The 56941-nt window shown below is 66.4% G+C and carries 55 protein-coding genes and 1 pseudogene (2 of these 56 only partly in view); 22 read left to right on the top strand and 34 right to left on the bottom strand.

What is annotated here, in order from left to right:
- On the top strand, window positions 1-56 hold the end of the coding sequence (locus ACFWO8_RS04315) for a DUF1254 domain-containing protein (protein WP_378941600.1). 1279 nt of this gene lie to the left of the window's left edge; 56 of the gene's 1335 nt are visible here — the last part of the coding sequence; the start codon falls outside the window, past its left edge; the stop codon is at window positions 54-56.
- Here the strand turns inward: ACFWO8_RS04315 and ACFWO8_RS04320 are convergent.
- The 7 genes from ACFWO8_RS04320 to aceA all read right to left on the bottom strand — a co-directional run bounded on the left by ACFWO8_RS04320 (window position 43) and on the right by aceA (window position 10490).
- On the bottom strand, window positions 43-3150 hold the full coding sequence (locus ACFWO8_RS04320) for an ATP-binding protein (protein ID WP_378941605.1): 3108 nt from the start codon (window positions 3148-3150) through the stop codon (window positions 43-45). The genes ACFWO8_RS04315 and ACFWO8_RS04320 overlap by 14 nt on opposite strands.
- Window positions 3147-3740 (bottom strand): hypothetical protein, encoded by a 594-nt coding sequence (locus ACFWO8_RS04325; protein ID WP_378941615.1) that lies wholly within the window; start codon window positions 3738-3740, stop codon window positions 3147-3149. The genes ACFWO8_RS04320 and ACFWO8_RS04325 overlap by 4 nt, the downstream gene beginning before the upstream one ends.
- 28 nt (window positions 3741-3768) lie before the next feature.
- The gene (locus ACFWO8_RS04330) at window positions 3769-4821 is read right to left on the bottom strand and encodes a hypothetical protein (protein ID WP_378941620.1); all 1053 of its coding nucleotides are present in this window, start codon (window positions 4819-4821) and stop codon (window positions 3769-3771) included.
- A 5-nt stretch (window positions 4822-4826) separates the two neighbouring features.
- Entirely contained in the window at window positions 4827-5327 is a 501-nt protein-coding gene (locus ACFWO8_RS04335; protein ID WP_378941627.1) for a DUF4365 domain-containing protein, read from the bottom strand.
- A gap of 168 nt (window positions 5328-5495) precedes the next feature.
- Complete coding sequence (gene metE / locus ACFWO8_RS04340) at window positions 5496-7820, bottom strand: 5-methyltetrahydropteroyltriglutamate--homocysteine S-methyltransferase (protein ID WP_378941632.1); 2325 nt, start codon at window positions 7818-7820, stop codon at window positions 5496-5498.
- 345 nt (window positions 7821-8165) lie between these two features.
- Window positions 8166-9038, bottom strand: coding sequence for a 3-hydroxybutyryl-CoA dehydrogenase (locus ACFWO8_RS04345; RefSeq protein WP_255284589.1), 873 nt, complete (start codon window positions 9036-9038; stop codon window positions 8166-8168).
- A 162-nt stretch (window positions 9039-9200) separates the two neighbouring features.
- A complete protein-coding gene (gene aceA / locus ACFWO8_RS04350; protein ID WP_067450000.1) occupies window positions 9201-10490 on the bottom strand; it encodes an isocitrate lyase in 1290 nt (429 codons plus the stop codon).
- 567 nt (window positions 10491-11057) lie between these two features.
- Here aceA and ACFWO8_RS04355 point away from each other — a divergent pair.
- A complete protein-coding gene (locus tag ACFWO8_RS04355; protein ID WP_378941639.1) occupies window positions 11058-12200 on the top strand; it encodes an alpha/beta hydrolase family protein in 1143 nt (380 codons plus the stop codon).
- 151 nt (window positions 12201-12351) lie between these two features.
- Here the strand turns inward: ACFWO8_RS04355 and ACFWO8_RS04360 are convergent, their stop codons facing one another.
- Window positions 12352-13377: an Rpn family recombination-promoting nuclease/putative transposase gene (locus ACFWO8_RS04360; protein WP_378941644.1), complete on the bottom strand. Its 1026-nt coding sequence runs from the start codon at window positions 13375-13377 to the stop codon at window positions 12352-12354.
- Window positions 13378-13801: 424 nt separating this feature from the next.
- On the opposite strand from ACFWO8_RS04360, the gene ACFWO8_RS04365 reads away from it, so the two are divergent.
- Together ACFWO8_RS04365 and ACFWO8_RS04370 are read left to right on the top strand one after the other, a co-directional pair.
- Window positions 13802-14248, top strand: coding sequence for a hypothetical protein (locus ACFWO8_RS04365; protein ID WP_378941649.1), 447 nt, complete (start codon window positions 13802-13804; stop codon window positions 14246-14248).
- Between the two features lie 117 nt (window positions 14249-14365).
- On the top strand, window positions 14366-14653 hold the full coding sequence (locus tag ACFWO8_RS04370) for a hypothetical protein (protein ID WP_378941653.1): 288 nt from the start codon (window positions 14366-14368) through the stop codon (window positions 14651-14653).
- 5 nt (window positions 14654-14658) lie between these two features.
- On the opposite strand, the gene ACFWO8_RS04375 is transcribed toward ACFWO8_RS04370, so the two are convergent.
- Window positions 14659-15075: an N-acetyltransferase gene (locus ACFWO8_RS04375; protein ID WP_378941659.1), complete on the bottom strand. Its 417-nt coding sequence runs from the start codon at window positions 15073-15075 to the stop codon at window positions 14659-14661.
- A 319-nt stretch (window positions 15076-15394) separates the two neighbouring features.
- Between ACFWO8_RS04375 and ACFWO8_RS04380 the strand changes: the two genes are divergently transcribed.
- On the top strand, window positions 15395-15982 hold the full coding sequence (locus ACFWO8_RS04380; protein ID WP_378941663.1) for an ArsR family transcriptional regulator: 588 nt from the start codon (window positions 15395-15397) through the stop codon (window positions 15980-15982).
- Window positions 15983-16235: 253 nt separating this feature from the next.
- Here ACFWO8_RS04380 and puuE read toward each other — a convergent pair whose 3' ends face one another.
- The 4 genes from puuE to ACFWO8_RS04400 form a co-directional block, all read right to left on the bottom strand.
- Window positions 16236-17150: an allantoinase PuuE gene (gene puuE / locus ACFWO8_RS04385; RefSeq protein WP_378941668.1), complete on the bottom strand. Its 915-nt coding sequence runs from the start codon at window positions 17148-17150 to the stop codon at window positions 16236-16238.
- A 64-nt stretch (window positions 17151-17214) separates the two neighbouring features.
- Complete coding sequence (alc, locus tag ACFWO8_RS04390) at window positions 17215-18192, bottom strand: allantoicase (protein WP_378941674.1); 978 nt, start codon at window positions 18190-18192, stop codon at window positions 17215-17217.
- 150 nt (window positions 18193-18342) lie between these two features.
- Window positions 18343-19566, bottom strand: coding sequence for a DUF6986 family protein (locus ACFWO8_RS04395; protein ID WP_378941681.1), 1224 nt, complete (start codon window positions 19564-19566; stop codon window positions 18343-18345).
- Window positions 19563-22658: a molybdopterin-dependent oxidoreductase gene (locus ACFWO8_RS04400; RefSeq protein WP_378943195.1), complete on the bottom strand. Its 3096-nt coding sequence runs from the start codon at window positions 22656-22658 to the stop codon at window positions 19563-19565. Before ACFWO8_RS04400 ends, ACFWO8_RS04395 begins: the two co-directional genes overlap by 4 nt.
- A 68-nt stretch (window positions 22659-22726) precedes the next feature.
- Between ACFWO8_RS04400 and ACFWO8_RS04405 the strand changes: the two genes are divergently transcribed.
- On the top strand, window positions 22727-22804 hold the full coding sequence (locus ACFWO8_RS04405) for a winged helix-turn-helix transcriptional regulator (protein ID WP_378943200.1): 78 nt from the start codon (window positions 22727-22729) through the stop codon (window positions 22802-22804).
- A 62-nt stretch (window positions 22805-22866) separates the two neighbouring features.
- Here ACFWO8_RS04405 and ACFWO8_RS04410 read toward each other — a convergent pair whose 3' ends face one another.
- From ACFWO8_RS04410 to uraD, 5 genes are all read right to left on the bottom strand, one after another.
- Window positions 22867-23715, bottom strand: coding sequence for an FAD binding domain-containing protein (locus tag ACFWO8_RS04410; RefSeq protein WP_378943203.1), 849 nt, complete (start codon window positions 23713-23715; stop codon window positions 22867-22869).
- A 397-nt stretch (window positions 23716-24112) separates the two neighbouring features.
- Window positions 24113-25483, bottom strand: coding sequence for an 8-oxoguanine deaminase (locus ACFWO8_RS04415; RefSeq protein WP_378941686.1), 1371 nt, complete (start codon window positions 25481-25483; stop codon window positions 24113-24115).
- The gene (pucL, locus tag ACFWO8_RS04420; protein WP_378941692.1) at window positions 25471-26376 is read right to left on the bottom strand and encodes a factor-independent urate hydroxylase; all 906 of its coding nucleotides are present in this window, start codon (window positions 26374-26376) and stop codon (window positions 25471-25473) included. Before pucL ends, ACFWO8_RS04415 begins: the two co-directional genes overlap by 13 nt.
- A gap of 1 nt (window position 26377) precedes the next feature.
- Window positions 26378-26695 (bottom strand): hydroxyisourate hydrolase, encoded by a 318-nt coding sequence (gene uraH, locus ACFWO8_RS04425; protein ID WP_378941706.1) that lies wholly within the window; start codon window positions 26693-26695, stop codon window positions 26378-26380.
- Window positions 26692-27183, bottom strand: coding sequence for a 2-oxo-4-hydroxy-4-carboxy-5-ureidoimidazoline decarboxylase (gene uraD / locus ACFWO8_RS04430; protein ID WP_378941722.1), 492 nt, complete (start codon window positions 27181-27183; stop codon window positions 26692-26694). The genes uraH and uraD overlap by 4 nt, the downstream gene beginning before the upstream one ends.
- A 126-nt stretch (window positions 27184-27309) precedes the next feature.
- On the opposite strand from uraD, the gene ACFWO8_RS04435 reads away from it, so the two are divergent.
- From ACFWO8_RS04435 to ACFWO8_RS04445, 3 genes are all read left to right on the top strand, one after another.
- Entirely contained in the window at window positions 27310-27906 is a 597-nt protein-coding gene (locus ACFWO8_RS04435) for an NTP transferase domain-containing protein (RefSeq protein ID WP_378941729.1), read from the top strand.
- Between the two features lie 15 nt (window positions 27907-27921).
- Window positions 27922-28938 (top strand): XdhC family protein, encoded by a 1017-nt coding sequence (locus ACFWO8_RS04440; protein WP_378941736.1) that lies wholly within the window; start codon window positions 27922-27924, stop codon window positions 28936-28938.
- 519 nt (window positions 28939-29457) lie between these two features.
- Complete coding sequence (locus ACFWO8_RS04445) at window positions 29458-30474, top strand: alpha/beta hydrolase (RefSeq protein WP_378941741.1); 1017 nt, start codon at window positions 29458-29460, stop codon at window positions 30472-30474.
- Window positions 30475-30537: 63 nt separating this feature from the next.
- Here ACFWO8_RS04445 and ACFWO8_RS04450 read toward each other — a convergent pair whose 3' ends face one another.
- The 5 genes from ACFWO8_RS04450 to ACFWO8_RS04470 all read right to left on the bottom strand — a co-directional run bounded on the left by ACFWO8_RS04450 (window position 30538) and on the right by ACFWO8_RS04470 (window position 34742).
- Window positions 30538-31212 (bottom strand): TetR/AcrR family transcriptional regulator, encoded by a 675-nt coding sequence (locus ACFWO8_RS04450; protein ID WP_378916408.1) that lies wholly within the window; start codon window positions 31210-31212, stop codon window positions 30538-30540.
- A gap of 95 nt (window positions 31213-31307) precedes the next feature.
- Window positions 31308-31673 carry a DUF3349 domain-containing protein gene (locus tag ACFWO8_RS04455; RefSeq protein WP_378941748.1) on the bottom strand — a complete coding sequence of 122 codons (366 nt, stop codon included), beginning with the start codon at window positions 31671-31673 and terminating at the stop codon, window positions 31308-31310.
- 11 nt (window positions 31674-31684) lie between these two features.
- Window positions 31685-31966 (bottom strand): hypothetical protein, encoded by a 282-nt coding sequence (locus ACFWO8_RS04460; protein ID WP_378941751.1) that lies wholly within the window; start codon window positions 31964-31966, stop codon window positions 31685-31687.
- A 12-nt stretch (window positions 31967-31978) separates the two neighbouring features.
- Window positions 31979-33166, bottom strand: a complete 1188-nt coding sequence (locus ACFWO8_RS04465) for an anion permease (RefSeq protein ID WP_378941760.1) — start codon at window positions 33164-33166, stop codon at window positions 31979-31981.
- Window positions 33167-33239: 73 nt separating this feature from the next.
- Window positions 33240-34742, bottom strand: a complete 1503-nt coding sequence (locus tag ACFWO8_RS04470) for an ATP-dependent DNA ligase (protein WP_378941768.1) — start codon at window positions 34740-34742, stop codon at window positions 33240-33242.
- Between the two features lie 93 nt (window positions 34743-34835).
- Between ACFWO8_RS04470 and ramB the strand changes: the two genes are divergently transcribed.
- Window positions 34836-36242, top strand: a complete 1407-nt coding sequence (ramB, locus tag ACFWO8_RS04475; RefSeq protein ID WP_378941779.1) for an acetate metabolism transcriptional regulator RamB — start codon at window positions 34836-34838, stop codon at window positions 36240-36242.
- A gap of 4 nt (window positions 36243-36246) precedes the next feature.
- Here the strand turns inward: ramB and ACFWO8_RS04480 are convergent, their stop codons facing one another.
- Complete coding sequence (locus ACFWO8_RS04480; protein ID WP_378941786.1) at window positions 36247-38076, bottom strand: acyl-CoA dehydrogenase; 1830 nt, start codon at window positions 38074-38076, stop codon at window positions 36247-36249.
- Window positions 38077-38412: 336 nt separating this feature from the next.
- Here ACFWO8_RS04480 and urtA point away from each other — a divergent pair, with 336 nt between their 5' ends.
- From urtA to ACFWO8_RS04510, 6 genes are all read left to right on the top strand, one after another.
- Window positions 38413-39663: an urea ABC transporter substrate-binding protein gene (urtA, locus tag ACFWO8_RS04485; RefSeq protein ID WP_378941793.1), complete on the top strand. Its 1251-nt coding sequence runs from the start codon at window positions 38413-38415 to the stop codon at window positions 39661-39663.
- Window positions 39664-39733: 70 nt separating this feature from the next.
- Window positions 39734-40618, top strand: a complete 885-nt coding sequence (gene urtB / locus ACFWO8_RS04490; protein WP_378941800.1) for an urea ABC transporter permease subunit UrtB — start codon at window positions 39734-39736, stop codon at window positions 40616-40618.
- Window positions 40615-41718, top strand: a complete 1104-nt coding sequence (urtC, locus tag ACFWO8_RS04495; protein ID WP_378941819.1) for an urea ABC transporter permease subunit UrtC — start codon at window positions 40615-40617, stop codon at window positions 41716-41718. The genes urtB and urtC overlap by 4 nt, the downstream gene beginning before the upstream one ends.
- Window positions 41715-42518: an urea ABC transporter ATP-binding protein UrtD gene (gene urtD, locus ACFWO8_RS04500; protein ID WP_378941826.1), complete on the top strand. Its 804-nt coding sequence runs from the start codon at window positions 41715-41717 to the stop codon at window positions 42516-42518. Before urtC ends, urtD begins: the two co-directional genes overlap by 4 nt.
- The gene (urtE, locus tag ACFWO8_RS04505; RefSeq protein WP_378941831.1) at window positions 42511-43203 is read left to right on the top strand and encodes an urea ABC transporter ATP-binding subunit UrtE; all 693 of its coding nucleotides are present in this window, start codon (window positions 42511-42513) and stop codon (window positions 43201-43203) included. The genes urtD and urtE overlap by 8 nt, the downstream gene beginning before the upstream one ends.
- A gap of 14 nt (window positions 43204-43217) precedes the next feature.
- Window positions 43218-43967, top strand: coding sequence for a GntR family transcriptional regulator (locus tag ACFWO8_RS04510; protein WP_378941836.1), 750 nt, complete (start codon window positions 43218-43220; stop codon window positions 43965-43967).
- Here the strand turns inward: ACFWO8_RS04510 and ACFWO8_RS04515 are convergent, their stop codons facing one another.
- On the bottom strand, window positions 43968-44849 hold the full coding sequence (locus tag ACFWO8_RS04515; protein ID WP_378941839.1) for an NERD domain-containing protein: 882 nt from the start codon (window positions 44847-44849) through the stop codon (window positions 43968-43970).
- A 199-nt stretch (window positions 44850-45048) separates the two neighbouring features.
- On the opposite strand from ACFWO8_RS04515, the gene ACFWO8_RS04520 reads away from it, so the two are divergent.
- Together ACFWO8_RS04520 and ACFWO8_RS04525 are read left to right on the top strand one after the other, a co-directional pair.
- Entirely contained in the window at window positions 45049-45594 is a 546-nt protein-coding gene (locus tag ACFWO8_RS04520) for a carboxymuconolactone decarboxylase family protein (RefSeq protein ID WP_378941842.1), read from the top strand.
- Between the two features lie 92 nt (window positions 45595-45686).
- Window positions 45687-46064: a VOC family protein gene (locus ACFWO8_RS04525; RefSeq protein ID WP_378941850.1), complete on the top strand. Its 378-nt coding sequence runs from the start codon at window positions 45687-45689 to the stop codon at window positions 46062-46064.
- Here the strand turns inward: ACFWO8_RS04525 and ACFWO8_RS04530 are convergent, their stop codons facing one another.
- Together ACFWO8_RS04530 and ACFWO8_RS04535 are read right to left on the bottom strand one after the other, a co-directional pair.
- Entirely contained in the window at window positions 46065-46388 is a 324-nt protein-coding gene (locus tag ACFWO8_RS04530; protein WP_378943208.1) for a hypothetical protein, read from the bottom strand.
- Between the two features lie 277 nt (window positions 46389-46665).
- Window positions 46666-47508 (bottom strand): NmrA family NAD(P)-binding protein, encoded by an 843-nt coding sequence (locus ACFWO8_RS04535; RefSeq protein WP_378941855.1) that lies wholly within the window; start codon window positions 47506-47508, stop codon window positions 46666-46668.
- Window positions 47509-47593: 85 nt separating this feature from the next.
- Here ACFWO8_RS04535 and ACFWO8_RS04540 point away from each other — a divergent pair, with 85 nt between their 5' ends.
- Window positions 47594-47992, top strand: coding sequence for a winged helix-turn-helix transcriptional regulator (locus ACFWO8_RS04540; protein ID WP_378941862.1), 399 nt, complete (start codon window positions 47594-47596; stop codon window positions 47990-47992).
- A 1-nt stretch (window position 47993) separates the two neighbouring features.
- Here the strand turns inward: ACFWO8_RS04540 and ACFWO8_RS04545 are convergent.
- From ACFWO8_RS04545 to lpdA, 3 genes and pseudogenes are all read right to left on the bottom strand, one after another.
- Window positions 47994-48416, bottom strand: a pseudogene (locus ACFWO8_RS04545) (polysaccharide deacetylase family protein); the annotation flags it as partial.
- 136 nt (window positions 48417-48552) lie between these two features.
- Window positions 48553-49047: a L,D-transpeptidase gene (locus ACFWO8_RS04550; protein ID WP_378941868.1), complete on the bottom strand. Its 495-nt coding sequence runs from the start codon at window positions 49045-49047 to the stop codon at window positions 48553-48555.
- A 290-nt stretch (window positions 49048-49337) separates the two neighbouring features.
- Window positions 49338-50741: a dihydrolipoyl dehydrogenase gene (gene lpdA, locus ACFWO8_RS04555; RefSeq protein WP_378941873.1), complete on the bottom strand. Its 1404-nt coding sequence runs from the start codon at window positions 50739-50741 to the stop codon at window positions 49338-49340.
- A gap of 143 nt (window positions 50742-50884) precedes the next feature.
- On the opposite strand from lpdA, the gene ACFWO8_RS04560 reads away from it, so the two are divergent.
- Both ACFWO8_RS04560 and ACFWO8_RS04565 read left to right on the top strand, forming a co-directional pair.
- Entirely contained in the window at window positions 50885-51967 is a 1083-nt protein-coding gene (locus ACFWO8_RS04560; RefSeq protein WP_378941879.1) for an AraC family transcriptional regulator ligand-binding domain-containing protein, read from the top strand.
- 223 nt (window positions 51968-52190) lie between these two features.
- A complete protein-coding gene (locus ACFWO8_RS04565) occupies window positions 52191-53219 on the top strand; it encodes an NADP-dependent oxidoreductase (RefSeq protein WP_378941886.1) in 1029 nt (342 codons plus the stop codon).
- A gap of 146 nt (window positions 53220-53365) precedes the next feature.
- On the opposite strand, the gene ACFWO8_RS04570 is transcribed toward ACFWO8_RS04565, so the two are convergent.
- Entirely contained in the window at window positions 53366-54340 is a 975-nt protein-coding gene (locus ACFWO8_RS04570) for a dipeptidase (protein ID WP_378941891.1), read from the bottom strand.
- Between the two features lie 137 nt (window positions 54341-54477).
- Between ACFWO8_RS04570 and ACFWO8_RS04575 the strand changes: the two genes are divergently transcribed.
- Window positions 54478-55008 carry a hypothetical protein gene (locus tag ACFWO8_RS04575; protein WP_378941896.1) on the top strand — a complete coding sequence of 177 codons (531 nt, stop codon included), beginning with the start codon at window positions 54478-54480 and terminating at the stop codon, window positions 55006-55008.
- Between the two features lies 1 nt (window position 55009).
- Here the strand turns inward: ACFWO8_RS04575 and narI are convergent, their stop codons facing one another.
- The 3 genes in view from narI to narH are tightly spaced (at most 16 nt apart) and all read right to left on the bottom strand, a layout consistent with a single transcriptional unit that may run on beyond the window.
- Window positions 55010-55741, bottom strand: a complete 732-nt coding sequence (narI, locus tag ACFWO8_RS04580; protein ID WP_378943213.1) for a respiratory nitrate reductase subunit gamma — start codon at window positions 55739-55741, stop codon at window positions 55010-55012.
- A gap of 16 nt (window positions 55742-55757) precedes the next feature.
- Window positions 55758-56438 (bottom strand): nitrate reductase molybdenum cofactor assembly chaperone, encoded by a 681-nt coding sequence (gene narJ / locus ACFWO8_RS04585; protein WP_378941900.1) that lies wholly within the window; start codon window positions 56436-56438, stop codon window positions 55758-55760.
- Window positions 56435-56941: the 3' end of a nitrate reductase subunit beta gene (narH, locus tag ACFWO8_RS04590; RefSeq protein ID WP_378941907.1), read on the bottom strand. 1143 nt of this gene lie beyond the right edge of the window; 507 of the gene's 1650 nt are visible here — the last part of the coding sequence; its start codon lies beyond the right edge, outside the window; it ends in the stop codon at window positions 56435-56437. Before narH ends, narJ begins: the two co-directional genes overlap by 4 nt.

Raw genomic sequence — 56941 nt, forward strand, 5'->3', positions numbered from 1 at the left:
CACAACCCCCAATCCTCGACCAAACCTACGCCCTCCCCCCGATCACCAAAACCTGACCGATTCCTCGTCCTGCCTTGCCCGTTGGAGCACCTCGGCTTCGGTCGGTGGGCTGGCGGGGTGGTAGCTCAGGCACAGTGGGGTGGTGAGTTTTCGGAACGCCCGGCCCTCGGTAGCTCCGTAGAACTGACCGGTTCTCAGGCGGCCGATGTCGTCCAGGTTCCCACCCCAGCTTGCGGCGATGCTCTTGGCTGTTTGGATCTGGACCGCTGTGCCCAGCTTGCCGAAGAACTGGATCGCTGTGTTGCCGACGACCCTGCTGTCCAGCCCTTTTGGTGCCTGCGTGGCGTAGGCGATACCCAGTCCGTACTTTCTTGCCTGCGCCGCGAGCATCAGCGTGCTGGCGGAGGCCGGAGTGTGCTTGCCCGAGGGCGCGAGCATCTGTGCTTCGTCGAGTACGAGCAGCGCGCCGAGTGGCCGGTCGCCCGCCGGGTTGGTCTTGAAGTAAGTGAACAGGGCAACCTGTAGCTGGCTGACGAAAGTGGCGCGTTGGTCGGGGTCGGGTAGTCCGACGCAACTGACCACCGAGACTCGAGCCTTCTTGCCAGGTGCGGGGGTCAGCAGAACGCCGGGGTCGAGGGGTTCTCCGTCGCCACCGAACAGGGGGTCGTTGATCATGGAAACCGTGAGACCGTCCGCCATTTCGGCGGCGAGGTCCGCGGCGTTGCGCACGCGACTCACACCGTCGGGGAGGTCCGCGAGCAGGTCGATGAGGCCCGTCAGTTTCGTCTGTCCCGACCTGGCGAAATGGGTGAGCGTCTGCAACAGCACCGCGCGCGCCTTTTCCGACTTCGTCCGTGCGATGCCGGACCGCGTCAGCAGATCACCGGCGGCAACTTCCACTGCGGTCCGCAGTTCATCCGGGTCGTCGAGCACCGCCGCGAAATCCGGGAGCGGGTTCAGGATGAGGGGTCGCCCGGCCTGTCGACGCGGAGTCCACACGACCACATCGGTCTCGGCCAGGTACCGTGCGGCCTTCTCGGCATCGCCCGGCTGCCACTCCGACGGCGCTTCCTGCCACGCATCACCGAGCCGGGAAAGGTCGTTGTTCACGTCGAGGACGATCACCGAAACCCCGTGCAGTGCTACTTCTTCCACTAGCCGGCGGAGCAGCACGGTTTTGCCTGAGCCGCTGCTCGCGAACAGAACGAGATGCTTACGCAACAATTCCAGCGGAATGACGAATTCGCTGCTGTCGGCGAGCCCACGACCGAGCGTGACCGTCGGCCCAGAGGATTCGACCACCGCTGGGCTGACGGGCTCGACCCCGGAGTGACCATTGGCGTTGATCTCGTTCGAATCCGGCTGCACAACAGCTGATTCGGGAAGACTGCCGAACACCCGGCGGAACAACTGAGTCTTTCCAGCGGGCCCGCGCTCCACCAGCCAAGCGTCGAACCCTGGCTTCGCCTCGGCGAGCATGTGCTGTAGCGCGGTGAATGTCCGGAGATCGTCCTGGGAAATGGGCAGCGTGCTTCCATCCGCCGAGGCCAGATCATCCAGCATCGCGGCGGTTTTGGGCCCCTTCGAGAAGGGGATGTTGCGCAGAATCGTCAGATGCCGGTTGCCGTCGGACTCCTCGATGCCGGATTCGATGACCGCCGAGCGCATCCGGGACTGCACAGCCAGGTGGTGGGTGTGCCCGATCGCCCGGAAACTCCAGTGTTCCTGCTCTTCGAGGATGGGGTCGACCGTGCGGAGCAGGCGTGCGTGCAGCGCCCGCCCGGTGGCGGTCGCCGAGTCGATGCTCAGGTCGTCGCGATCGCGTTGCTCGAGGACGAAACACTGCAGGGCAGCCTTGAGCAGGGCGGCCATGATTTCGTCTTCTTCGGCCGGGTCGAGCGGCATGGTGGAATCGGCGGCTTCGCGTAGTTCGGCGAAGCGGTTGTCGAAACCACTCAGGTCCACCTGCGGCACCGGCACATTCGCCTCAGCACCGGCCCCGATAGCGGCGAAGTCGGCGAGTTCCCGAATCTGGCCTCGCTCCAGGCAATTCCGCACGTGCTCGGCGACGAGTTGCAGCAACCTGCGCGGCGTGTAGCGGGTCACGTCGGCCGCTTCGAAGGCGCGCGCGGCGATCGGCCAGGTCGGGTACGGCGGCGTGAAGTCGACCTCGTCGTACTGAACCGCCAGATGACCCGCGACAACCGCCGCCGCCACCGGGGCGCCGGGAAGCGCGGTGGCCAAGAACCGCTCGGCGAATCGGTCGGCGGATGAGGACAGCCCTTGCGTTTTCAGATAATCCCAGGTGGTGGGGATGCACGCGGCGATGATGATCGTGCGCACCGTCTCCTCCCGCAGCTTCATCAAGCTGTCCGCGAGGTTCGCCGCCTTCGCCCCACCCCTGTTGGCGGAATCGGCCATGACGGCATCGATCTGATCGAGCGCGATCACCACCGGCCCCGCCGCGCCGAACAACCTGATCAGATCCTGAAAGATCAACTGCGCATTGCTGTTTCCGCGCCGGAATCCCCACTCCCTGGCGACATCCTGATCGATCGGGTCACGCAGAATGAGAACGCTGTCGCCCACATCGCGCAGGGGACCGCCCGCGCGGAACAGCACCAGGGCCCGCAGTGTGTCTTGGCACTGGTAGGCCAATTGTGGTTCCGGAATGGACAAGTCGGCCAGAAACTGTTCGACGTCCTCGGGCTTGGGCCGCATCGGGCCGGCGATCCGCGCGGTGCGCTCGCGGTCGTAGCCGGCCCGCTCGGCGAGCGCGACCAGCATCCGGCGCAACTGCCCACCGTCGGCGTCGATCAACCGGTTCATCACCCCGTGAACGGCTCCGTCCCAGAACGATTCACCGTCGATCAGCTTCGGCATGAAGAAGAATCCACCGTGGTCCTGGACGTACTGCCGAATCCAGCCGAGCAAGTGCGTCTTCCCGACCCCGGGATCGCCGTTGAGAATGAACCCGGTCGGCGACATGTCCGGCCGATCCTTCGCCAGACCGATCGCCCTGGCGATCTCCGCCGACGCCTCGCGATGCAGCTCCACGACGTGATAACTCTGCGGCCGCCAGATCGAATCCGGGCCGAGTGCGGTGCTGAACTGCACCCGCGCGAGCGCGCGATATTCCAGCTCGTTCACCGCACCGCCTCAACGGTCAGCAGATGACGGGCAGTGCCGCCCAGCACGATCGCCGCCGCGTGATCGTCGTCGGTCAACGTCTTGCGGTCGGCCTCCGCCCGCACGTGCACACCGTCGCGATCGGCGAGCCGCACCATCGCGTCCGAGAAATCGGCGGGCGGGATGTGCGGCAACCTATTACGCAGTTCGGAGAGCCGGACCTGGTCCGGCTTGCCCTTGGTGAGCTCGGTGTATTTGCGGATGATCTGGCCTGCCACATCGGGTACGAAGACATCGGTGAGCAGTTGTCCGGTGGTCTCGAGATGCCGGTGGAGCCCGGCCAGCACCGCGTACAGGGCGCCCCCGAAGGAACCGGATTTCTCCGGGCGCGGGCGCGCGAGCTCCTCGGTGCACCACCGCGCACCCTGCTCGGTGAGTTCGTGCACGAGCGCACGACCGACCTTGACGCTGTCGACCAGCCCCAGCTTGTTGAGCCGCAGCCGGGGTTTGCCATCGAGTGTCACCCCGGCCACCGCGAACAGCTCGGCGTTGGTGAGTTCGCGTGCCTCTGCCAGCAGCGTCAGCAGCACTGCGAGTTCTCGTGGGCTCATCTGATCCGACAATGTTCGATCCGTTCTCTCACGATCCGTCGCCTTCGATGACGGTGAATCCGTTTTCGGAAACTTGCAGGTCACGTCTACCGTCGAAGGTTCCGGTAGCGCGAACGCTGGCTCCAGAGCTATGTGCCGCAATGGCTTTCGCGTACTCGTCGGCGGTGCGCAGCCGCACCGTGACGCGTCGTCGCCGTCCGGTGCTCGTCTCGTCGACAACGAGCACACCCCGCACGATCGCCTTCGGTCCGCCGTCGTTGTCCAGCCCGACGACGACCCCTTCGACCACTGCGGGCGACTCGGGTCCGGCCAGCACTCCTTGCCGGTCGGTCGGCAGCGGCGCCGAAGCCACCGCCTGGTCGAACAGGCCCGGCAACCGGGCAACCGTGGTGCTGGAGAACTCGACCGCCACATCAGGCCGCGGCACCTGGCGTGACCAGCGGAAGCTCAACTCGAATTGCCTCGGGTCGCGTTCCGCCGACCCGAGCGCGCTGAACAATTCGACGGTTTCGTACCGGATCTCATGCGCGATTCCGAACCGCTCTCCCTGTGCCGCGCCACGCACCGTGGCCGCGATATCGAGCATCCGAATCGCCGAGCCGCGCCCCAGCCGCGAGCCAGGGCCCGCGAGGAACACATCGAATCCGAAGACGTCGCGACGCGGTAGCAGCGTTGTGTCGTCGAGCAACTCGGCGACCGCACGCTCTCGCATCGACGACATCCTGATCTCGCTGCCCGCCACCTGGTATGCGCAGGTGACGAGCAACGAACGCAGGGCCGCCAGCGCGGTTGTTCCGGCCTCGAGCGAAACCTCACCGTCGCCCGCGCGATACCCGACGATATCGATGCCACCGGAAACGATGTCGCGCACAACGACTTCCGTCGACCGCTGCTCGGAATCGGCGACACACCGCACCAGCGCCCGCATACGTGCGGTGAGGTCGACGACCTCGCCGTCGGGCACCAGCACGTCGAACTCGCCGTGTGACCAGATCCGGCCATTGCGCCACTGCACCTGGGGCGTCCAGCCCTGGGCCTGGAGATACCCGATGACCTCATCGAGCCGGGGCGCGGCGACCATCGGCCCTACCTCGGCGATCCGGCGACGAGCGCGGCGAGTGCCTCGACATCGAGCACATTGCTCACCGGAATCGGCACCGACACCTTGCGCTTGGAGTTGTCGACAGCGAAGCGAGCCCGGTCACGCAGTGAGAGGAAGTATCCCGCGTGACGAAGCATCAGCCCGCCGGTGACCGAGTCGGTGAACAGGTCGGCCACAACGGGCACGTGAACGGCGAAAAGGTAACGCGGAACAGCGAAATCGGTGCCGGCGAGCTGGTTGAACTGGGTGTGGCTGAGCCCGCCGAAGATCAGCTGTCCCTGCCGGTACTTCGGCCGCGACACGGTCTTGATCTGCACTTCGATCTGCGGGGAGAAGCCGAATCTGGTCCGCCCCGGCTGCTTGATCGTCAGGTCGACTCCGTCGACATCGAGATCATCGGTCGACCAGATGAGGCCGGCCGCCGAGGCGAGCACCCGGATGTAATCGTGCCCGAACTTCCCTTGATGGTGATGCGGATCGAGCACCGCGTCCCCCTCCCGACCCGACGGTACCGCCGCGAACTGTAGTCGCTGGCACCGAGATCCGCCGGGGTTCAGGCATTCTCATGTTTGAACCATGCCCACGCTGGGTAAAGGATCAGCCGACAACAAAGGGGCGCACCGAAAATCGGTGCGCCCCTTCGGCTTGTTCGCCTACTCCGCTGTCGCGGCCGCCTCCTGCGCGGCCAGCGCCCGCCGGCGAACCCGGCGAGCCGCGGCCACCATGTTCCGCAACGACGGCTCCAACTGCCAGTAGTGGCGGGTCTTGAGGCCGCCGTCGGGATTGGCCCACAATCGTTGCGGGGTTACGGCATTCGCGGCCTGTGTGAGCAGCTCGTCGAACTCGTCGATGTCGGGGATGCGGGCCGAGCGGCTCTCGTACACGCCGGGGCCGACACCGTGGGTGAGGCCGTGGCCGGTGGAGAGGTCCTCGGTGAGCGCCTCGATGACCCATTCGATCGAGCGGGTGGCCACGATCGCGGTGACGTCGGCATCGAGCTGGTCGATCGCGTCGACGACCTCGGTGCGACCGGAATAGCCGATGTGCGTGTGGATCTGGGTGTCGGAGCGCACCCCTGAGGTAGCCAGCTTGAACGCGCCGACCGCCCAGCGCAGGTACTCCTCGCGCCCGCGCGGGCGGGCGGGGAGCAGCTCACGGATGGCGGGTTCGTCGACCTGGATGATCGCGATTCCGGCCTTCTCCAGGTCGACCACTTCGTCCCGAATGGCAAGTGCCACTTGGTCGGCGGTCTCGTAGAGCGGCTGATCCTGGCGAACGAACGAGCGCGCCAGCATCGTGACCGGCCCGGTGACCATGCCCTTGACCGGCTTGTCGGTCAGCGACTGCGCGTAGGTGGTCCACTCCACCGACATCGGCGCGGGCCGCGCCACATCGCCGTAGACGATCGGCGGACGAACACAGCGCGAGCCGTACACCTGCACCCAGCCGAAACGGGTGGTGGCGAAACCGTCGAGCTGCTCGGCGAAGAACTGGATCATGTCGTTGCGCTCGTGCTCACCGTGCACGAAAACATCGAGGCCGATGTCTTCCTGCAGGCGGATCGTCGCCTCGATCTCGGCCTCGACCAGCTTGCGGTAGTCGTCGTCGGACAGCCGCCCCGAGGCCACCTCGTGGCGGGCCTGGCGCAGTTTGCCGCTCTGCGGGAACGAGCCGAGCGTGGTCGCGGGCACCAGCGGCAGGTTCAACCGCTCCTGCTGCGCGGCCGCGCGCACGTCGTAGGGCGCGCGTTCGCGCATCTCGGGGGTCACCGCGTACACCCGCTGGCGCACCGCGTGCTTCTGCTTGAAATGCACCTCGGTCGGCCGCTTGCGCCAGTTCTCCGACGGGCCCTCGGTGAGCGCCTTGGCGAGCGAGACGACTTCGCCCACCTTCTGTTTCGCGAACGCGAGCCGATCGGCGACATTGCCTTCGATGTCGTACTCGGCGAGCACGTCGTAGGGCACGTGCAGCAGCGTGGTGCCGGTGGACACCACCAGATCCGGACACACCTCGGCGATCGCGTTGAGGTAGTTGAGCGTGACGACCCGGTCGGCCCGCCACACATTGGTGCCGCTGATGACACCCGCGTAGATCCGCTTGCGCTTGATCCCGGGGATCTCGGCCAGTTCCTCCGCCGTCATCCGGTACGAGGCCAGATCCAGGCCGATCGCCTCGACATTGCTCGCGGCCAGAATCCGCAGCGCCTCACCGAAGTCGCCGTATTGCCCGGTGACCAGGATGCGCGGCCGCAGCGGCGCCTTCGCCAGCCGGTGGTAGGCCTTCTCGAACGCGGCCAGCTCGGCGGGCGTGCGCTCAGCGGTGAAGCAGGGTTCGTCGAGCTGCACGCAGGTCGACCCGCGCTTGGCGAGGATCTCGAACAGCTCTTCGTAGAACGGCAGCAGCTGATCGAGCAGGCTCAACGTGTCGAACTCGGTCTCGCCCGGCACATGCCCGGCCTTCGACAGCAGCAGCAGCGACACCGGGCCGATCACCACCGGACGCAGCTCGATCCCGCGCGCGGCCGCCCGGTCCCACTCGTCGAGCAGGGCCTCTGGGTGCAGCGAGAACGTGGTGTCGGCGTCGAGTTCGGGCTGACGGTAGTGGTAGTTGGTGCCGAAGAAACGCACCAGCTCGAGCGGCGGGGTGTTCGGATTGCCGCGCGCCATCAGGAAGTAGAAGTCGAGCGGGTCGAGCCCGTCTTCGAACTCCTTGAATCGCGAGGGCACCGCACCGAACAGCAGCGCGTTGTCGAGGATGTGATCGTAGAAGGAGAACGTGTTGCCCGGCACCTGCGTGAGCCCGGTCGCGGCCAGCTCGTTGAACTGACGCTCCTGGATATCGCGGCCTACCGCGCGCAGTTCCTCGCGTTCCATCGATCCGCGCCAGTAGGCCTCGAGCGCACGCTTGAGCTCTCGATGCGGACCGATCCTCGGGTATCCGAGAACGCTCGACCCGAATCCATCGGTGACGTTGACCATGACCGCCGATACTCCCTTTCGATCACACGCTGCGCTCGAGACCTAGCACCGGCCACGCGAGCGCGTCCGGCAACAGCAGCTTAAGCCGCAATAACGCCCCCGCGCCGCTCCCCCCGCAAACCCCGAGCACCTGAGCGCCTCTTGTAAGTCTTTTTAGGGGCCCGCCCTGATCTGGACTGACCGGAGGGTGCGACGAAGGAGTACCCGGAGGGAGGGAAGATCAGGGGCCCGAAGGGCCCCGCTCGAGCGCGCCAGCGCTCCAATAAACACAGCCACCAAACGACCCCGAGCGGGTGGTCCTGATGCGTCCCTACCGAACAGCCCGCATCCGGGCTGTCCAGTCCCCTACTTCCCGTACTGGTAGAACCCGGCTCCGGTCTTCTTACCGAGCAGCCCGGCCTCCACCATGCGCATCAGCAGCGGCGGGGCCGAGTAGAGCGGCTCCTTGAACTCGGAGTACATCGAGTCCGCGATCGACTTCACGGTGTCGAGCCCGACGAGGTCGGTCAGCGCCAGCGGGCCCATCGGGTGGGCACAGCCGAGCACCATCGCCTTGTCGACGTCGTCCTTGGTGGCGAAGCCCGACTCGACCATCCGGATGGCCGAGAGCAGGTACGGCACCAGCAGCGCGTTGACGACGAAACCGGAGCGGTCCGCCGATCGCACGATCTGCTTGCCGAGGATCTCGGCGGCGAACTGCTCGGCGCGCTTGGCGACCGGCTCGCTGGTCTTGAGCGTGGTGACCAGCTCGACCAGCGGCAGCACCGGCACCGGGTTGAAGAAGTGCAGACCGACCACGCGCTCGGGGTTCGCGGTGGCGACGGCGATCTTCATGATCGGGATGGAGGAGGTGTTGGAGGCGAGCACGGCGTTCGGGTCGGTGACGACCTTGTCCAGCTCGGCGAAGATGGCCGTCTTGACCTCTTCGTTCTCGACAACGGCCTCGACCACCAGCTGACGGTCGGCGAAGTCGCTGAGATCGGAGGTGAAGCGCAGCCGCCAGGCCGCCTGCTCCCGCTCACGCTCGGTGATCTTGCCGCTGCTCACGCCACGGTCCAGCGAACGCAGGATCCGTGCGCGGCCCGCAGCGGCGAGTTCACGCGTGGTCTCGTAGACGAGGACGTCGACGTGCGCGCGTGCGCACACCTCCGCGATGCCCGCGCCCATCTGTCCGGCGCCGATGATGCCAACGCGCTGAATCTTCTCGCTGCTGCTCACGTCCCGCTCCTGCTGTGTGTCTGGCTGTGGGGTGGCTGGGGAGGTCATAGCGACCAAAGTATAGGGATGCCCTCCCACGCCAGGGCTGTATGGCGTGGGAGGGCGTACACCCCTACCGGAGTAGAGGAAAGGTGTTGCCGGTCAAAGCAACCCCGAGGGGGATCAGTGGAACTGGCCCTCTTCGGTGGAGCCCTTCAGAGCGGCGGTCGACGTGTTGGGGTCGACGGTGGTGGCGATGGTGTCGAAGTAGCCGGCACCGACCTCACGCTGGTGCTTGATGGCGGTGAAGCCACGCTCGGCAGCAGCCTTGAACTCGCGCTCCTGCAGGTCGACGAACGCGGTCATGCCCTCGCGAGCGTAGCCGTGCGCCAGGTCGAACATGCCGTAGTTGAGCGAGTGGAAGCCCGCCAGGGTGATGAACTGGAACTTGAAGCCCATCGCGCCGAGCTCACGCTGGAACTTCGCGATGGTCGCGTCGTCCAGGTGCGCCTTCCAGTTGAACGAAGGCGAGCAGTTGTAGGCCAGCAGCTGGTCCGGGAACTCGCTGCGAACCGACTCGGCGAACTTGCGCGCGACCTCGAGATCCGGGATACCGGTCTCCATCCAGATGAGGTCGGCGAAGGGGGCGTAGGCCTTGGCACGCGCGATGCAGGGCTCGATGCCGTTCTTCACACCGAAGAAGCCCTCGGCGGTACGGGTGCCGTCCAGGAACTCACGGTCGCGCTCGTCCACATCGGAGGTGATGAGGGTGGCGGCCTCGGCGTCGGTGCGGGCGATGATCACCGAAGGCACGTCGGCGACGTCGGCGGCCAGACGCGCGGAGGTCAGGGTGCGGATGTGCTGCTGGGTGGGGATCAGCACCTTGCCACCGAGGTGGCCGCACTTCTTCTCCGAGGCGAGCTGGTCTTCCCAGTGCACACCGGCGGCACCGGCCACGATCATGGCCTTCTGCAGCTCGTAGGCGTTCAGGGCGCCACCGAAGCCGGCCTCGGCGTCGGCCACGATCGGGGCCAGCCAGTTCTTGACCGACTCGTCGCCCTCGACCTTGGAGATCTCGTCGGCGCGCGAGAGCGCGTTGTTGATGCGACGCACGACCGCGGGAACCGAGTTCGCCGGGTACAGCGACTGGTCCGGGTAGGTGTGGCCGGACAGGTTGGCGTCACCGGCGACCTGCCAACCGGACAGGTAGATGGCCTTCAGGCCGGCGCGAACCTGCTGCACGGCCTGGTTGCCGGTGAGGGCGCCCAGCGAGTTGATGTAGTCCTCGTTGTTCACGAGGTCCCACAGGATCTCCGAACCGCGACGGGCGAGGGTGTGCTCCTCGACGACGTTGCCCTGCAGCTTGGAAACCTGCTCAGCGGAGTAGGTGCGGGTCAGGCCCTTCCAACGCGGGTTGGTGTCCCAATCCTGCTGGATTTCCGCTGCGGTCTTCGGGGTGCCGGGGAGAGACATCTCTTGACTCCACTTCCTCGTGTGGTCGGTGCTCCACGCTGTCGGTGTGTGAATCAACCGGTGGCTGAACGCTTTCGGTTGCACAACTCGTACTGCTGGAGCAATTTGCAGGCTTGCTAGGACTTACTAGGGCCCAAGGGGTGTACTTCCAAACAATGGCACACCCGGAAATGGCCGTCTACCTGTTGGTTGTGTGAATCTCAGCTAGTTTTGCCGACGCGTTTGCTAACTTTGCGAAATTAGCGGGCTGATTGCAAGCATCAGGCCTACCGGCGGGTAGTGCTGACCAGGAGTTTTAGCATAACGCTTGTACTGTTAGCGATCACCGGGTGGGCACGCTCCGACACTCCCGAGCCTTCCAGCGTGTGAGTCGTTTCACACACCACGCCGGACACGAATGGTGTGCGTGTCGTCACTCGATTCGGTCACGACGCACGCATCTGCCCCTTCGCCCCCAGAAATGGGTGCACCGCATGACGTGCGGGACACTCATCCACCGAGACGACAGGTCGCTCGGAAGTGGGCGCACCCTGGACGTTCGTCCACGAAAGACGAAAGAGTGGGTCCATGAGGATTTCGAGGATCGCGGCGACATCGCTGACCGTGCTGGCGGCGGCACTGAGCCTGGTGCCGGTGGCGAGCGCGCAACCGACCGAGGCGGCAGGCACCGTTGTCGGCGTCGAGTCACTGTCCGCCGCGGCGACCCTGCCCGGTTCCGCCCGTGCCGAGCGCCTGCTCTACCGGTCGACCACCGCGGGCGACCAGCCGACCACCACCAGCGCGGCCGTGTACTTCCCCGCGGGCGAGGCCCCACAGGGCGGCTGGCCGGTGATCGCGTGGGCGCACGGGACCGTCGGACTCGGCGACGACTGCGCCTACAGCGTGGCCGGGCCCGCCGCCGTCGAGCGCGACTGGGCCTACCTCGGCACCTGGTTGAGCCAGGGCTACGCGATCGTCGCCGCCGACTACGCGGGCCTGGGCGGACCCGGCGAACACCCCTACCTCAACGGCATCGCCGAAGCGCACAACGTGGTCGACGCGGTGAAGGCCGCGACCGAGCAGTACTCGTCCCTGTCGCACCGGTGGGCAGTGGTCGGCCAGTCCCAAGGCGCGGGCGCCGCGGTGTTCACCGCCCGCTTCGCCACCGAATTCGGCGGCCCCGCCCTGGATTACCGTGGCGGGGTAGGCACCGGTATCCCCGCCTACATCGAGGACGTCATCGGGCTCATCGGCCCCGGCATGCCCCCCATCGCCCTGAGCTCCCACCTCACCGCCTACGTCCTCTACATCCTCAGCGGCCTGCGCACCACCTACCCCGACCTGAACATCGACGGCCTGCTCACCGACACCGGCCGCACCTGGCTGGCCCGCGCCCAAACCGCCTGCATCGGCCCCCTCGGCGACGAACTGGCCGCCGCGAAACCGTCGATCGGCAGCATGTTCGCCCGCCCCCTGTCCTCGCTCCCCGACACCAACCGCCTGCTCGCGCACTACATGGGCCTCCCCGAGTCCGGCTACGACCGCCCACTTTTCCTAGGCCAGGGCCTACAGGACACCGACGTGGTCACCCCCGAAACCCTTCGCTACGCCGCGGTCCTACAAGCCAACCGCCAGCCGATCACCTTCCACACCTACCCCACCGACCACAGCGGCACCGTCAACGCCTCCTTGGTCGACTCGGTCCCCTTCGTCAGCGCGCTATTCACCTGACCTGAGTACGAAACGGCCCCGCGCTACTCCAAGTAGCGCGGGGCCGTGGTGGTTTCGATGCCGTCGAGCGCTCATATCCCGTAGCGCTCAGCGCACACTCAACGCCGTCATCTTCATGACCAGGCAGTTTTCAGTGTAGCGGAGTGTTCGACTAGCGAATGCTCATGTCATCGAGCGTGGCCGCGGTCAGGATATTCGCCGACCATCCGCGCAACTGCTCGAGATCAGCACTGTCCACAATCGCAAGGATCTCACGGGGCACCGCACCGAACTTCAACGCGAGCTGATCAGCGAGCAACTCCCGCAACATCGCGACCCGCCCGCGCGCCTCCCCGCGAGCTTCCCCGCGCGCTTCCCCACGCGCTTCCCCACGCGCTTCCCCGATGGCTTCGCCCTCGGCCCGAAGCTGTTCAGCAGTCGTCACGAATGCCTCCTTTGCCTGCGGCCCGAGCTGGTCGATGAGCGGACGCAGCTCATCTGTCGACGTTTTGCTGACACTCACAATGTACGTGAGCACCGCGGTCAAGTCATCGATACTTATCTTGCGCAGATAAGGGAGCAGGGGCTCCAAATCGCGGCCGAGATGCTTGCTACGGGGCGCGGTCTTCAGCAAGACCTGCAACGTCACCACGGCGGGTGTGCTCGGACGGGCGTAGAGACCGTCCAGGTCAGCGCTGGTTATGTCATCGAGCAGGAACCGCAACCGCGGCAAGTACGGCGCCAAGACAGCTTTGCTCGCTTCGTCGATGTCGATCAGGTCCATCACCTCCAGCGGTGCGTCCCAGGGCTGCTGGCGCGAACTGGCGTGCATCACGAGCGGCACGACCGGGGGGACCGTTTCTGCGTCCGGGTTGTCACGCAAGTACTGATTCCAGATCGCGACGACGTAGTCGAGCATCCGCAACGCCATGAACCGGTCGCTGCTGGACTGGTGTTCGAGCAGGAAGTACAGGTACGCCTCGTGGCCATCGATGCGGGTTCGGAAGAGAAGGTCGCTGTAGGTCGCCCGTAGATGTTTCGATACGAAACTGCACGGCAGCAGCTCGAGCACGGTCCAGTCGACCCGGGCATCGAGCTCATCGGGCACCATCGGTCTTATCTGCGACGCGGCGTCGGCCGGATTGGTGAGCAAATGACGAACCAGCGAATCGTGTGGCTTCGAAGCCGAATCCCCCATAGCCACACGCTATCTCGCATGGTCAACTCATCAGACAGCGGCATCACCTTTGCGGTCGGTACCACGCGCGGCCAGAATTGTTGGCCGAGAGGGTCTATCGGGGCATGGCGATCGGGAGGTCGAGGAAGTGGGGATTCGACACCGGCGCCCTTGGGTGCTCGATACGGTTCAGTACAGCCCGTAGGTCATCAAGACCGGAGCAGCCGGATACCTTCCTTGCCGCAGCGGCCGAAACAGTACTGGCACTCGCCGTCGCGAGCACGACCGGATCGCTTGGAGAGCAGTCGGCGAAGCTCGGCCACCGTGTCGGCCGCGGCGGGCAAAATCACTGTGTTCGTGCAGGTTTCGACGCAACGTACGCCGACTCCGGGAACCATCGAGCAGATCGGGCCCCAACTATGGTGGCAGCGTGTCCGAGAAGTGGATGCCGATCTTCGGCAACAACAGGTCTGTCCCTATGCCCGCGATGCTGCTGTATGGCTCGATCACAATCCTCATCGCGATATGGCTTCCACTCTTCAAGATCGGGCGCCGCGGAAATTCGCCCTCCTATTCGCTGTGGGATCTACGCGAGTTCGGCGCTCCTGGCCTGCCCTTACTGGTTCTCGGTGCAGCCCTGCTGGTCGCCGCGGGTATCGTGGCGCACCTTCGCGCGCTGCCGAGCGCATGGCTGTCCAGCCTCGCAGTCGCCGAAACTCTCGGCATTCTGATGGCACTATCCATCGGATTCACGCTGTCTCTCGCAAAATTGAAGTATCCCGGCTCCGCTGACATCGGGTTTCTGCCGGGACTGCCCCTCCTTGCCGCTGGGCTGACCGCCACGCTCGCTGGCACCCGGCAGCAGCCGAGATCCGCAGGCTCGCCGACCTGAAACTGTTCAGGGACAGCAGCTGAGGTTCGAACTGTCACTCGACTGAGCGGCCAGCAAACCCGCTGTGTCAGTGCCAGTTTCGATGCTCGAGATCACATAGCGGGTACTGTCGCAGGCGTGAGAATCGTCAGATCAGCTGTCCTCGCCGCGTTCGTGCTGCTGCTCGCGCCTGCCTTCGCGCACGCCGACCCGCCGCCGATCTTCACCCAGGAAGAACAGTGCGACACCACCCGCACCCTGGTCGACAACGTGCGCGCCGCCAAACCTGATGCGACGCCGGAAGAGATCGCGGACATTTTCGTCAACTACATGGACTCGATGGGCGCCTACAACCGCGTCCCCCAGGCCAAGGAATCTGACCGCCAGATCACCCTGAGCAACATCGAACGCTGCGGGCTCGCCTAGGCAGATCAGTGCACACCGAAGGCCGCCATCGCGGTCGCCATCTTCATGACCAGGCGGTTTTCGGTATTGCGAACCGGGGTGAACCCGAACCGGGAATAGAAGGCTGCGGCAGGCTCGCCGATCGCATCGACAACGATGAGGCGACCACCGGTGGTCTGCGCTGCTCCCATGATTTTGGTGACCGCGTCGACGAGCAGCTGCTCACCCAAGCCCTGCCGGTGCAGCCGCTGGTCGAGGGCGAACTTCGCCAGCAAGAAGGCCGGCACGATTTTCAGCCCGGATGACAGCGACTGAGATAGGCCGTCCACGTCGCGTTCCAGCTGGGTGGGCGCGATCGAGTAATAGGCGCGCACGGTCGGATCGTCGCCGGTGACCCAGACGTAGGTGCGGCTTGTCCAGCGCTGTTCAGCCTGCAAAGCCATCCGCTGTAGCCAATTGTCGAGCACTGGCTTTCCGCAGTCGAACTCGCTGAGTTTGTGGTCGACGGAGATCGCCGTCGAGATCCAACTAACCGGCGGACCACTGTACGGACAATGTACGGAATATATCAGTGAATTGAACTGGCTCAGTGCCCGAGAAGCTGTTCAGCAGTCGTCACGAGCGCCCCGAACTGGTCGATAAGCGGACGCGGTTCGGTGTTTGCAGACACTCATAATTCCAAGACATCCAACGGGACGTCCCAGGCTCCAAAGGTCAATCGGCACCCGATTTCATGTCATTGCTACATGATATCGTGTAGCAATGACACGGGTTCGACCGATCCTGGCGCCCATTCTGCGCAATGAGACGCAAGCACGGCTGCTTGCGGCCCTCCTCTTGCGCCCTGGTCGTGAAGCGAGCATCGCCGAACTCGCCAGGGAGGTCGGGGCCGACGCAGGGAACCTGCAAAAAGAGGCGGTGCGGTTGATCGAGGCCGATATCCTCGCCGATCGCAGAATCGGCCGAACCAGACTGCTTCGGGCAACCGATAGCCCGCTCGCGAAACCCTTGGCCGATTTGCTACAGCTCGGGTATGGCCCTAAACCGGTGATCGAGGACGCACTACGCGCCATCCCCGGCATCGAGGCGGCCTATATCGGCGGGTCTTGGGCCGCCCGCTACCTCGGCGTCAACGGGCCGTTCCCTCGTGACATCGACGTAATCATCATCGGCACACCCAACCGCGACGATGTGAGCGAGGCCGTTGTATCGGCCCTTCGACCACTCGGACGCGACAGCCAAGTGATCTTCCGAAGTCGGACAGCCTGGGAAGATGCTGACGACGCATTCACTCGAACAGCCAAAGCAAGTCCCCTGGTAGAACTCGATCTACGAGACGAGGCGTCATGAGCTGGCCGACCGGTATCGAAACGATCAGGCAACTGATCTCCACAGGGAGCCTCCAAAAGGTCTCACCATCGTTGGACGCGGCGGCAGCCCCCGAGCGAGGCCTTCCGCTCGTACGCCAGACTCCGGAGAACCCGGAATCAGGTTGAATACGATGATATTTCGATGATCACCGCGGCGGACGTCGTGGCCGACATCGGATCAGTTCGGGCCATGCATTCGATGGCGAGCCTGCTACTTCCACAGCTGCCCGTATTCACCGACGGATAACGCCTGCCGGGTGGACCTTGCGCCAGTGTTCGGCGATGTCGATGCGGCGGGTTATCCACACCCGGTCGTGGGATTGGACGTGGTCGAGGAAGCGTTCCAGGGCCGCGGTGCGGGCGGGGCGGCCCGCTATGCGGCAGTGCAGGCCTACCGACAGCATTTTCGGGGCGCCTTCGGCGCCTTCTCGGTAGAGCACGTCGAAGGCGTCGCGCAGGTGGGCGTAGAACTCGTCGCCGTTGGCGAAGCCGGCCGGGGAGGAGAAGCGCATGTCGTTGGTGTCGAGGGTGTACGGAACCACCAGGTGGTGCTGGCCGCGCACCTCGGTCCAGTAGGGGAGGTCGTCGGCGTAGGAGTCGGAGTCGTAGACGAAACCGCCCTGTTCGACGACCAATTCGCGGGTGTTCGGGGAGTCGCGGCCGGTGTACCAGCCGAGGGGGGCCGCGCCGGTGAGATCGGTGAGGATGCGGATCGCTTCGGCCATATCGGCGCGTTCGATATCGCGATCGATCAGCTGATAGGACTTCCACTGCAGTCCGTGGCAGGCGATTTCGTGCCCGAGTTCGGAAAAGGCCGCCACCGCTTCGGGATTGCGCTGCATGGCCCGCGCCACCGCGAAGACGGTGAGCGGTAGGCCGCGCCGTTCGAAGGCGCGCAGCACCCGCCACAGCCCCGCACGCGAACCGTATTCGTAGAGCGATTCCATGCTCATGTGCCGGTTCGGAAAAGCCTCGGCGGGTGTCATCTCGGAGAGGAAGGTCTCCGAATGCGGCGAACCGTCGAGGACGTTGTTCTCCCCGCCCTCTTCATAATTCAGCACGAACTGCACGGCGATATGCGCATCGTCGGGCCACCGCGGATCGGGCGGGTTCGGCCCGTAACCGACGAAATCGCGAATATCGCTCATGCTGTCTCCTCTACACGTGCTCGGGCGCCCGCCGTGGTGCCGTGCGCCGCCGGGCGCTGACCGCTCACGCGGAGAGCTCCCCGTACAGGCGCAGCCGGGCGAGACCACCGTCGGGATAGATATCGAGGCGCACCTCCACGACCGAGGCGGCCGCGGGCTGTAGCGCGAATCGGTGGCGGGTGTCGGGCAGCAGATCGGTGCGCGGCAGGAGCTCGACTTCTGTTCCGTCGCTGGTGAATCCGGTGAGCGAGGCCGCGCCGGGACTGTTGCCGAGGAAGCAGGAGGTGTCGATCTCGGCCAGCCGGATCGACCCCGGTCCGGCGAGTTCGATTCGCACCCAGTCGTTTCCGTCGTCGCGGCGACGCGCGGTCTCCCAGCCGTCGCCCATTTCCCTGGCCAGGCCGGGGTAGAGCAGCTGGTTGGGCGAGCTGTAGAAGCGGTTGGAGCAGTCGAGCACGATGGCGCCGTTCTCCAGTGCGGCGAGGTCGAGCGGGCCGAGGCCGAGCAGCGCGGTATCGGGGCGACCTTCGCCGTGCACGCGCAGGCGGGCAACGCCGCCATCGGGATGCATGGTGAGCTTCACATGGGTCCACCGGTTCTCGTCGCCGACGGCGAACGGATTGCGGCTGTCACCACCGACCTTCACGCGGTCGAGCAGGGTCACCCAGTCGGTGCGGGCGGCGATCTCCTCGGCGGGCGGGTAGCCCTCGATCGCCAGCGCCGACAGCGACACCTCGGGCGGATAGTTGCCCTTGAACCAGGCGGTGTCGACCACGACGCCACGGATCACGCCGGGCACACCGAGCCGCACGATGGCCGAATCGTCACCCGGTTTACCGCGGTGCCTTCGGGTCTCCCAGCCGTCGTAGACCTGACCCTTGTGCCCGAACGTCGCCGGCTGGTATTCCGACGGACTCGGGCTGACGAGGTTCTCCTTCTCCGCGAAGAATTCGTCGTTGGCCCAGATCACCGAACCGCCCAGGGTGCGGACGGCCAGATCCGGTAGCAGGGTGAAATCGTCGCCGCCGGTGAATCGGCTCATGGATGCCTCCTGGGGTCGGGTGCCCACGATCGAAGCCGTGCGGGGCACCTCGTCTGAAATTACTGCGCCGGATGCGCGACACCGCGCTCTCATCGACTGGGTGGCGCCTCCTTCGATATTACTGGTATACCGCTATGCGGGGCGGGTACCTCACGTCGCTCGCACCCGCCGAGCCGCGAGGTCGAGCAGAACATCGCTGGTCAGGCCCGGTGCCGTGGCGAGAAGTTCAGCCTCGGTGAACGCACCGGCACGCAGGCCGCGCAGCACCGTGCTCGCCAGGGCTTCGGCGGTGGCGGGCTCGTCCATGACGCCCCCGCTGCGCCGGTCCAGATAGGCGATCAGGCGCGGCACCGCCACCTCCGACGCGCCGCGGAAGAAGTCGTAGGTGGCCAGCCAGCGGGTGACCAGGTGGCCGGGGTGCATATCCCAGCCCTGGTAGTAGCCGCGGCGCAGCGCCCGGTCGACCAGGCGGTGATGGTTGGCCATCGCGCCTTCGGGATCGACGTCGGGGACGATCTGGGTCGAGCCGTCGCAGATCCACACTCCCGTCTGCGCGGCGGCGACCTGCATCACCGACTTGGCGTAGTCGGCGGCGGGATGGTCGAGGGCCTGATCGGTGGCCGCGATACCGCAGGCGGCGGTGTAGTCGTACGTGCCGAAATGCAGTGCGCTACAGCGGCCGTCGGCCAGCTGGATCATCGTGACGATGGGCGCGGTGCCGTCGGGGGCGATGATCGCCTGCGGGCTCTCGATCTGCAGTTCGAAGCGCAGCGACCGTTCGGGCAGGCCGTGGCCGCGCTCGAGTCCGGTGCACAGGTCGACGATCGCCGACACCTGTTCCGCGGCACGGATCTTCGGCACGGTGAAGACGAATCCGGGCAGCGCGCCACCCGCCCCGTCGAGGACGAGTTCGAGGGTCCGCAACGCGCGCCGACGTTCGTTCGCGGCCAAGCCTTTCGTGCGAACACCGAATGACACCGGAGCGCCGGGCTTTTCGGCCCACGCCGCCAGCGCCTCACCCGCCGCCTTCGCGGCCGCGTCCTCGTCCGCGTCGGCACGGAATCCGTAACCGTCTTCGAAGTCGATGCGCATGTCCTGCACCGGCCGGTCCGCGAGTTGGCGGCGGACAGCCGGTAGTGAGCCGGTGACGTCGAGGCCGACAAGGAAGTCGGCGTGGCGATGCAGCAACTCCAAGGCGGCAGCACCCCACTCATCGGGGGTCTGCGCGGTGGCGCGATCGGCGGGAACGTAGGCGGTGTGCACGGGCTGGACGCGGTCACCGGCGCCGGGGTAGCGCACGCGCAGTTCGGCGTCGACGGAGTCGAGAATGGCGTCGATACGGGCTCGAATATGTTCGGGCAGGCGAGTATTCACCCGGCGGTTCCTTCCTGGATGAGCCGCCACACACGGTCGGCGGTCATCGGTAATCGGTCCGGGCGGGCACCGACGGCGTCGCGGATCGCGTTCGCCAGGGCCGGGGCCACCGGGTTGTAGGGGGACTCACTCATCGATTTGGCACCCAGCGGGCCCAGTTCGTCACTGGTTTCGGCGAAATAGACCTCGGTGCGGGGCAGATCAGCGAACTGTGGAATGTGATAGTGGCGCAGTGTCCTGGTGGTCACCACTCCGTGCTCGGACCGCATGTCCTCGTAGAGCGCGGTGCCGAGTGCTTGCGCGACCCCGCCTTCCACCTGTCCGCGCAGCTGCACCGGATTGAGCACGGTGCCCGCGTCGGCGACCTGGATCGACTGCAGGATCTGTACCGCACCGGTCGACGGCCGCACCGCCACCCGGAACGCGTGGACATTGAAGCTCACCGAACGCGGGGTGCCCGCGTGGGTGCCGTGGGCGATCAGCTCACCGTCGGCGAGCAGCTGGGCCGCGGTGACTAGCTCGTCGCCGCAGCGCACGCCGTCCGCTTCGAGCAGGCAGTCGCGTTCGGGGTGACCGCTCACCTTCGCCGCCCTGGCCAGCAGCATCGCGTGCAGTTCGAGCGCCGCCGCGTACGAGGCCTTGCCCGCGACCATGGTGCCGGTGGAGCCGAACGCGCCGGTGTCGTGGCCGACGACGTCGGTGTCGGACTGGCGGATCACGATCCGCTCCGCGGCGGTGGCCAGTGCCGTCGCCGCGAGCTGGGCGTGGACCGTGGTGGTGCCGTTGCCGAATTCCGCTGTCCCGACCCCGATTTCGTAGCGACCGTCCGGGAGCAGGCTCGCCGTGGCATCGGCATGGTGTCCGCGCGGGGGTACGGTCGCGATCATCGCCACGGCCATCCCCGCACCCACCCGCCATTCCGGACCGGGTGCGGCGACACCATTGCCGCGACGCAGTGCCTGCTGGGCGGTGTCTAGACATTGGTCGAGGCCGTAGCTACCGAAAGTCAGGTCGGATTCGTCGATTTCGGCGCCGGTGAACTGATCGCCCGGGATCACCACATTGCGGCGGCGGAATTCGAAGGGGTCGATACCGAGCTCGCGGGCCAGTTCGTCGATCGCTGATTCCACGCCGAAGATCACCTGGCCGAGCCCGTAGCCGCGGAACGCGCCGGAGGGAATGTTGTTGGTGTACACCGCTTGTGCGTCGACCCGCTTGTTCGGGCAGCGGTAGACGGCCACCGATTCGCCGACGGAATGGAACATCACGCCCGCGCTGTGATTGCCGTAGGCGCCCCCGTCGGCGAGGACGTCCACCGAGAGGGCGGTCAGGATGCCCGCCGCGTCGGCTGCCGCGGTGACCGCGACGCGCATCGGGTGACGGCAGGTGGCCGAGGTGAATTCGTCGGTGCGGGTGAACTCGTATTGGACGGGGTGCCCGGTGCGCAGCACGGCCAGCGCGATCAGGTCCTCGGCCAACATCTCCTGCTTCGCCCCGAACCCGCCGCCGACGCGAGTCGCGAACACCCGCACGCGATCTCGGTCCAGTCCGAACACGTGGCACAGTTCGTCGCGCACCAGGAAGGGCACCTGCGTGCTCGATCGGACGACGAGCCTGCCCGCGTCGTCGAGCCAGCCGATCCCACCGTGGGCCTCCAAGTGCACATGCTGCACGCGAGGTGAATTCCATACGCCACGCACCACTTTCGCAGCCCGCGCGATACCGGCGTCGAAATCGCCGACACCGCCGTGGATCTCGGCGATCAGATTGCGCCGCGCATCGGCGATCCGCGCGGAGTCCGGCTTGTCGGCATGCAGCTTCGGCGCGTCATCGGCCAAGGCCGCCTCGGGTTCGAATACCGCGGGCAGCACTTCGTACTCCACGTGCAGCGCTCGCACTCCGGCGCGTGCGGCATGCAGGGTCTCCCCCACCACCGCGGCTACCCGCTGTCCCGCGAACCGGACCGTTCGATCGAGGACGAAGGTGTCGTCCGGATCGTCCTCACGCAGTTCGTGGCGAGCCGTGGAGAACGCGGTTCGCGGTCCATCCACATGCGTCAACACCGCGTGCACACCCGGAACAGCCCGCGCCGCGTCCACATCGATGGAGACAATCCGCGCATGCGGGTGCGGACTGGCCAGCACGGCCAGATGCCACGGCGCAACCGGCGGCATCTGGTCCCCCGCCCCCGGCACCACATCCATCGTGAACGCTTCCTCACCCCGCACGATCCGCGCCCCCGCGGGCGCCCGCACCCCGTCCCCGATCTGCCCGGCCCGATACTTCCGCCGCATCACCCCACCGACCCGCGCCGCCACCCCCAGCACAGCATCGGCCCCGACCTCCGGCCCCTCCTCGGCCGATACACCGGTGACCTCACCAGCCAGTCGACCCGAGTTTCCTTGTGCCACATAGGACTCCACCGCAGGTCCCGCCGCAATGACCCGCTGATCCGATCGCGCCACCTCATCGCTTCCCGGCCGCATGTCGCCGACAGTGGAATGAGTCTGACCATCATCGCTACTCGCCGCGGTGACCGGGGACGCGGCAGGCGGAGTTCCGGCGTCAGGCGACTCCGCGCTCGCCTGCCGCGCGGCTTCCTCGGCAGTTGTACACAGTGATGCACAGGGTGCTGCCAAGGCATCGGCGATGGCGCGATAGCCCGTGCAGCGGCAGAGGTTGCCCTTCAGCAGCTCAGCACGTTCGGCGTCGGTGACTGCCTGAGCAGGAAAGTTGTCCACAGCTGTGTCGGGGCGGGCGGCGGCCAAACCCGACGCTGTCACCACCATTCCGGCGGTGCAGAAACCACATTGGAAGGCGGCGTTCTCGACGAAACTGCGCTGCACCGGGTTCGGGACGTCCGGGTCGCCGAGGCCCGCTGCCGTCGTCACCGCGCGGTCGGCGGCGCGGTAGGCGGGGATCAGGCAGGAGTGGACGGGTTCACCGTCGAGCAGCACCGAGCAGGCGCCGCAATCGCCGGAGTCACAGCCTTTCTTGACCGCGAGCTCGCCGTGTTCGCGCAGCAGCGTGCGCAGGCACTGGCCGGGGCGCGCGGTCACCTCGACCGCGTGGCCGTCGATATCGAGCCTCATGTCGGCCACGCGCTGGGCGACGTCGTAACCGGCGAGGCCGGCACCGCCGGCGCACCGTGCTGCCCGAGGTGCCGGTCCGGGTCGAGTACCGGCTGACTCCGATCGGCGAGGACTTGTTGCCGGTGATACGGACGATCAAGGGCTGATCCGAGCAGCACCGGGTTCGAATGCTCGCCGCCCGCGCGGCCTACGACGCGACCATCTGAACTCACGATGGCTCCTCCCCGAGTTCAGCCGCGACCTCGGCGGCCAGCAACCCGGTCACGTGCTCGCGCCAGTCCGGCGCACCGTGTGGATCGTCGAACCACACGTCGTTACCCAGGTCGGCCAGCGCGCCGGTCAGCTCGGATCGTGAAGGGACGGTATCGAAGTCGAGGACTATCGGGCGTATCGTCGCCGCGGTGATGGTGATCGCGCATCGGTTGTCGGACTCACGCCTGCCCATCACGACCGACCCGGATCGCCCGAGCGGCGCCAAGGCGATCTTGCGAAAGCTGGTGCGCGCCAACAGGCTCGAGGTGGGCACCAGGAAAGATCGCACGACAGCGCCCGACGCCAGCAGGTTCTCGCCCGGCCCGGTAACGAAGTCGCGCAGGGCGATTCGTCGCTCGCCGCCGCCTCGTGGCCAGATCACCGCCGACGCGTCCAGGGCGACGAGCGCGCCGAGTACCGCACCGGCCGGCAGGGAAAGACACACATTCCCGCCGACCGTCGCGGTGCGCCAGATCTTGTGTGAGGCCAGCAGCGCCCGGCAAGCCTGGGCGAACAGCGCCGTGCCCGGCCACTCCGGCCGCAGCATCGGTGTGCCGAGTTCGCGGCCGGGACGGGCACCGGCGAACTCCGCCAGCGTGCAGGTAGCGGCGATCTCCAGACCCTGCGCGGATGCCGTCAGCGGCGCCCAGCCGAGCGTGGTGATGTCGACGAGCCGATCGAGGTGATCGTGCGGTTCGGAGAACAGGAAGGTGCCACCCGCCAGCACCGCGCTGCCCGCTCCGACCTGCGCCAGATCGGCGCGTTCACGGGCGAGAACAACCTCGGAAACAGTATCCAGATCCACGTTCACCTCGCTTACCTCACCAGCCACAGTAGGGGCCGGGAGTTGCCACGATGTTGCACGAAACCCGCGCCGGATTGCGCCGCGGTTAACCCGATGTACGCCATCCAGTGTGCGCCGATCCGGGCAAAACCGCAGTTCAGCACGCCGCCGCCATCGAGCACTGCTGGTCGCGATGTGGGCAGGTTGGAATCCACGCGCCGGTCGACTTCCACGCCGGTCGACCGCACACTCGCCCGAACCACGCACCGGCCCTGGCGACACAGCGCCGCCGTGACCCCACACCGAAACCACGTGCGCCTTCCGGAGCACGGTCAACGCCGAGGCATTCCAGGCATCCCCGGAATCGAACTCGGTCCGACGCACAGGCACCGCCTGCCCCGATTCACCCCAGCGGCTCTCACGCGCCGGCCAGCAGCGTCGCCTGCGCCTGCGCGACATCGGCACCCACCGACGCCTCGTCCACTGTCAGCACCACGTCGTCGCGAACAACCTCACGCCCGTTCACCACCAAGGCGGCCAACGGTGGCGCCGACCCGAGGATCAGCGCGACGACGGGGTCATCGATACCGGCGTGCGCGGGCGTATCCAGCCGCCACAGCGCCAGATCCGCCAGCTTGCCTGGCTCGATCGACCCGATCTCGTCAGCCCGTCCGAGCACCCGCGCACCACCCATGGTCGCCAGCTCCAGCGCCGTGCGCACCGTCATCGCCCCCGGACCGCCGACCGCCCGCGCGTACAGCAGCGCGTTGCGCGGTTCCTCGATCATCGAACTCGACTCGTTGCTGGCCGCACCGTCGACGCCGAGACCAACGGGCACACCGGCCGCCACCAGGTCCGCGGTCCGCGCGATCCCGGCGCCCAACCGGCCGTTGGACGTCGGGCAATGCGCGACCCCGGTCCCGGTGCGAGCCATCGCGGCGATCGCCGGGTCGTCGAGATGCACGCCGTGCGCGTACCAGACATCGTCGCCGAGCCAGCCGAGCTGTTCCATGTATTCAGCGGGCGTGCAGCCGAAGCCCTCCCGGCAGAATTCCAGCTCATCGAAGGTTTCGGCGAGGTGAGTGTGCAGCCGGACGCCGGCGGATCGGGCCAGCGCCGCGGACTCGCGCATGAGGTCGGCGGTCACCGAGAAGGGCGAGCAGGGGGCTAGCGCGATCCGCACCATCGCGTCGAAGGACGGGTCGTGCCAGTCCGCGATGGCCGCGGCGCTGGCGGCGAGGATGTCGTCGATCGACTCCACCACAGCGTCCGGCGGCAGCCCGCCCTTGCTCTGCCCGAGATCCATCGAGCCGCGCGCCGGGTGGAACCGCAGACCCACATCGGCCGCCGCCCCGATCTCCGCGGCGAGCAGATCGCCGCCACCGCGCGGGAACACGTAGTGATGATCCGACGACGTCGTGCACCCACTGCGTGCCAGCGAAACCAGCGCGCCGGTGGCCGCCGTCCGCACCGACTTCTCGTCGATCCGCGTCCACACCGGATACAGCCTCGTCAGCCACTCGAACAGTGTGTGGTCGGCGGCCAGCCCCCGGGTGATCCACTGGTACAGGTGGTGGTGGGTGTTGACCAGGCCGGGCGTGAGCACGCAGCCACGCCCGTCGATCCGCGCGACCTCAGGGCCGAATGCCGGCGGCTCACCCGCGCCGACGGCATCGATCTTGTTGCCACGCACCGTGACCCAGCCATGCCGATACTCGGTGCCCGCCGCGTCGACGGTCACTACCGCACACCCGTGGATCAGCAGCTCGGGCGCGCTCACGGCTGCCACGCGATCCCCGCATCGGGCGCGTCCGCGCGCGCCAGGGTGGCATGGATCGAACCGTACGGCCGGTCGGCCGCCCAGAACACCTCACCTTTGTTCTCGATCTCGAACTGCGCGAGGTCGTAGTCGAAGTGGTGCTTGTTCGGCGCCGACAACCGGATCTCCGCGAGCATCGGAAAACGTTCCAGCGCCGCCGTTCCCATCGCGTACAGCGTCTGCTGCAGCGCCTTGGAATACGTGGTCGCGAACAGCTCGAGCAGGGTGGCGCGAATCCCGGCGTACACCTCGTCCCAGTCGAATCCGCTGGTCTCGGCGAACCGCCACTGGACCACCAGCGAACTGGCCAGCACGCGATCGTGGGTCGGCGCGAGGGTGGTGTACTCGTCGGTGAGGAAGTCGGCGAACTCCGAGCCGGTCGACTTGAGCAGCACCAGGTCCTTGATCCCGCCGATCACCCACCGCTGCTGCCCGGCGCCCTTGCCCGCCACCGTCACCGCGGCCGTTCGCACCTCGGGCCCCTGGCGCACCCAGGTGTGATCGTGTTCGGCACCACCGATCGAAACCCGCTGCCAGCCATAGGAGTCCACGTCGATGCGCGCGCTCGACACCGGCTCGACCGTATCGACGAAATGCTTCGCCAGCGCGATCGCGTAGTCCTCGATGGTGTCGAGGCCGGGCTTCTTCGAGAAGATGAACGCGGTGTGTTTCTGGGTGTCGGTGGGCAGGACGTGACGCTGGTCACCGTCGGTGTATGCCGCCTCGAAATCGCCGCGCAGCGCGGTCGAGACGTTCACATCGCGAATCTCGTGGCGCGCGTTCTCCTTGGAGAAACGCACAACCCGATTCTCGGCTTTGCCATATCGATGGTCGGTCAACACGATCGGACCACTCAGTGCCATCTCAGCTCCCTCGGTAGGTGGAATAGGCGAACGGCGACAGCAGCAGCGGCACATGCACGTGCGGCTGCTCACCCACCGTGAACGCGACGCAGACTTCCGGATAGAAGGTGTCGGCACCCTGCGCCGCGAAGTAGCTGCCGGTGTCGAAGAACAGCCGGTAGTCACCCGGATTCAGCCCGGCCGCGAGCTCTTTCACCCGCCCGTCGGCATCGGTGAGCGCTTCGGTGAGCCGCTGGTCGTCGCGCATGAGCCACACGGCGACACCCACGGCGGGCACCCCACGCACAGCATCGAGGACGTGGGTACTCAGGCTCGTCACGGCGCCACCAGCCGCGCCAGGCGCAGACGATTGATCTTCGCCAATTCTGTTCGCATGACCTGCCTTTCGGTAGCCGAATCGTTGTCCAGCCGCGCCCGCAATACCGCGAGCAACTCCTCGCCGCCGCGGCCTGCCGCGCAGACCAGGTAGATATGGCCGAACTTCGCCTCGTAGGCGCGATTGCCCTCGGCCAGCGCCGAGCGCACGTCCGCGCCCGCCACACCGGACTGTTCGCGCGCCGACGCCGCCGAGGTCGGGCGGTCGCCGATGCGTGGGTGACCGGCCAGCGCCTCGTCGATTTCGTCGTCATCGAGTGTCGTCAATGCCGCATCGGCGGCCGCCAACAGCGATTCCCTGGTCGAGTAGGGACGCGCGGCCGCGATCACCCGTGCCCAGCGTGGCGCCGAGCAACAGGCAAGCAATGCCTCTTCGGCAGTCGCCGCAGGTAGATCGTTGAAACCCGCGAGGCTCAACCCTTCGCTCGTCATCGATCCAGCATCGCGCGATCCCCGCCCTGCCGCCACCGCTGTGCACTCCATCACGTCGGCGTGTCGTCGTCGCCGCGCTCCCCTGCCGTAATCGACCGGCAACATTGCGTCATTACCTTCGCTCACATGCCCTCATTCGACCCTTCCGCGCACGCGTCGTGCACGGGCATCGTCCTCGCGGCGGGTGCGGGCACGCGATACGGCAAACCCAAGGCACTCGCCGAGAACGGCGCCTGGTTGCGCTCGGCGATCACCGCCCTGCGCGACGGTGGTTGCGATCCGGTGATCGTCGCGCTCGGTGCGACCGGACCCGATCCGACCGATCTCGGACTGCCCGACGGCACCGAGTGGCGGTGGGTCGCCGACTGGGCGACCGGACTCGCCGCGACAGTGCGCGCGGGCCTGCGCGCCGCCACCGAAACCGACACTCGCTATGTGGCTTTTTTGCCCGTCGACATCCCCGATATCGGGGCCGATGTGGTCGCCAGAGTGCTCGCCGCGGCGCGTTCGAGCCAGAGCGGACTTGCCCGTGCTGTGTTTCACGCCACACCTGGGCATCCCGTTGTGATCGAGAACAAGCACTGGGAAGCCATTTCGGAGGTAGCCGCAGGCGATATCGGGGCCGGTTCCTATTTGGGCGGTCGACAGGATATGGTGTGCGTCACGTGCGACGACTTGGCGACAGGGACCGATCGCGATTTCCCGGAAGTCGGCGCACGGTGATCGGAGTTGTGAGATATGCGCGATATCGTCGATGACCTTCTGCGAGTGTGGCATTCGGGCCGTACGGGCGGCCTTGCCACCGTGGTCCGTACCATCGGCACCAATTCCCTGCCCATCGGCTCTTCGATGCTCGTCACCCCCAATGGTGGCGTCTTCGGATCCATCGCCTCCGGTCGATTGGAAGAGACCGTCTACGAGGCGGCATTGGAAGCGGGCCGCACCGGCGTTCGGCAACTGCGTCGCTACAGCATGCTCACCGGTATGGAATCGAGCGCCGACGACGGCACACTCGTCGATATCTTCGTAGAGCCGTTCTCCTGCCGCGATTTTCCCGAATTCCCCACCATCGCCGCCGATATCCAAGCCCATCGCCGGGTCACCGTGTTCACCGTGGTCTGGAATCAGGATCCCGATGTCATCGGCCAGCATCTGGTCACCGACCGCAAGCACGCGACCGAACTCGTCGCACTGCCCGAGTCGGATCTGTTCGTCGCCTCGTACTGCCCGCCGCCGCGCCTGATCATCTTCGGCGCCAACGCCTATGCGGCCACCCTCGTCGCGCAGGCGCGGATGATCGGCTACCGGGTGAGCATCTGCGACTCACGCCCCGAGTTCGCCGACCCGGCCTCGTTCCCCGGCGCCGAAGTGGTCGTCGACTGGCCGCACCGCTACCTCAACACCCTCTCGGCCGCGGGCGAGATCGACAACAGCACCGCCATCGTCGTGCTGGCCAACGAGCCGCGCTTCGAGATCCCGCTGCTCACCGTCGCCTTACGACTTCCCGAGCTCGGCTACCTAGCGGCCCTCGGCACCCCCGCCGACCAGGCCCGTCGCCTCGACGACCTGCGCGCGGGCGGCTTCGACGAGCCAACCCTGTCCCGCGTGCACGTGCCCGCGGGCCTGGAATCGGGCCCGCGCACCCCCGCCGAGACCGCCGTCTTCATCACCGCCGACTTCCTCGCCTCCCGCGCTGGTCTGCGCCTGGCCGCCCAGCGCGACTACGGTTCCGCCGCAGTGGGACTGGCGATCTAGGGGTCAGCCTCTCCGCCTGTCCGGCGGAGAGATATTCCGTGCGGCATTCACATCACGATCATGCGTGATTTTTTCTGGAACCCATTTTCTTTGCCGGACAATGCCTGTTGCAATCGCCGCAATAGTGGTTCTGCTCGCCGAAAAATTTCGGTGAGGCGATGGACTGTCCGTAACTCTGCGTCCGAAATTGGGCGCGCTCCCTCGCACCACGCTTGTTCACAATGGGGCCATAGCAATAGCGCATGACAAATCACAGCGAGTTCACGAGGCGACCCCACGAAGGACGAGTAGCTGGTCGCAGCAGCACCTCCGAATCCGGAGCTGTATTGCGCGGCAGATATCCGTGCTCGAGGTCACCGACAAAAGTGAACCGGTAACGATTCGGTCGGGCGAAAGGACATAGAGTGTCAGACAGGATCTGACAGCCCTGCAGGCGTTGAGCGCATATGCTCTCGGCGACCGGGGGAAGCACTGCGATGACGTGCCCGACAGGGCCCGTGGACTGGAACCGACTGTTCGATGAAGCTCTCTGCACTACGTACCGTGGCCGCGCTGCGCACCACCGCCGTGGCTCTGACCGCCGCATTGTCGGTGGCCGTTGTCGCCGGTGGCGCCGCCACCGCCGCACCCGAGAAGCCCTCAGCCGTGTCGTCCATCGTCAAAGATGGACGCGTGTGGCACCTGAAGGTGTATTCGGCGGCGATGAAGAAGGACATCACGATCGACGTGCAGCGTCCCGTCGACGAGTCCAAGCCGGCCCCCAACTTCTACATGCTCAACGGCCTCGACGGCGGTGAGGGCACCGCTAGCTGGGCCGCGCAGACCCAGGCGCTCAGCTTCCTGGCCGACAAGCAGGTCAATGTGATCCAGCCGATCGGTGGCCGCGGCAGCTACTACACCGACTGGAAGCAAGAAGACCCGAAGCTCGGCCTGAACAAGTGGCGCACCTTCTTCACCCAGGAGCTGCCGCCGCTGCTCGACGGCGCCCTCAACTCGACCGGCCTCAACTCGCTGGCCGGTCTGTCCACCTCCGGCACCTCGGTGCTGCAGCTGGCCGAGGCCAACCCGGGTCTGTTCAAGTCCGTCGCCGCCTACAGTGGCTGCGCGCAGATCGCCGACCCGATGGGCAAGCAGGCCGTGAAGTTCTCCGTGGAGACCTGGGCCGGTGGCAAGACCGCGAACATGTACGGCCCGGACAACGATCCGGCGTGGGTCGAGAACGACCCGGTCATCAATGCCGAGAAGCTGCGCGGCACCAACCTCTACATCTCCAGCGGTAGCGGCATGCCGACCAACGCCGACGTCGCCTACTACCTCAACGGTTCGCCCGGCCCGATGGGCGTGATCAACCTCGGTCTCGGTATCGGCATCGAAGCGGCGACCAACGCTTGCACGCAGAACCTGAAGACCAAGCTGGACTCGCTCGGCATCCCGGCGACCTACCAGTTCACCCCGATGGGCACCCACTACTGGCCGTACTGGGAGCAGGCGCTGCACGAGTCGTGGCCGCTGCTCGCGCAGGGCATGGGTATCTGATTTCCCACTGAAAACGGGAGGCATCCGAATCCGGATGCCTCCCGTTTTTGCGTTGTGGGCGAGCTACGTTGTCGGCGCGACCGCGGTGCGCACCGTGAGCCCGGAGCGGATGAAATAGGCGATCTCCTCGCAGATCTCGTCGACCGAGATCGCGTCACCGGGAACGGTGGCGTGCACCATCTCCTGGGCGAGCGAATTCACCGCGCCGATTACCGCGAGGCCGAACAGGTGCAGGCTGCGCGATTCCGCTTCGCCGCGCTCGGCGGCACGTTGCGCTTCCCGGGTGAGCAGTGCCGAAATCGACCGCCGCTGCGCGCGCCGCCATTCCTCCACCACCGGACTCACCCCGACGACCTCGACATAGAACACCCGCGCTGCCCGGCGATCACGGCAGGTCACCGCGAGAAACGCGCGGAAACTTTCCACCACGCGTACCACCAGCGGCTGTTCACTGGTGCTTTCCAAGGCCTCGTCGAGGCGGCGCAGCGCGGCCGCGTTCAACCGGTCGACGAGTGCGATCAACAATGCCTCGCGGCTACCGATGTCTTCGTAGAAACTGCGGGTCGACACATTCGCGGTCGAGCACAGTCGCTCGATCGAGGTCGACGAATATCCCTGGGTGCCGAATAGTTCCAGCGCCGCGTCGGTCAACCTGTTGCGGCGTAGCGCGACTCGCTGCTGGCGCGACAATCCACCGTAACTACGACCACTATCGGTTACATCCGCACGCCGAACCACGGATGCATGCTAGCGCGCGATCGCCCGGCAGCCAGGCGATTCGCCATTGTCGCGGTGAATTGCGCTGACACACGGGAATTGTCGAAGCGCGACGATCAATTCTGTTCGGTAGTTGGTTCACCCTCGTCGAGCGGTTCGGCCAACGGCCAGCCACCGGCCGCCAGATGCGAAGCCACGCGCGAGACATCGTCGGGCGCGGGCTGCTCCTTCGCGAAATCGGCGATGGCCGCTTCGATTTCGGCCTCGCTGATCGACTCCCGATTCGGATTCGCCTTCACCAGCTTCTCGCCGATCACCACCACCTCGTAGTCGGTGAGGTGACGGTGCAGCACCGCGAACAACGCGACGTAGTCCGACTGCGGAATGCCCTGCGGATACCCGGCCCGCAACCAGCCGAGCACCCGCGAGAGCAGGTTGCCGCGGACCGACGGGCTCGGCGGGGTGGGGTTCGGATCGGTCATGGCGTCCTCACTCATGATTGGCCGAACAGATGGATGCCGAACTGGTGGGCGATGAATGCCTTGGCGGTGAACAGGATTCCGGAGATCACCACGACGACGATGAGGAGCAGGCAGATCAGCGCACCCGCCAGCGCCGGATAGTTGCGCTGTACCCGGCCCTCGGCGTCGACGGTCTCGGCATTGGCCCACCACCGCACGGCGAAGGCGAAGACCGCGGGTACGCCCGCGCCGAAGATCAGCGCGGCGAGCACCACTTCCCACAGTGAACTCAGATTGGTGATCACGGTATTCATGATCGCTCCCCTCTACCCGGCGTGGTTCTGGTCGATCGGCGACGGTGCCGAGGTGGGTGGCTGATGGCCCTCGGGCCATTCGTTCACATTGTGGGTGCCCACCGGGTCCCGGCGCGACCGGAGGTAGATCCCGAGCGATCCCGCGATCAGCAGCCCGAAGACCACGAGGACGCCGGCGAGACCGCCGATGAGGTGCGCGATCGCCCAGCAGATCGCGCCGACGATGCCTGCCATCGGCAGGGTCAGCAGCCAGGCCACGGCCATCCGGCCCATCACCCGCCAGCGCACCTCGGCGCCCTTGCCGATGCCGGTACCGAGGATCGCGCCGGTCGCGGTCTGCGTGGTCGACAGCGGCAGGCCGAAGTGGGCCGAGGTGAGGATGATCGCCGCCGAGGTCGACTCCGCCGCCAGACCCTGCGGCGACTCGATCTCGACCAGACCCTTGCCGAGGGTCCTGATGATCCGCCAGCCGCCGAGATAGGTACCGAGGGCGATCGCGACCGCGCAGGCCGACATCACCCACAGCGGCATGTGGTCGTCTTTGTCCAGCGAGCCGTAGGCGACCAGCGCGAGGAAGATGACGCCCATCGTCTTCTGCGCGTCGTTGGTGCCGTGCGCCAGCGAAACCAGCGAGGCCGAGCCGATCTGCCCCCAGCGGAAACCCTCGTCGGTCTTGCCCCGGTCGACGCCGTGGGTGATCCGATACACCAGGAACGTGCCGATGGCCGCCACCACGGCCGCGATCGCCGGCGCGAGCAGCGCGGGCAACACGATCTTGATCAGCACGCCGTCCGAACCCGATGCCCAGATGACCCCGTTCCAGCCGAGCGCGGCGATCGTCGAGCCGATCAAGCCGCCGAACAGCGCGTGCGAGGAACTCGACGGCAAGCCGAGCAGCCAGGTGAACAGGTTCCACAGGATGCCGCCGACCAGGCCGGCGAAGACGATGACCAGCAGGTCATGTCCGCTCACTTCGTTCAACTGCACGATGCCCTTGGCCACCGTCGCCGCCACCGACACCGACAGAAACGCACCGATCAGATTCAGCACACCGGACAGGGCGACCGCCGTCTTCGGCTTGAGCGCACCAGTGGCGATCGAGGTCGCCATGGCGTTGGCCGTGTCGTGGAATCCGTTGGTGAAGTCGAATGCGAGAGCTGTGACGATGACGATCAACAGGACCATTAGTTCGGCGCTCACCCGAACAGTGTGTCGTATGCCGGCGCCGGATTGCCAAACTGTTGCGGGTAAGTCGCGCGAACACGGGTTGACCTCAGCCGATCGCGCGCACCGCATCGATCGTCTCGGCCTGCGCGGGCTCCTTGTCCGGCCGATAGCGGACTACTCTGGCGAAGCGCAGCGCCACCCCGCCCGGATATCGGGTACTGGTCTGGACGCCGTCGAGCGCGATCTCGACGACGAGTTCGGGGCGCAGGTACACCGTCTGCCCGTCTCGGTGGGTTTCATGCCGCGGGAATTCCTCGGTCTGCCAGCGCAGCAGTTCGTCGGTGAGACCCTTGAAGGTCTTGCCGACCATCACCGGCTCGCCGGTCTCCGGATCACGGGCGGCCAGGTGCAGATTGGACAGGAAACCGGTGCGGCGGCCGTAGCCCCATTCGGCGCCGATCACCAGTAGATCGAGGGTGTGCGCGGGTTTGATCTTCTGCCAGGCCTTGCCGCGTCGGCCCGCGGCGTACGTGGCATCGAGCGCCTTGACCATCACGCCCTCGTTGCCGACGGCCAGTGCGTCGTCATAGCAGTCGGCGGCGGCCTCGGGGCTCGGCGCGATGAGCGCGGGGATGCTGTGTTCGCCCGCGACCTGCTCGAGCGCGACGCGGCGGACACGCAGTGGTTCGTCGATGAGGTCGACGCCGTCGAGGTGCAGGCAGTCGAAGAAATAGGGGTGCAACTGGCGTGGATCGCCGATGGTGGCGAACCTGCTCATCGTTTCCTGGAACGGGCGTGGGCGGCCCGCGTCGGTGAGGGCGAGAGTTTCGCCGTCGAGGACCACGGTGGTGCAGTCGAGGGTTTTGACCAGGTCGACGAGTTCGGGGACGCCGGTGGTGATGTCGCGCAGGGTTCTGGTGAAGACCCAGACCTGGTCGCCGTCGCGGTGCACCTGGATGCGGGCGCCGTCGAGCTTGTGTTCGACGCTGACGTCGGAGCCCAGCTCGGCGAGGGCCTGGTCCAGTGAGCCGCCGGGCGAGGCCAGCATCGGCGCTACGGGGCGGCCTACCTCGAGCCGGAAGGCCGACAGTGCTTGTTCGCCCCCGGCGAGCGCGGCGATCGCGGTGGTGGGGAGTTGGCCCGAGAGCATGTGGGCTCGGCGCACCACGTCGACGGGGATACCGGTGGATTGTGCGAGTGCCTCGACAACGATCGCGGTGAGCGCGCCCTGCCGCAGTTCGCCGGTGAGCAGGCGGATCAGGAAGGACTGCTCTTCCTCTGTTGCCGCGGTGAAGAGCGCGGTGAGCAATTCGCGACGCCGGTTGGCCGAGCCTTTTCCGGTGAGCCCGGTGAGCTGGGAGAAGGTTTCGTCCACCTCGCCGACGGTCAGGCTCGCGTCGCCACTCGGTGGCGTATCGAGCCCGGTCACCGTGCGCCAACCGGCCCCGATCCGCCCCTGCACCAGCTCACCGGACAGCCACGCCACCACAGTGCCGATCTCGGCTGGCCCGGCGGCACCGAAAAGCTCGGCCAGCGCGGCGATTTTCGCCTTGCGCGACCTGGTCGCTCGCACAGCCGCGGAAGCCGTGACGACATCGCTGAACAGCACCTCACGACAGTATCGCGAGGGTGTGACACAGAGCTCGAGCCCGTTGTTAAGAATCCTTTGGCAAGCCTGCGAAATCGCCCTTAAACTGGACATATGGCCAAGACCTATGTCGGAGCGCGGCTGCGCCAGCTGCGCACCGAGCGTGGGCTGAGCCAGGTCGCGCTCGCGCAGAAGTTGGAGATCTCGGCCAGCTACCTCAACCAGATCGAACACGACGTGCGACCGCTCACCGTGCCGGTGCTGACACGCATCAACGAGGTCTTCGGCGTCGACCCCACCTTCTTCTCCGCCCAGGACGACACCCGCCTGATCGCCGAGCTGTCCGAAGTCGTGATGGACGCCGAGCTCGGCATCGAGGCCGACACCCAGCAGATCGCCGACATGGTCTCCGCGCATCCGTCGATGGCACGCGCCCTGGTGGCCATGCACAACCGCTACCGCAACACCAGCGCGCAGCTGGCCGCCGCCACCGAGGACCGGTTCTCCGACGGTTCCGGCAGCGCCGCGATCAGCAAGCCGCACGAGGAAGTGCGCGACTACTTCTATCAGCGCCAGAACTACATCCACGAATTGGACACCGCCGCGGAAGATCTCACCGCACGCATCCGATTCCACGGTGGCGAGGTGAGCACCGAGATCGTGCGCCTGCTGCGCGCGCACGGCGTGCGGATCAGCGAGCGCATCGACCTCGGCGAGGGCGTGCTGCACCACTTCGACCCCGAGACCAAACAGCTCGAGATCTCCCCGCACCTGTCCGGCGGCCAGCGCACTTTCAAGCTCGCCGCCGAGCTCTCCTACCTCGAGTGCGGCCCACTACTCGAAAAACTGGTCGAGGAAGGCAATTTCGCCTCCGACGCCTCGCACAAACTCGCGATGCTCGGCCTGGCGAACTATTTCGCGGCCGCGATGGTCTTGCCTTACACACACTTTCACGAAGTAGCCGAGAACTTCCGCTACGACATCGAGCGCCTGTCGGCCTTCTTCTCGCAGAGTTTCGAAACCATCTGTCACCGCCTGTCCACCCTGCAACGACCGACCCTGCGCGGCGTCCCCTTCTCCTTCGTCCGCGTCGACCGGGCGGGCAATATGTCGAAACGCCAGTCCGCCACCGGTTTCCACTTCTCGGCCAGCGGCGGCACCTGCCCGCTGTGGAACGTCTACGAGACCTTCGCCTACCCCGGCAAGATCATGACCCAGATCGCCCAGATGCCCGACGGCCGCAAATACCTCTGGATCGCCCGCACCGTCGAACGCCGCGCCACCCGCTATGGCCAACCCGGCAAGACCTTCGCCATCGGCCTCGGCTGCGAACTACGCCACGCCGGCCACGTCGTCTACGCCGACGGCATCGACCTCGGCGAAGCCGTGGCCACCCCCATCGGCGCGGGCTGCCGAGTCTGCGTCCGCGCCAACTGCCCCCAGCGCGCCTTCCCCCCACTGGGCAAGGCCCTCGACATCAGCGAACACCGCAGTTCGGTCTCGCCCTACCTCATCAAATAGCTTCTCAGAAGGCTTCCTCCGGGACGGCCATGATGTCGTTGTCGATGGTGGCGAGGATGTTCTTGGTGGCGGTGAGTTCAGGCAGGACGTTCTTGGCGAAGAAGCTCGCCGCGGCGACTTTGCCCTGGTAGAAGGGGCGGTCCTGCGGGGCGGCCTCCGCGGCCAGTGCGGCGGCGGCGATGTCGGCCTGGACCAGTAGGCGCCAGGCGATGAGGAGGTCGCCGACCGACATCAGGAAGCGGACCGAGCCGAGGCCGACCTTGTAGAGCTCAGCGGGGTCGGTCTGGCCCGCCATGGCGTAACCGGTGAGGGTGGCGGCCATGGCGCCGACGTCGGCTTGGGCGGTGCGCAGCAGCGCGCGCTCGGCGGCGAAGCGGCCGGTGTCGTTGTCCAGGTAGACGCTGATCTGGGTGTTCACGTGAGCCAAGGCGACGCCGCGATCGCGAATGATCTTGCGGAAGAAGAAGTCCTGGGCCTGGATCGCGGTGGTGCCCTCGTAGAGGGAGTCGATCTTGGCGTCGCGGATGTACTGCTCGATCGGATAGTCCTGCAGATAGCCGGAGCCACCGAAGATCTGCAGCGACTCGGTGAGCAACTGGTACGCGCGCTCGGATCCGACGCCCTTGACGATCGGCAGCAGCAGATCGTCCACGCGGTGCGCGGTCTCCGGATCGGCACCGGATACCAGCTGCGCCACATCCTCGTTCTGATGTGCGGCGGTATACAGATACACCGCGCGCAGCCCCTCCGCGTAGGCCTTCTGCATGGCCAGCGACCGGCGTACATCGGGGTGATGGGTAATGGTGACGCGCGGCGCCGCCTTGTCGGCGATCTGCGTCAGATCCGCGCCCTGTACCCGCGTCTTGGCGTACTCCAGCGCGTTCAGATACCCGGTCGACAATGTCCCCGACGACTTCACACCCACCGTCATCCGCGCGTTCTCGATCACCTTGAACATCTGGGCGATGCCGTTGTGCACATCGCCGACCAGCCAGCCCTTGGCGGGCACCGCGGTGCCGCCGAAGGTCATCTCGCAGGTCGGCGATGACTTGATCCCCATCTTGTGCTCGACACCCGTCACATAGACACCATTGCGGTCGCCCAGTTCCAGCGTCTCGGGATCGAAGAGGAACTTCGGCACATAGAACAGCGACAGCCCCTTGGTGCCGGGACCGGCGCCTTCCGGCCGCGCGAGCACCAGGTGGACGATGTTCTCCGCCAGATCACCCACGTCACCGCCGGAAATGAACCGTTTCACGCCCTCGATGTGCCACGACCCGTCGGGCTGCGGCACGGCCTTGGTGCGGCCGGCGCCGACATCGGATCCGGCATCGGGCTCGGTGAGCACCATGGTGGCCTGCCACCCGCGCTCGAACCCGCCGCGTGCCCAGCGTTTCTGCTCGTCGTTGCCGACCCCGTAGAGCACCGAGCCCATCAGCGGGCCCATATTGAAGAAGCTGGCCGCCGGATTGGCACAGATGATGAGCTCGTTGATCGCCCACATCAGCGCGTTCGGGGCGGCGGTGCCGTCCATGCCCGCCGGCATGCCGAGGCGGTACCAGCCCGCCTCGCGCACCATGTCCACCGTCTTGCGCAGCGGTTCGGGCACGGTGATCTCGTAGGTATCGGGATGGAAGACCACCGGGTGCCGGTCGGCCTCGGCGAACGAGTCCGCGATCGGCCCCTCGGCCAGGTGTCTCACCTCGTCGAGGAGCTGGCGCACCGTATCGGAGTCCAGGTCGCCGTAGGCGCCGGTATCCAGGAGCTTGGCGAGGTTCAGCACCTCGAACAGATTGAACTCGATGTCACGCACGTTCGCCTTGTAGTGCCCCACTGGGCCCTCCTCGACTGACCGCACACGGCCCGATTGCCGTGTGGCTCGGCTGCTCGACGTCGTACAAATCGAAGCGTGCCGCATCGCCACATCCCTACGCAACCGTAGGCAAGCCGATCCTTCGGCAGACCGCCGGCGAAGAATTCACATGGATGAAACAGACGAAACGGACACGTGACCGGGAGACATTCGGGTGCAACACGTTCCATCTACTGTCTCGAATCACGAATACAGCAGCTGTATACAACTCGGTGTACATCCAGTCGCCGGGAGCAGCGGCGGTGTTCGTTGTGGCGCGTATGGCGCCACCGTTACACCTGATGAGGAGAACCGCCCATGTCTGAATCCCGTTTGGTCAAGGCACTTGTCGTGCCTGCCGCGGTGGCCGTCGCCGGCCTGCTGCTCACCGGCTGTGGTGCTCGCGACGACGCGTCGACCGGCTCGACCGCCGCCTCCTGCGTCGACACCAGCAAGGACACCATCAAGGTGGGCTCGCTGCACTCGCTGTCGGGCACCATGGCCATTTCCGAAGTCACCGTGGCCAATTCGACCAAGCTGGCGATCGACCAGATCAACGCGGCGGGCGGTGTGCTCGGCAAGAAGATCGAGATCGTCCTCGAAGACGGCGCCTCCGACCCCAAGACCTTCGCCGAGAAGGCGGAGAAGCTGATCAGCTCCGACTGTGTCGCTTCGGTATTCGGCGGCTGGACCTCGTCGAGCCGTAAGGCCATGAAGCCCAAGTTCGAGAACCTGAACTCGCTGCTCTACTACCCCGTGCAGTACGAGGGTCTGGAAGATTCCAAGAACATCTTCTACACCGGCGCCACCACCAACCAGCAGATCATCCCCGCGCTGGACTACCTGAAGCAGAAGGGCATCACGTCCCTCTACCTGGTCGGCTCCGACTACGTCTTCCCGCAGACCGCCAACCGCGAGATCAAGGCCTACGCCGCGGCCAACGGCATCGAGATCAAGGGCGAGGACTACACCCCGCTCGGCTCCACCGACTTCTCCACCATCATCAACAAGGTGCGGGCCGCCAAGGCGGGCGCGGTGTTCAACACCCTCAACGGTGACTCCAACGTCGCCTTCTTCCGCGAGTACACCAACGCGGGCCTGAAAGCCGCTGAGATGCCGGTGGTTTCGGTGTCGATCGCCGAGGAAGAGGTCGCCGGTATCGGTGCGCAGAACATCGCGGGCCAGCTGACCGCCTGGAACTACTACCAGACCGTCGACTCCCCGGCGAACAAGAAGTTCGTCGCCGACTACAAGGCCGCCTTCGGCGCCGACAAGCCCACCTCGGACCCGATGGAAGCCGCCTACGCCTCGGTGTACCTGTGGAAGAACACCGTCGAGAAGGCGAAGTCGTTCGCGGTGGCCGACATCCAGGCCGCGGCCGACGGCGTGAGCTTCGACGCCCCGGAGGGCACCGTCACCATCGACGGCTCCAACCACCACATCACCAAGACCGCCCGGATCGGTGAGATCCGCCCCGACGGACTCATCTACACCGTCTGGGATTCCGGCAAGGCCATCACCCCGGACCCGTACCTGAAGTCCTACGAGTGGGCCAAGGGCCTGAAGTAACCAGCCCGATAGATGTGGGACGCGCGGCTCGTGCGTCCCACATCGCCCCATTTTCAAGGAGTCCACTGCAATGGACGTGCTGATCAGTCAGCTCTTCACCGGGTTGAGTCTGGGATCCATTCTTCTGCTCGCCGCGCTCGGCCTGTCACTGACCTTCGGTCAGATGGGCGTCATCAATATGGCGCACGGCGAATTCATCATGGCCGGTTGCTACACCACTTATGTTGTGCAACAAATCTTCTCGTCGGCCGGAGTTTCGCTGGTCGTGTCCCTGCTGATGGGCTTCCTCATCGGCGGCCTGCTCGGCGCCGCCCTGGAAATGGGGCTGATCCGCTACATGTACGACCGGCCACTGGACACGCTGCTTGTCACCTTCGGTGTCGGGCTCGTGCTGCAGCAGGCCGCGCGTGACATCTTCGGCGCACCCGCCAAGAACGTGCTGGTGCCCGAATGGCTCAGTGGCGGAATCACTATCGCGGGCGCGGTCGTGCCGAAGACCCGCATCTTCATCCTCGTGCTGGCGATCGTCGCGGTGACCACCCTGGCCGCCGTGCTCAAGACCACGCCGATGGGCCGACGGATTCGCGCCGTCGTGCAGAACCGCGGGCTTGCCGAAACCAGCGGCATCTCCAGCAGATTCACCGATATCAGCACGTTCTTCATCGGCTCCGGGCTCGCCGGCGTGGCCGGTGTGGCGCTCACCCTGATCGGTTCGACGAGCCCCACCATCGGTCAGAGCTATCTGATCGACGCGTTCCTGGTGGTCGTGATCGGTGGCCTCGGCCAGATCAAGGGCACGGTGATCGCGGCGTTCGCGCTCGGCCTGCTCAACTCGTTCATCGAATACTCCACCACCGCGTCCATCGCGAAGGTGATCGTGTTCGTGCTGATCGTCATCTTCCTGCAGGTCCGCCCGCAGGGCCTGTTCACCGTGCGGACGAGGAGCCTGGCATGAGAGATCGGCTTACACCCCTTGCCGGGTTCGCCATTGCGGCCATCCTGCTGTTCGCCGTCGCACCAGCGGTGCTGAGCGACTTCCGCCTCAACCTGCTCGCCAAGTTCCTCTGCTTCGCCATTGTGGCGGCCGGTATCGGATTGGCTTGGGGCCGTGGCGGAATGCTCACCCTGGGTCAGGGCGTGTTCTTCGGCATCGGCGCCTACATCATGGCCATGCACCTGCAACTCGCCGACGCCGCCCGCCTCGGCAACGACGTCCCCGAGTTCATGGAGATCTCGGGCATCAGCGAACTTCCCGGCTTCTGGCAGCCGTTCAGTTCCGCGCCGGTCGCCATTCTCGGCATCCTGGTGCTGCCCGCGCTGGTCGCCGCCGTGCTCGGTTACGGCGTGTTCAAGCGCCGGGTGCGCGGCGCCTACTTCGCCATCCTGAGCCAGGCGCTGGCCGCGGCGCTGGCGATCCTGCTCACCGGTCAGCAGGCCATCGGTGGCTTCACCGGTCTGTCGGACTTCCGCTCCTTCTTCGGATTCCGGCTCTCGGACCCCGTCAACCGGCAGATGCTGTTCTTCATCGCCGCGGGCACGCTGCTCGTGGTGGTGGCGCTGATCCGTCAGCTCAATCGCAGCCGCTACGGCGAACTGCTGGTCGCGGTGCGTGACGCGGAGGAGCGCGTGCGCTTCCTCGGCTACGACCCGGCCAATATCAAGATCGTCGCCTATGTGGTGGCGGCCTTCCTGGCCGGTATCGCCGGTGCGCTGTTCACCCCGATCGTCGGCATCATCTCCCCCGCCGATATCGGCGTCATCCCGTCGATCGCCTTCCTGATCGGCGTCGCCATCGGTGGCCGCACCACGCTGCTCGGACCGATCCTCGGTGCGATCGGGGTGGCCTGGGCGCAGACCTCGCTGTCGGAGTCGTTCCCGTCGGGTTGGACCTACATGCAGGGCGTGCTGTTCATCGTGGTCGTCGGGTTCATCCCCGCCGGTCTGGCCGGGCTGTGGCCGATGCTCAAGGGCTGGCTCGACAGTCGCAAGAAGCTGCCACCCGCACCGGAAGAACCCGCCGCCGTCGTCACCGAGGAGAAGGTGCAAGCGCGATGACACACGAACCCAAAGCGGGCGGCAACGCCGGCATGGACAGCGACTACCTCGAAATCCGTGGTCTCTCGGTCAGTTTCGATGGTTTCAAGGCGGTCACCGATGTCGATCTCACGGTGCTGCAGGGTGACCTGCGGTTTCTGATCGGCCCGAACGGCGCGGGCAAGACCACACTGATCGACGCCATCACCGGCCTCGTCCCGGCTACCGGTTCGGCGCAGAAGTCGGGCACCGAACTACTCGGCAAGAAGGTGCACCAGATCGCGCGCCTCGGCATCGGGCGGACCTTCCAGACCGCCAGTGTGTTCGAGCAGCTCACGGTGTTGCAGAACCTGGATATCGCCGCGGGCGCCGGTCGTTCGGCATGGTCGCTGCTGCGCACCCGCAAGTCGGTGCTGCCGAGCATCGAAGAGGCTTTGGAGACAACGGGTCTCACCGCGCTGCGCGACAAGCCCGCCGGGGTACTCGCGCACGGGCAGAAGCAGTGGCTCGAGATCGGCATGCTGCTCGTGCAGAACGCGTCGGTGCTGCTGCTCGACGAGCCCGTGGCAGGCATGAGTGCCGAGGAGCGCGAGGAGACCGGAAACCTGTTGCGCCGCATCGGTGGTGACCGGGTGGTGATCGTCGTCGAGCACGACATGGACTTCATGCGGTCCTTCGCCAGCTCGGTCACCGTGCTCGCGGGCGGCAAGGTGCTCAGCGAGGGCAGCGTCGAACAGGTGCAGGCCGACCCGAAGGTGCAGGAGGTCTACCTCGGCACCGCGAATCTGACTGCGACAGACAAGGAGTCGGCCGATGCTTGAACTTCACGACATCCGTTCCGGGTACGGGCGCACGGAGGTCATCCACGGCGTCAGCATGACCGTGCCCGACGACAGCGTCGTCGCCATCATGGGCCACAACGGCGCGGGCAAGACCACGCTGCTGCGCGCCGCTGTCGGTCTGCTGCCAACCAAGTCGGGGACCATCACCTTCGACGGCGAGAAGATCACCAAACTCTCACCCTCGCAACGGGTCAAACGCGGTATCGGCTACGTGCCGCAGGGTCAGCAGAGCTTCGGGCAGCTGACCACCGCCGAGAACCTGCAGGTGGTCGCGGACGGGCGTAAACGGGGCAAGGCGCTGATCGACGAATCCCTCGACCTGTTCCCCGCGCTGCGTGAGCTGCTCACCCGCAAGGCGGGCCTGCTCTCGGGCGGGCAACGTCAGCAGCTGGCCATCGCGCGGGCACTGATCACCGAGCCGAAGCTGCTCATCCTCGACGAACCGACCGAGGGCATCCAGCCGTCGGTAGTCGCCGAAATCGAGCGCACCATCATCGAATTGACGCAACGCGGCGGTTTGAGCGTGCTGCTGGTGGAGCAGCACATCGGCTTCGCACTGCAGGCGGCACAGCAGTACTACGTGCTGCACTCAGGGCATCTCGGCTCGGCCGGGGCAGGCGGGGCAGGTGCGGAATCCGCGGTCCGCGCGGCGATGGCGATCTGATCGCAGCGACGCGGATGGCCGGGCGGGGATCGGGCGAGGACGCACGTCCCGCCGCAGGTAGGCGGCGGGTACCGCTGGCCGCGCGCGTCTACGACGAACTCCGCCACGACCTCGCCACCGGGGAACTGGCACCGACCGAACGGCTGCGCGCCGAACGACTGGCTCAGCGCTACGGCGTCTCGCGCACCCCGGTGCGCGAGGCGCTGGCCCGGCTCCAGGCCGACGGGCTCGTGCAGCGCCATCCCGACGGGCTCTACCTGTACCGGCCACGCCTGAACGAACTCGACGAGCTCTACGAATTGCGAATCGTGCTGGAATCCCGTGGTTTTCAGCGCATCGCCGCCGGTGGTTCCGTACAGGTACACATCCCGACCGAGCACGACCTACCCACCGTGCGCGGCGAGCTGGCCCGCTGGCTCGAATACCGCGACACCCCACCGGAACCCGGACCTGAGCTGGTCGCCGCCGATGAGCGGTTCCACACCGAACTACTCAGGGCGGCAGGTAATTCCGCCCTCGCCGAGGCATTGGCAGCCGTCTACCTGCGAGTTCGCCCGGTGCGCACCATGGATGTGCCCACCGCCGAACGGGTCGCGGCCATGACGGCCGATCACATCACGATCGCCGAACAGGTGCTGGCCGGCGACGACGAACAGGCACTGCACACCCTCACCGTCCACATCGAATCCTCCCGCGCCCACGTTCGGGTGCGGGCCGAACAGGCGATCGCCTTCACCAAACTCGGTCGCGCCGTGCGGGATTGATCAACAGTCCTGCTGGAACGGCCAGCACTCTGTCTTGCGCGGAGTCGCCGAGGTCGGCGCACGGGTCGTCGAGGTCTGCGAAGTGTCCGACATCGGGCGCGGATCGGGCGAGTCCTGCCACAGCGCCGCGCCGACCACCACGAAGACGACGAGGATGCCGAGCAGTGCGGCGGCGAACAGCGCGATGCCGACGAACTTTCCCCGGCGCGACGGATCGGCGGGCGGGACGGGCTCGCTGAACTTGCGCACCTGCGGCACCACCGGCGTCGGCGCGGGCTTATTACTCGCGAAACCCTCCTCGGCCAGCTCGGCGCGCGAGGGCACCTGCGCGACCCCGAGCGTCGCGCAGGTGTTGAGCACCCGATCGATCGTCCATTCGCGCGGCCCCGCCGAGAACCCTTCGAGGTATACCCGCAGTTCATGCGCGTCAACGCTGTTGGCGACCAGCACATCGAGACCCGGCCGCAGCGCAGTACGCGCGGGCCGGACGACCACCCCGCGATACGGCACGAGCACCACCGCGCCGGACACGTGTCTGCTGTCCTGCAACGCCTGTTCCTGCGCGACCCGCACCGCGTGCACCCCGTGCTCGACCCGATCGGTGAGACCGTTCGACGGCTCGGCGTCTAAATCCAGCGGACTGTCGCTGATCATCCACGCACCGTCGGCGGTGGTGGTGAGCAGCCCGCTCTGCCGCCGCCGGAAGCCCTTCACCTCGAGCACCGTGATGCCGCGCGGCGTCACGATCACCGCGCCCAGGCGCCGGTCACCCACCCGGCAATCGACCAGCGCGAGCCCCGTACTCGGATAGGCGCGCAGGCAATCCACGAGCTCGCGCTCGGCGCCGGTGAGCTCGGCACCCGGTCTGATCCGAACCAGCATGTGCGATGTTCCCCTACTGCTGCGACCTCACACCGCCGCTGCGCGCTGCGGTACTCACCGATCATGACGCGCAACTGTTCTGAAAACCACTGGAAACCAAAGAAAACCGGCACGAATACAGGACTGGCCCCCCGAGTGGATACTGGCGAGTACGCTCCGATCCTGGCCGACGATGTTCGAGAAGACAGGTGGACCAGAGATGGATTCAGCGCCCCGACCACGCGTTTCGCCGGGACGGTTCGGCGAACTCGGCCCGATCAACTGGGCTGTCTGGCAAGTACTTTCCCGCGCGTCGGGCACCGATGACGCACATCTTTTCAGCACCCTCGGCCGCACGGGCGGGCTCTTTCGCGGCTGGCTGCATTTCTCCGGCAAGCTGATGCCGGGTGGCAAGTTGCCGCGCGCCGAGGCCGAACTGGTGATCCTGCGCGTCGCGCAGCTGCGTGCGTGCGACTACGAGGCCGATCATCATCGCCGGTTGGGGCGCAAGGCAGGACTGTCGGCCGTCGAGATCGAGCGGGTTGCCGCAGGTCCCGAGGCCGAGGGCTGGACACCTCGGCAGCGGGCCTTGCTGAATGTCGTCGATCAGCTGGTGACCACCCGGAATGTGGACGACGCGGCGTGGGCCGACCTGGCCGAGCACTACGACGAGCGGGTACTGATCGAGATCGTGCTGCTGATCAACCAGTACGAAGGTCTGGCGTCGACCATCACGACCCTGCGGATCGAGCGCGACAAGTTCTGATGGTGTGACCCAGGTCATATGGCGAGGGGTCGCGGGATCTCCCACAGTAAAGGCGTACAACGTACGGAGTTCATCGTCACCGAGGAGAACCCATGCAGATCACCGCTTCAGCCATCTCGCTCAACGTCACCGACCCGCAGGCCTCGGCCCAGTTCCTGATCGACCACCTCGGCTTCGCCGAGAAGATGGCCGCCGACGGCTTCGTCGCGCTGACACGGGCCGACGCGGGCATGGATGTGATCTACCTGCGCACCGGCCTCGGCTCGTTCAAACCCGCCCGCATCGCGGGCAGCGCGGGTGACGGTCTGCTGATCGTCTTCGTCGTCGACGAGATCGACCGTGAATACGACCGGCTGCGCGCCGAGGGCGTCCCGATCGAGACGCCGATCGAAACCGAGGAGTGGGGCGAGCGCTACTTCCAGATGACCGACCCCAACGGGGTCGTCATCCAGCTCGTGCAGTGGGTGTGATCAGCGGCGCGCGACCCGCAACGCCGCCACGATCATCGGGATCTGCAACGGCAATCGCGCCAGCACCCCGGCCTTGAAAGCCTTGGGCGCCTTCGGATTACCGACCACATCCACGGTCATCTGGATATTGGCCGGGAAGACACCGATGAACAGGGCCGCGGCCAGCCAGCCGCCGAGCTTGCGGGTGCGCGGCACCGCCAGCGCCGTCGCCACGCCCAGCTCGGCAACCCCGGACGCATACGTGTAGGTCCGCGGATTGCCGGGCAGCTGCGGCGGCACGATCTTGTCGAACGGCTTCGGCGCTACGAAGTGCAAGGTGCCCATCAGGAACAGCAGCCCACTCAACCAGGAGTGCGCACGTCGACGGGGAGTTTGATCAGCCACAGTCCCGACGGTAGCAGGACCGCCCCCCTGGGGCTTCTGGCCAGGATCCAGGGCGATCGTGGGCGGCGGGCGGCGGGCGGCAGGAAGTCTGCCCGTGCCCGGTGATTACCCGTGGAGGTTTCGTCATCAGGACGGAGACAGTCGTCGTTCGGGCGAAAGCCGGGCAATCGCCGCACACTGCGCCGGCCCGTGTAATCGGGCCGACGCGGTACCCGGATTACTGGCGGGCGAAGACGGTGGCCGCCGAGGTTGCCGGGCGGCCGAGGAGTTTGGTCAGGTCGCCGGTGTTCACCTCGAGCAAGCCCTCGCCGATGCGGGCGTCGGCGTCGGCGAGGACGGCGGCGTACTGATCCTCGAGGCCCGCGGCGCGTAGGGCTGCCGCGTAGTCGTCTTGGGTGTGGTTTTCGTAGTGGACCGTGACACCCTTCGCCTCGGCGACCGCGGCCGCCAGATCCGTGCCGGTCAGCGCCTCGTCACCGCCCAGTTCGTAGACGCGTCCCTCGTGACCCTCGCCGGTGAGCACGCGCGCGGCGGCCTCGGCGTAGTCGGCCCGCGCCGCGCCGGAGACGCGGCCCGTGGCCATCGCGCCGTGCAGGACGCCCGACTGTGCCGCGTTCGCGACGGCGCCGCCGTAGTTCTCCCAGTACCAGCTGTTGCGCAGCAGCACCGTCGGTACCGAGGCGGTCGCCAGCACCTCTTCTGTGCCCCGATGGTCGGCGGCGAGCAGCATCGAATTGCTCTCGGCGCGGGGAATGCTGGTGTAGGCCAGCAGTTCGACACCGGCGCGCTCGGCGGCACGAATGACATTGGTGTGCTGGGCAATTCGAGACCCGAATTCATTGCCCGAGATCAGCAGCACCCGGTTCACACCCACCAGTGCGGCATCAAGGGCGGCCGGATCGTCGTAGGACGCCTGCCGCACGTCGGCACCTCGCGCGGCGAGATCGGCCACCTTGCCCGGATCGCGCACGATCGCGACCGGCCGCTCCCCTGCGGCGAGTAGAGCCTCCACGACCAACCGGCCGAGCTGTCCGCCTGCTGCTGTCACTGCCACGGTCATTGTTACCTCCAGTGCTACAAGTACTAACTATTAGTAAGCACTATGCCTTCAGTGGGCACTTGCGTCAAGTGGGTATGATGGACGCATGCCCGAGACGGACCACGACCCCACGCTGGAAGCCGACGTCTTCGCGCGCAATTGCACCTCCCGCCCGGTCCTGCAGAACATCGCCGGGCGGTGGGGAGTGCTGGCCATGGTCGCGCTGCGCGACGGCCCGGTCCGCTTCAGCGCCCTGCGCCGCCGGGTCGACGGCGTGAGCGAGCGCATGCTCTCGCAAACCCTGCAGGCGCTGGAACGCGACGGCATGGTCCATCGCGAGGTGCTCGAAGCGATCCCACCCCGCGTCGAATACACCCTCACCGCGCTGGGCACGGAGGTCGCCGACCATCTGCGGTCACTGATCGTCGTCCTGGAATCGAATATGGACACCGTCCGCGCGGCACAGGACAGCTACCACCGCGCCGGGACCATCGGCCAGGACTAGCTCAACGCGCGAGCAGCTCGGAGACCGTGACGAATCGGTAGCCCTGCGCACGCAATGTGTCGACGATCTCGGGCACCGCGGTAATGGACTCGGCCCCGTGCATGACGTGGAGCAAGATGATCGAGCCCGGCCGGGTCTCGGCGAGGGTGTCGGCGACGATGGCTCCGCGCGACGCGCCACCTGCGGAATCGGGCTCGACATCCCAGGTCACCGTGGTGCGATCGTGGTCGGCGAGATAGTGCGGCAGCGTCCACAGCTTCTTGCCGTAGGGCGGGCGGAAACTGATCGGTCCGGGATAGCCGGCGCGGCGGATCTCGCTGTCGGTCCGTTCGATCTCCTCGCGCACGGTGTCACCGGAGACCAGCACCATGCGCCGGTGTGAATACGAATGATTCCCGATCTCGTGGCCCGCTCCCACGATCGCCGCGCTGTCCCGCCACTCCGCGTATTCAAGCCAGACCAAGGTGCGTGGCGGTTAGCGCGGCGGGCGGCGGATAGTCACCGGGCAGGGTTAGCCCGTACCCGGTGAGTTACCCATGTTCGTGCGTTCTTCGGTTGTTCTAGACGATCACCTGGGTGATGTCGCCTGGGTTCAGGTAGTCGAAGAAGCGGTGGGCGCCGTCTTCGGTCATCCGCACACAGCCGTGCGATTTCGAATCGACCGGTCCCACGTGGAATGCCATGTCGCCGTTGAAGAAGGTGGCCCAGCGCATCGGCGCATTGTGCATCGTGCTCCAGTGGAATTCCCGCTTGAAGGAAACCCTGGTCACCGCGGGCGGGGTTTCGAATCCGGCCATGCCGTGCGAGATCGGCGTTGGTCCGAAGATCACCCGGCCATTGTCGACCAGCCACGCCTCGTTCGTCGACAGCCGCATGCACACCCTGGCTTCGACAACCGGGCACGGTGATGCGGTGGGAACAATGGAGGTAATACCGGGAATATCCGGCCCACCGGGGAAAAGAGGTTCGGCTACGGCCGGTGTCACCATGCCGAGTCCGGCCACAGCGGCCGCGGCGACCGCCGCGAAACGTGCTGTCCAACCGAGAATGCTCATCGAGTTTCGTACCCTCTCTGTCCGCCTCGCCGCGCCTTCTGCCGGTCGTTAGGTACGACGACAGCGCGGTGCCGGGCTGGGCGGTCACTATGGAGTCAGCTTGTGGGCGTGCCCGGCGAGTTACCCATGTACGCACAAGATCAGGTGTTGCGACTAACAAGCGAACGAAAGAGCTACAGAGATCATCGGTTACGGGCTTCGATTCACCAAATCAACGCCCAGAAAAAGACCAAATAGAAACAAAAGGGCCGGGCACGCGATTCGCGCACCCGGCCCTGTCGACTGAAATGTCAGAAGTTGATCATGTGCCCCGCGAGGCCGTGGATCGCTTCCTGCACCGCTTCGCTCAGCGTCGGGTGCGTGTGCACATTGCGGGCCACCTCGTTCACCGTGAGGTCCCACTTCTGCGCCAGCGTCAGTTCCGGCAGCAGCTCGGACACATCGGGGCCGATCAGGTGCCCGCCGAGGAGTTCGCCGTGCGCGCCGTCGGCGATCAGCTTCACGAAACCGGTCGGGTCGCCGAGGCCGTGCGCCTTGCCGTTGGCCTGGAACGGGAAGGTGGCGACCTGCACGTCGTAGCCCTCGTCGCGGGCCTGCTGCTCGGTGAGACCGAAGCTGGCGACCTGCGGCTGGCAGAAGGTGGCGCGCGGCATCATCCGGTAGTCGCCGAGGGTCATCGTCTCGGCGCCGCCGATGGTCTCGGCCGCGACCACGCCCTGCGCCTCCGCCACGTGGGCGAGCTGCAGCTTGGCGGTGACATCACCGATCGCGTAGATGTGGGCCACGTTGGTGCGCATGTAGTCGTCGATCTCGATGGCGCCACGGTCGGTGAGGGCGACACCGGTGGTCTCCAGGCCGTAGCCCTGCACCCGCGGCGCGAAGCCGACAGCCTGCAGCACCTTGTCGACCGTGACGGTCTCGATCGCGCCGGACTTGTTGTCCTTGATCTGGACGGTGACCTTGGAGCCGTCGTCGTCGATCGACTGCACGGCCGCACCGGTGGTGATGGTGACGCCGAGCTTCTTGTACTGCTTGGTGATCTCTTTGGAGACGTCGGCGTCCTCGTTGGGCAGCGCGCGGTCGAGGAACTCCACGATCCGCACGTCGACGCCGTAGCTCTTGAGAACGTAGGCGAACTCCATGCCGATCGCGCCCGCGCCGACGATCAGGATCGAGCCGGGTAGGTCACGGGTGAGGATCTGCTCCTCGTAGGTGACCACGTTGTCGGAGAGCTGGGTGCCCGGCAGCAGCTTGGTGGTGGTGCCGGTGGCGATGATGACGTTGTCGAACGTGACCGTCTCGCTGCCACCCTTGGTGAGGGCGACATCGATCGAGTTCGGGCCGGTGAAGGTACCGAGGCCGTCGAACTCGTCGATCTTGTTCTTCTTCATCAGGAAGTGCACGCCCTTGACCCGACCGTCGGCCACCTTGCGGCTGCGATCGAAGGCGGCACCGAAGTCGAAGCTGACCTCACCGGAGATGCCGAAGGTCTTGGCTTCCTTCTGAAAGATATGGGCCAGCTCGGCGTTGCGCAGCAGTGCCTTGGACGGGATGCAGCCCACGTTCAGGCACACGCCACCCCAGTATTTCTGCTCGACAATCGCTGTTCGCAGGCCGAGTTGAGCGGCACGGATCGCGGCGACATATCCGCCGGGACCAGCGCCGAGAACGACGACATCGTAGTGGGAAGTCACGGCACCGAGCCTAACTCTGTTTCGAGGAGTTCACCCACCCGTCCCCCACATAGGTGAGATGAGCCCTCGACCGGCGGTGCGCGCCCCGACCGCTCTTGCCGCGGCATCGCCGCACGACCGGATCGAGCAGTACTGTCGAGACCGTGAGCGGCGGGGCAGTGAGCAGCCGAACAGCCCAGAGCGTGCTGACCGACGGCGCGTCCGCCGATGGCCAGGGGATCGGCAGTCGGCTCGACGGCACGGTGTCGACACACCTGGTGCGGCTGCTGGTTCAGGCCGCCCGGCAAGCGGGCGCGGCCGAGGATCAGCTGACCCGCATCCCCGGCACCGACGAGGTGGTGTTGCGCGGTGAGCTGAACCGGATTCCGATGAGTTCGTTGCTGCGGCTGTGGGAGTTGATCGCGCATGCGCGCCCGGCGGGAGCGGGTGCCGCGGTGGCCGCCGCGGCACCGCTCGGCGCGCTGAATACCTGGGACTACCTGGTGACCGGCGGTGCGACACTGACGGATTCGCTGCGTGCCGCGCAGCCGTACCACCGCCTGGTGACCGCGGCGACCGAAGGTTTCGACCTGTCCGGCGAGGGCGATCTCACCATCGGCTACCGCACTTCGGCGGGCGATCCCGCGGTGGCGTCGGTGGTCAACGAGTACGTGATGGCCTACTACCTGCGCCGGGCCCGCGAAGCGACCGGCCGCCCGATCATTCCGACCAGGGTGAGTTTCGGCCACAGCGCACCAACCGACCGCGCCGACCTGGTCGCCGTATTCGGCACGGACAGCATCGAATTCGACGCCGCTACCGACTCGATCACCTTCCATGCCGACGATGCCAACGCCCCGCTCCCCCGCGCCGATCCGATGCTCGCCGAGCTGATGCGCAGCCACGCCGGCCTGGTTCTGTCTTCCTCGCGCACCATCGCGGGCCCCCTCGATGCTTTTCGCCTCGCCCTCGCCGACGCCATCGACGCCGTCGACCCCACCCTGGCCCGAGTCGCGAAAACCCTGGCGATGAGCCAGCGCACCCTGCAACGTCACCTCGCCGAACACGGCACCACCTGGCGCGACGAACTCGACCTGCTCCGCTACGAACGCGCGAAAACCCTGCTGGACCAGGGACTCACCAGAAGCGTGATCGCCCGGCGCCTCGCTTTCACCGACGACCGCGCCTTACGAAAGGCCCTCCACCGCTGGACTGGGTCGACACCCGCCGACCACCCAACCCCCTGAGCACGGCGGGATCGTCGCCCGGCCGGGACGTCAGCGCGGTGGTGTCAGGTGCGCCGACAGGAGGGGTGCGTATCTCGGTTATGCCGCCGCGGCATCGAAGTTCCAGACGTGGCGTGAACGGACCGGGTGCTGGCGCGCGAGGACCTCGAAAGGCCCGATCGGGCCGCATAACGTTGTCATCACCGGAGCAAAACACCGGCTGACCTCGAAAGAAGGCTCGATCATGTCGAACACGGCCACCCGCGCACTGCCCACCTTCACCCGCGAGATCCACCTCGCCGCCCGCCCGAACGGCGCACCGGTCGGCACCGATTTCGCCTTGGTTGAGCGAGACCTGCCGGAGCTCGCCGAGGGCCAGATCCTGGTCCGCAATACCTGGATGTCGGTCGATCCGTACATGCGCGGCCGGATGGACGACAAGGCGTCCTACATCGCACCGTTCGAACTCGGTGCGGCCCTGGATGGTTCGGCGGTCGGCGAGGTGATCGCCTCCCGCTCAGCCGATATCGCGGTCGGGGCGACGGTCTCGCACTTCGCGGGCTGGCGCGAACATGCCGTCGTCGATGCCGCCACCGCAACCCCGATCGATCCGGAACTCGCCGCGCCGCAACACTTCCTGAGCGTGCTCGGTACCACCGGCCTCACCGCCTATGCCGCACTCACCGACGTCGCCCAGGTGAAGCCCGGCGACACCGTGTTCATCTCGGCTGCCGCGGGCGCGGTCGGCAGCGTGGCGGGGCAGATCGCCAAGGCGCTCGGCGCGAAGCGGGTGATCGGCTCGGCCGGTGGTCCGGTGAAGACCCGGAAGTTGCTCGAGGAATTCGGGTTCGACGCGGCGATCGACTACCGTGCCGGCGACCTCGGTGGTCAGCTCACGGCCGCCGCACCCGATGGCATCGATGTCTACCTCGACAGCGTCGGCGGCGAACACCTGAAAGTCGCCATCGAGTCACTCAACCAGCACGGTCGTGTCGCCCTGGTCGGCGCGATCAGCGGCTACAACGGCGCCACCGCCCAGCAGATCCCCGATCTCTACCTCGCCGCGACGAAGGAGATCACCCTGCGCGGCATGCTGGTGACCAGCTACTTCCCGATCTTCGGCGAATACATCGGCAAGGCCGCGGGCTGGCTCGCCGACGGCACCCTCCACACCACCGAAACCGTCTACGAAGGCCTCGACCAGGCCCCCGCCGCCTTCCTCGGCGTCCTCACCGGCGCCAACACCGGCAAAATGCTCGTCCACCTCGCCTGAACCGCCCCGCCGAAGGGCCCGCCGCACACCGATTCGATCGGTCCGGCGGGCCCGACCTCTCCTGGTCGGTCGATCACCAGGCCCTGGTGGTCTTTCCTTCTCGGGCGATGCCGCCGTGGTGGCCTGGTGATCAGTCGTCCAGCATGTCAGTCGCGCCAGACCTGGCTCGCTACGCGGGCGAAGTTGCCGCCGAAGACGGCTTCGCGCTCGGCGGCGGTGAATCCACGGTCGGCGAGCAGCTCGTCCAGACCGGGCACGTCGGATTCGCCGAGGAGGTCCTCGGGTGGGGTCCACTGGAGTGGGCCCCATTTCGTGTAGGAATCGGAGAACGCGCCGGGGTTGTCGCGGATCTCGTCGTTGAATTCCTGACCGTCGAACGAGTAGTCCGACCCGATTCCGATGTGGTCGATTCCCACCAGGTCGACGCCGTATCGGATGTGGTCAGCCATCGCCGCGACCCGTTCGGCGCGCCCGGCGGGCTCGTTGCGGCCGACGAAGATGCCGACGCCGTTGATACCGATCACCCCACCGGTGGCGGCACACGCCAGCGCTTGCTCATCGGTGATATTGCGCGGGTGTTCCCACAGCACGGCGAAATTGGAATGGCTGTAGATCATCGGGACCGAGGTGTGGGTGGAGAGATCGAGACCGGTGCGGCGCGAGCAGTGCGAGCCGTCGGCGAACATGCCGACCTCGTTCAGCTTGCGCACCAGGTCTTTTCCGTAGCCGGTCAGCCCGGTGTCGTCGATATCGAGGCAACCGCAGCCGGCCGCGTTGGCATGGTTGTAGGTGGGCAGTAGCGAACGAACGCCGAGGTCGTAGAACAGTTCCACGTTGTCGAGATCACCGTCGAGCGGCCCGGAGTCCTCGAGGTCGAAGGCCAGCGAGATCACCTCTGGTGCCCCGATATCGCTCACCCGATCGACCAGCCGGAACCGCGGATCCGCCCCCGCGTGGTCCCGGAACTGGTGCAGCAACGCCAGCGAATCGTCCTTGGTCTGTGCCGAGTACCCGACGTTCACCGACAGATACGACCCCAGCGGGTACCGAGCCAGGTCCGCGACCCGGGCCGTGTGGTGCAACGGCAGACAGCAGTGCTGCTCCCACAGGAACACATCCACCTCCGGTTGATTCGTGACCTGTGATCGTACGTTTCGCAGCGCATTCGACGCCGGACCGACGCTAACGCGATGTCTGATCCGGCCGATAAATCGATACTGCGCCCCTACTCCAAGGCCCTGATCTAAGGCGGTGCGACATGCGTCGCTTCCTCATCCTCCTCGCCGCATTCGCTGCCTGCGTCGGCCTATCGACCCTGCCCGCGGCCGCCACCCCGTCCTACTGCGGACTCGTCTGGGGCTCACAGGACAAATCGAATCCGACCTACTCGCCGGCCACCCTCACCAACGTGCGAGCAGGCCGTCACGAGTGCTTCGACCGCATGGTCGTCGACCTGGCGGGCCCGTCGGCGGGCTACCTGGTGCGATATGTCGACACCGTCACCGAGGACGGCTCCGGCGCCTCTGTCCCCTTGCGCGGCGGCGCGTTCCTCCAGGTGACGGTCAACGCGCCGGCCTACGACGACGCGGGCGACATGACGTATCGCCCCACCGACCGCACCGAACTCACGAATGTCAGCGGCTATCAAACGTTGCGCCAGATTGCCTGGGCGGTCTCGTTCGAAGGCCAGTCCACGATCGGCCTCGGCGTCCGCGCCCGCCTCCCCTTCCGCGTGAGCACCCTCGATAACCCCACTCGGGTGGTCATCGACGTCGCCCACTACTGGTGATTCACCAACCCTGCCGCTCCGGGCGCGAACCGATCAGCTCATCGGGCTTGGCGCTCGACCGCGAGCGGTAGACGACATAGGGCCGGTAGAAGTAGCTGAACGGTGCGCTGAAGGCGTGCACGAGCCGGGTGAACGGCCAGAGCGCGAACAAGATCAAGGCGACCGTCACGTGGATGTGGAACGACAGCGGCGCCTGCGCCATCAAGTCACCACGCGGCTGCAGAATCCAGATCGAACGGAACCACGGCGACACCGTTTCCCGGTAGTTGTGTTCGGGCCCGATCGCGCCGGAACCGAGCAAGGTGGTCGCCAGCCCGGTGATCAACGCGCAGACCAGGACCAGGTACATGAGCTTGTCGTTGAGGGTGGTCGCGGTGAAGACCGGACCGTTGCGGCGGCGACGATAGATCAGCAACACGATGCCGGTGAGGGTGGCCACGCCCGCGATGCTGCCGAGTGCGATGGCTTGGATGTGATAAACGTGCTGGCTCATGCCGATGGCGTCGGTCCAGGATTCCGGGATGACCAGCCCGATGATGTGGCCGACGATCACCACCATCATCCCGTAGTGGAACAGCGGACTGCCGATGCGCAGCAGTCTGGACTCGTAGAGCTGTGAGGACCGGGTGGTCCAGCCGAACTTGTCGTATCGGTAGCGCCACCAGGTGCCGACGATCAGGATCGCCAGACTCACGTACGGGACGATGTCCCAGTAGATCTCACCCGCCGACACATCGTTGGCTGCCATATCACCGAAGTCCTTTCGCTACAGCGGGTTCCCGGCCTTGCGCGGTGCGGCGCGGTGGCACGGTGAGGGTGAACGGGGCAAGCCCCACCGATTCGGCCGCCGGTCCCGTGTCGACCAGCCTGCGGGCCCAGCCGAGATCCTGTTCGGTCGCCGGCGGCAGGGTCGCGATTACCGCGGACAGCACCGGGGCGTAGAGCGAATCCTCTTCTGACAGTGCGAGTCCGATCGCGTGGATCGCCCGCCGATACGCGGTGAGCAGGGCGGCACCGGCGACAGGGTCCACGGTGGCCGCGAACTCGAGCACGACGGGTAGATGGTCGGCGACCTCGCCGCTCGGCGGCTCCACGCCTGCGCCGCGGTATGCCTCGGAGAAGGCGAGCATCGCCGTGCCACGATTGCGCGTATCACCGTCGGTCCAGTACGTGAGCAGCAGCGTTGCCCGCCTGCGCAGGTCGAATGTCTCGGTGAACTGTTGTGCCGCGGCTACTTCGGAGAGCGAACCCAGTTCGGTCGCCACCCGGAGCAACGGTTCGGCCTGCTCGCGCGGCAGGTGGGCGCACAGTTGCGCGACGAGTTCGAGTCGCGTTCGGTGTTCGCTGTCGGGATAGGCCAGCAGCAGCGAGGCCGCCTGCCACACCAGTCGCTGTTCGGCGGCGCGCCGGGCCGCGCGAGGGCGCATCATGTGCGGCCGCCCGGGAACATGCCCTCCGGTGCGCCCTTGCCGTCCCAGTTCAGCAGATTGACCCGAGAGCCGTTGCCCGCGGCGGTGGATTCACTGGTCTGGCGCTGTTTGAGCGCGTGGAATGTCTCCACCGCGACCGGCACCGGTTTGCCGCTGGTCTCGCCGAAGGGACCCGAAACCTGTTCGTACATCCCGGGTCCGCCATCGAAGTCGAGGGCACAGTCGGCCACGGATTCCTCAAGCTGATGCCCCTGATCGGCATAGGCCGAGGGAATCACGTACCGGTCTTCGATTTTCGCCAGCGCCAACAGCCGGTACATCTCGTACATCTTTTCCTCGGTCATCCCGACGGCCGCGGGAATATCGGCTCGCGGCTCACGTCCGAGGTTGATATCGCGCATATACGACCGCATCGCGGCCAGCTTGCGCAAAACCACCGCCACCGCTTCGGTATCCCCCGCGGTGAACAGTCCGGCCAAGTACTCCAGGGGAATTCGCAACGA

The organism is Nocardia sp. NPDC058480, from assembly GCF_042720495.1.
GTDB lineage: Bacteria > Actinomycetota > Actinomycetes > Mycobacteriales > Mycobacteriaceae > Nocardia.

Coding starts and splice junctions, on each gene's coding strand:
- ACFWO8_RS04325 (WP_378941615.1), bottom strand. CDS start 3,740: ATGAGCCCACGAGAACTCGCAGTGCTGCTGACGCTGCTGGCAGAGGCA.
- ACFWO8_RS04330 (WP_378941620.1), bottom strand. CDS start 4,821: ATGGTCGCCGCGCCCCGGCTCGATGAGGTCATCGGGTATCTCCAGGCC.
- metE (WP_378941632.1), bottom strand. CDS start 7,820: ATGGTCAACGTCACCGATGGATTCGGGTCGAGCGTTCTCGGATACCCG.
- aceA (WP_067450000.1), bottom strand. CDS start 10,490: ATGTCTCTCCCCGGCACCCCGAAGACCGCAGCGGAAATCCAGCAGGAT.
- ACFWO8_RS04355 (WP_378941639.1), top strand. CDS start 11,058: ATGAGGATTTCGAGGATCGCGGCGACATCGCTGACCGTGCTGGCGGCG.
- ACFWO8_RS04360 (WP_378941644.1), bottom strand. CDS start 13,377: ATGGGGGATTCGGCTTCGAAGCCACACGATTCGCTGGTTCGTCATTTG.
- ACFWO8_RS04365 (WP_378941649.1), top strand. CDS start 13,802: ATGCCGATCTTCGGCAACAACAGGTCTGTCCCTATGCCCGCGATGCTG.
- ACFWO8_RS04375 (WP_378941659.1), bottom strand. CDS start 15,075: ATGGCTTTGCAGGCTGAACAGCGCTGGACAAGCCGCACCTACGTCTGG.
- ACFWO8_RS04380 (WP_378941663.1), top strand. CDS start 15,395: ATGACACGGGTTCGACCGATCCTGGCGCCCATTCTGCGCAATGAGACG.
- puuE (WP_378941668.1), bottom strand. CDS start 17,150: ATGAGCGATATTCGCGATTTCGTCGGTTACGGGCCGAACCCGCCCGAT.
- alc (WP_378941674.1), bottom strand. CDS start 18,192: ATGAGCCGATTCACCGGCGGCGACGATTTCACCCTGCTACCGGATCTG.
- ACFWO8_RS04400 (WP_378943195.1), bottom strand. CDS start 22,658: ATGAGGCTCGATATCGACGGCCACGCGGTCGAGGTGACCGCGCGCCCC.
- pucL (WP_378941692.1), bottom strand. CDS start 26,376: ATGGCACTGAGTGGTCCGATCGTGTTGACCGACCATCGATATGGCAAA.
- uraD (WP_378941722.1), bottom strand. CDS start 27,183: ATGACGAGCGAAGGGTTGAGCCTCGCGGGTTTCAACGATCTACCTGCG.
- ACFWO8_RS04435 (WP_378941729.1), top strand. CDS start 27,310: ATGCCCTCATTCGACCCTTCCGCGCACGCGTCGTGCACGGGCATCGTC.
- ACFWO8_RS04440 (WP_378941736.1), top strand. CDS start 27,922: ATGCGCGATATCGTCGATGACCTTCTGCGAGTGTGGCATTCGGGCCGT.
- ACFWO8_RS04445 (WP_378941741.1), top strand. CDS start 29,458: ATGAAGCTCTCTGCACTACGTACCGTGGCCGCGCTGCGCACCACCGCC.
- ACFWO8_RS04455 (WP_378941748.1), bottom strand. CDS start 31,673: ATGACCGATCCGAACCCCACCCCGCCGAGCCCGTCGGTCCGCGGCAAC.
- ACFWO8_RS04460 (WP_378941751.1), bottom strand. CDS start 31,966: ATGAATACCGTGATCACCAATCTGAGTTCACTGTGGGAAGTGGTGCTC.
- ramB (WP_378941779.1), top strand. CDS start 34,836: ATGGCCAAGACCTATGTCGGAGCGCGGCTGCGCCAGCTGCGCACCGAG.
- urtA (WP_378941793.1), top strand. CDS start 38,413: ATGTCTGAATCCCGTTTGGTCAAGGCACTTGTCGTGCCTGCCGCGGTG.
- urtB (WP_378941800.1), top strand. CDS start 39,734: ATGGACGTGCTGATCAGTCAGCTCTTCACCGGGTTGAGTCTGGGATCC.
- urtC (WP_378941819.1), top strand. CDS start 40,615: ATGAGAGATCGGCTTACACCCCTTGCCGGGTTCGCCATTGCGGCCATC.
- urtD (WP_378941826.1), top strand. CDS start 41,715: ATGACACACGAACCCAAAGCGGGCGGCAACGCCGGCATGGACAGCGAC.
- urtE (WP_378941831.1), top strand. CDS start 42,511: ATGCTTGAACTTCACGACATCCGTTCCGGGTACGGGCGCACGGAGGTC.
- ACFWO8_RS04510 (WP_378941836.1), top strand. CDS start 43,218: ATGGCCGGGCGGGGATCGGGCGAGGACGCACGTCCCGCCGCAGGTAGG.
- ACFWO8_RS04515 (WP_378941839.1), bottom strand. CDS start 44,849: ATGCTGGTTCGGATCAGACCGGGTGCCGAGCTCACCGGCGCCGAGCGC.
- ACFWO8_RS04520 (WP_378941842.1), top strand. CDS start 45,049: ATGGATTCAGCGCCCCGACCACGCGTTTCGCCGGGACGGTTCGGCGAA.
- ACFWO8_RS04525 (WP_378941850.1), top strand. CDS start 45,687: ATGCAGATCACCGCTTCAGCCATCTCGCTCAACGTCACCGACCCGCAG.
- ACFWO8_RS04530 (WP_378943208.1), bottom strand. CDS start 46,388: ATGGGCACCTTGCACTTCGTAGCGCCGAAGCCGTTCGACAAGATCGTG.
- ACFWO8_RS04535 (WP_378941855.1), bottom strand. CDS start 47,508: ATGACCGTGGCAGTGACAGCAGCAGGCGGACAGCTCGGCCGGTTGGTC.
- ACFWO8_RS04540 (WP_378941862.1), top strand. CDS start 47,594: ATGCCCGAGACGGACCACGACCCCACGCTGGAAGCCGACGTCTTCGCG.
- ACFWO8_RS04550 (WP_378941868.1), bottom strand. CDS start 49,047: ATGAGCATTCTCGGTTGGACAGCACGTTTCGCGGCGGTCGCCGCGGCC.
- ACFWO8_RS04565 (WP_378941886.1), top strand. CDS start 52,191: ATGTCGAACACGGCCACCCGCGCACTGCCCACCTTCACCCGCGAGATC.
- ACFWO8_RS04575 (WP_378941896.1), top strand. CDS start 54,478: ATGCGTCGCTTCCTCATCCTCCTCGCCGCATTCGCTGCCTGCGTCGGC.
- narJ (WP_378941900.1), bottom strand. CDS start 56,438: ATGATGCGCCCTCGCGCGGCCCGGCGCGCCGCCGAACAGCGACTGGTG.